Origin of the sequence: Microcoleus sp. B3-D7, from assembly GCF_036705305.1 — a bacterium.
Classification (GTDB): Bacteria; Cyanobacteriota; Cyanobacteriia; order Cyanobacteriales; family Microcoleaceae; genus Microcoleus.
Map to the genome: position 1 here is coordinate 1 of NZ_JAUBUE010000003.1, position 57,671 is coordinate 57,671.

The 57,671-nt window shown below is 46.2% G+C and carries 45 protein-coding genes and 2 pseudogenes; 22 read left to right on the forward strand and 25 right to left on the reverse strand.

The window, feature by feature from the left end; translation table 11 throughout:
* Positions 1–112: 112 nt before the first annotated feature.
* The 7 genes from QUB25_RS03165 to bioF all read right to left on the reverse strand — a co-directional run bounded on the left by QUB25_RS03165 (position 113) and on the right by bioF (position 12,293).
* On the reverse strand, positions 113–1,504 hold the full coding sequence (locus QUB25_RS03165; RefSeq protein WP_333064412.1) for an ATP-binding protein: 1,392 nt from the start codon (positions 1,502–1,504) through the stop codon (positions 113–115).
* 157 nt (positions 1,505–1,661) lie between these two features.
* On the reverse strand, positions 1,662–2,999 hold the full coding sequence (locus QUB25_RS03170) for a response regulator (protein ID WP_333064411.1): 1,338 nt from the start codon (positions 2,997–2,999) through the stop codon (positions 1,662–1,664).
* Between the two features lie 152 nt (positions 3,000–3,151).
* Positions 3,152–3,523 (reverse strand): response regulator, encoded by a 372-nt coding sequence (locus tag QUB25_RS03175; RefSeq protein WP_333041608.1) that lies wholly within the window; start codon positions 3,521–3,523, stop codon positions 3,152–3,154.
* A 12-nt stretch (positions 3,524–3,535) separates the two neighbouring features.
* On the reverse strand, positions 3,536–6,463 hold the full coding sequence (locus QUB25_RS03180; protein ID WP_333181981.1) for an ATP-binding protein: 2,928 nt from the start codon (positions 6,461–6,463) through the stop codon (positions 3,536–3,538).
* A 169-nt stretch (positions 6,464–6,632) separates the two neighbouring features.
* Positions 6,633–9,557, reverse strand: a complete 2,925-nt coding sequence (locus QUB25_RS03185; RefSeq protein WP_333181982.1) for an ATP-binding protein — start codon at positions 9,555–9,557, stop codon at positions 6,633–6,635.
* Between the two features lie 1,109 nt (positions 9,558–10,666).
* Positions 10,667–10,816, reverse strand: coding sequence for an arginine synthesis PII-interacting regulator PirA (gene pirA, locus QUB25_RS03195; RefSeq protein ID WP_172185012.1), 150 nt, complete (start codon positions 10,814–10,816; stop codon positions 10,667–10,669).
* A 304-nt stretch (positions 10,817–11,120) separates the two neighbouring features.
* Positions 11,121–12,293, reverse strand: a complete 1,173-nt coding sequence (bioF, locus tag QUB25_RS03200; protein ID WP_333181983.1) for an 8-amino-7-oxononanoate synthase — start codon at positions 12,291–12,293, stop codon at positions 11,121–11,123.
* 66 nt (positions 12,294–12,359) lie between these two features.
* Here bioF and QUB25_RS03205 point away from each other — a divergent pair, with 66 nt between their 5' ends.
* Complete coding sequence (locus QUB25_RS03205) at positions 12,360–13,295, forward strand: exopolyphosphatase (RefSeq protein ID WP_333181984.1); 936 nt, start codon at positions 12,360–12,362, stop codon at positions 13,293–13,295.
* Positions 13,296–13,418: 123 nt separating this feature from the next.
* Here QUB25_RS03205 and QUB25_RS03210 read toward each other — a convergent pair whose 3' ends face one another.
* Both QUB25_RS03210 and QUB25_RS03215 read right to left on the reverse strand, forming a co-directional pair.
* The gene (locus QUB25_RS03210) at positions 13,419–13,652 is read right to left on the reverse strand and encodes a hypothetical protein (RefSeq protein WP_333043063.1); all 234 of its coding nucleotides are present in this window, start codon (positions 13,650–13,652) and stop codon (positions 13,419–13,421) included.
* An 11-nt stretch (positions 13,653–13,663) separates the two neighbouring features.
* Complete coding sequence (locus QUB25_RS03215) at positions 13,664–14,785, reverse strand: glycosyltransferase family 4 protein (RefSeq protein WP_333181985.1); 1,122 nt, start codon at positions 14,783–14,785, stop codon at positions 13,664–13,666.
* Positions 14,786–14,845: 60 nt separating this feature from the next.
* On the opposite strand from QUB25_RS03215, the gene QUB25_RS03220 reads away from it, so the two are divergent.
* Positions 14,846–15,115 carry a hypothetical protein gene (locus QUB25_RS03220; protein ID WP_333181986.1) on the forward strand — a complete coding sequence of 90 codons (270 nt, stop codon included), beginning with the start codon at positions 14,846–14,848 and terminating at the stop codon, positions 15,113–15,115.
* Between the two features lie 713 nt (positions 15,116–15,828).
* Here QUB25_RS03220 and QUB25_RS03225 read toward each other — a convergent pair.
* The 3 genes from QUB25_RS03225 to QUB25_RS03235 form a co-directional block, all read right to left on the reverse strand.
* On the reverse strand, positions 15,829–16,956 hold the full coding sequence (locus QUB25_RS03225) for a type II secretion system F family protein (RefSeq protein WP_333181987.1): 1,128 nt from the start codon (positions 16,954–16,956) through the stop codon (positions 15,829–15,831).
* A gap of 87 nt (positions 16,957–17,043) precedes the next feature.
* Complete coding sequence (locus QUB25_RS03230) at positions 17,044–18,141, reverse strand: type IV pilus twitching motility protein PilT (protein ID WP_333042216.1); 1,098 nt, start codon at positions 18,139–18,141, stop codon at positions 17,044–17,046.
* An 89-nt stretch (positions 18,142–18,230) separates the two neighbouring features.
* A complete protein-coding gene (locus QUB25_RS03235; protein WP_333181988.1) occupies positions 18,231–20,237 on the reverse strand; it encodes a GspE/PulE family protein in 2,007 nt (668 codons plus the stop codon).
* A 1,290-nt stretch (positions 20,238–21,527) separates the two neighbouring features.
* Between QUB25_RS03235 and grpE the strand changes: the two genes are divergently transcribed.
* From grpE to QUB25_RS03275, 8 genes are all read left to right on the forward strand, one after another.
* Positions 21,528–22,322, forward strand: coding sequence for a nucleotide exchange factor GrpE (grpE, locus tag QUB25_RS03240; RefSeq protein ID WP_333064231.1), 795 nt, complete (start codon positions 21,528–21,530; stop codon positions 22,320–22,322).
* 293 nt (positions 22,323–22,615) lie between these two features.
* A complete protein-coding gene (gene dnaK / locus QUB25_RS03245; RefSeq protein ID WP_333181989.1) occupies positions 22,616–24,793 on the forward strand; it encodes a molecular chaperone DnaK in 2,178 nt (725 codons plus the stop codon).
* A 132-nt stretch (positions 24,794–24,925) separates the two neighbouring features.
* Positions 24,926–26,056, forward strand: a complete 1,131-nt coding sequence (gene dnaJ / locus QUB25_RS03250; protein WP_333181990.1) for a molecular chaperone DnaJ — start codon at positions 24,926–24,928, stop codon at positions 26,054–26,056.
* 291 nt (positions 26,057–26,347) lie between these two features.
* Positions 26,348–26,638, forward strand: coding sequence for a sulfurtransferase TusA family protein (locus QUB25_RS03255; protein ID WP_333042225.1), 291 nt, complete (start codon positions 26,348–26,350; stop codon positions 26,636–26,638).
* Positions 26,635–27,885 (forward strand): ribosome small subunit-dependent GTPase A, encoded by a 1,251-nt coding sequence (rsgA, locus tag QUB25_RS03260; RefSeq protein WP_333181991.1) that lies wholly within the window; start codon positions 26,635–26,637, stop codon positions 27,883–27,885. The genes QUB25_RS03255 and rsgA overlap by 4 nt, the downstream gene beginning before the upstream one ends.
* 240 nt (positions 27,886–28,125) lie before the next feature.
* Positions 28,126–28,911 carry a MotA/TolQ/ExbB proton channel family protein gene (locus QUB25_RS03265; RefSeq protein ID WP_333042229.1) on the forward strand — a complete coding sequence of 262 codons (786 nt, stop codon included), beginning with the start codon at positions 28,126–28,128 and terminating at the stop codon, positions 28,909–28,911.
* Between the two features lie 15 nt (positions 28,912–28,926).
* Positions 28,927–29,655, forward strand: coding sequence for a biopolymer transporter ExbD (locus QUB25_RS03270; RefSeq protein ID WP_333064228.1), 729 nt, complete (start codon positions 28,927–28,929; stop codon positions 29,653–29,655).
* Between the two features lie 666 nt (positions 29,656–30,321).
* Positions 30,322–30,519, forward strand: a complete 198-nt coding sequence (locus tag QUB25_RS03275) for an NblA/ycf18 family protein (protein WP_006635253.1) — start codon at positions 30,322–30,324, stop codon at positions 30,517–30,519.
* A 434-nt stretch (positions 30,520–30,953) separates the two neighbouring features.
* Here QUB25_RS03275 and QUB25_RS03280 read toward each other — a convergent pair whose 3' ends face one another.
* The 6 genes from QUB25_RS03280 to QUB25_RS03305 all read right to left on the reverse strand — a co-directional run bounded on the left by QUB25_RS03280 (position 30,954) and on the right by QUB25_RS03305 (position 38,205).
* Positions 30,954–31,385: a hypothetical protein gene (locus tag QUB25_RS03280; RefSeq protein WP_445251926.1), complete on the reverse strand. Its 432-nt coding sequence runs from the start codon at positions 31,383–31,385 to the stop codon at positions 30,954–30,956.
* A 98-nt stretch (positions 31,386–31,483) separates the two neighbouring features.
* Positions 31,484–32,686 carry an anhydro-N-acetylmuramic acid kinase gene (locus QUB25_RS03285; RefSeq protein WP_333181992.1) on the reverse strand — a complete coding sequence of 401 codons (1,203 nt, stop codon included), beginning with the start codon at positions 32,684–32,686 and terminating at the stop codon, positions 31,484–31,486.
* A gap of 68 nt (positions 32,687–32,754) precedes the next feature.
* Complete coding sequence (locus tag QUB25_RS03290) at positions 32,755–33,486, reverse strand: PP2C family serine/threonine-protein phosphatase (protein WP_333085120.1); 732 nt, start codon at positions 33,484–33,486, stop codon at positions 32,755–32,757.
* A gap of 415 nt (positions 33,487–33,901) precedes the next feature.
* Positions 33,902–35,668 (reverse strand): AarF/ABC1/UbiB kinase family protein, encoded by a 1,767-nt coding sequence (locus QUB25_RS03295; RefSeq protein ID WP_333181993.1) that lies wholly within the window; start codon positions 35,666–35,668, stop codon positions 33,902–33,904.
* Between the two features lie 112 nt (positions 35,669–35,780).
* The gene (locus tag QUB25_RS03300; RefSeq protein WP_190660406.1) at positions 35,781–36,113 is read right to left on the reverse strand and encodes a DUF6825 family protein; all 333 of its coding nucleotides are present in this window, start codon (positions 36,111–36,113) and stop codon (positions 35,781–35,783) included.
* A gap of 520 nt (positions 36,114–36,633) precedes the next feature.
* Positions 36,634–38,205, reverse strand: a complete 1,572-nt coding sequence (locus tag QUB25_RS03305; protein ID WP_333181994.1) for a serine/threonine-protein kinase — start codon at positions 38,203–38,205, stop codon at positions 36,634–36,636.
* Between the two features lie 901 nt (positions 38,206–39,106).
* On the opposite strand from QUB25_RS03305, the gene QUB25_RS03310 reads away from it, so the two are divergent.
* The 6 genes and pseudogenes from QUB25_RS03310 to QUB25_RS03335 all read left to right on the forward strand — a co-directional run bounded on the left by QUB25_RS03310 (position 39,107) and on the right by QUB25_RS03335 (position 44,864).
* Entirely contained in the window at positions 39,107–39,718 is a 612-nt protein-coding gene (locus QUB25_RS03310) for a hypothetical protein (RefSeq protein WP_333181995.1), read from the forward strand.
* A gap of 869 nt (positions 39,719–40,587) precedes the next feature.
* Positions 40,588–41,684 (forward strand): annotated as a pseudogene (locus QUB25_RS03315) (IS630 family transposase).
* A gap of 453 nt (positions 41,685–42,137) precedes the next feature.
* Positions 42,138–42,776: a reverse transcriptase N-terminal domain-containing protein gene (locus QUB25_RS03320; protein ID WP_333181996.1), complete on the forward strand. Its 639-nt coding sequence runs from the start codon at positions 42,138–42,140 to the stop codon at positions 42,774–42,776.
* A 588-nt stretch (positions 42,777–43,364) separates the two neighbouring features.
* Positions 43,365–43,547, forward strand: coding sequence for a group II intron maturase-specific domain-containing protein (locus tag QUB25_RS03325; protein ID WP_333181997.1), 183 nt, complete (start codon positions 43,365–43,367; stop codon positions 43,545–43,547).
* Positions 43,548–43,799: 252 nt separating this feature from the next.
* Positions 43,800–43,874 (forward strand): annotated as a pseudogene (locus QUB25_RS03330) (hypothetical protein); the annotation flags it as partial.
* Between the two features lie 282 nt (positions 43,875–44,156).
* Entirely contained in the window at positions 44,157–44,864 is a 708-nt protein-coding gene (locus tag QUB25_RS03335; RefSeq protein WP_333181998.1) for an ROK family protein, read from the forward strand.
* A 154-nt stretch (positions 44,865–45,018) separates the two neighbouring features.
* Here QUB25_RS03335 and QUB25_RS03340 read toward each other — a convergent pair whose 3' ends face one another.
* The gene (locus QUB25_RS03340) at positions 45,019–45,318 is read right to left on the reverse strand and encodes a WGxxGxxG family protein (RefSeq protein WP_333035745.1); all 300 of its coding nucleotides are present in this window, start codon (positions 45,316–45,318) and stop codon (positions 45,019–45,021) included.
* Between the two features lie 167 nt (positions 45,319–45,485).
* Between QUB25_RS03340 and QUB25_RS03345 the strand changes: the two genes are divergently transcribed.
* Entirely contained in the window at positions 45,486–46,673 is a 1,188-nt protein-coding gene (locus tag QUB25_RS03345) for a histidinol-phosphate transaminase (RefSeq protein WP_333181999.1), read from the forward strand.
* A 53-nt stretch (positions 46,674–46,726) separates the two neighbouring features.
* Positions 46,727–47,122, forward strand: coding sequence for a VOC family protein (locus QUB25_RS03350; protein ID WP_333063420.1), 396 nt, complete (start codon positions 46,727–46,729; stop codon positions 47,120–47,122).
* A 34-nt stretch (positions 47,123–47,156) separates the two neighbouring features.
* Here the strand turns inward: QUB25_RS03350 and QUB25_RS03355 are convergent, their stop codons facing one another.
* A complete protein-coding gene (locus QUB25_RS03355; RefSeq protein WP_333182000.1) occupies positions 47,157–47,735 on the reverse strand; it encodes a hypothetical protein in 579 nt (192 codons plus the stop codon).
* 58 nt (positions 47,736–47,793) lie between these two features.
* Between QUB25_RS03355 and QUB25_RS03360 the strand changes: the two genes are divergently transcribed.
* Both QUB25_RS03360 and QUB25_RS03365 read left to right on the forward strand, forming a co-directional pair.
* A complete protein-coding gene (locus QUB25_RS03360; RefSeq protein WP_333182158.1) occupies positions 47,794–48,219 on the forward strand; it encodes a DUF2358 domain-containing protein in 426 nt (141 codons plus the stop codon).
* A gap of 163 nt (positions 48,220–48,382) precedes the next feature.
* Positions 48,383–48,796 (forward strand): fasciclin domain-containing protein, encoded by a 414-nt coding sequence (locus QUB25_RS03365; protein WP_333182001.1) that lies wholly within the window; start codon positions 48,383–48,385, stop codon positions 48,794–48,796.
* A gap of 189 nt (positions 48,797–48,985) precedes the next feature.
* On the opposite strand, the gene QUB25_RS03370 is transcribed toward QUB25_RS03365, so the two are convergent.
* A complete protein-coding gene (locus QUB25_RS03370) occupies positions 48,986–50,452 on the reverse strand; it encodes a glycoside hydrolase family 13 protein (RefSeq protein ID WP_333182002.1) in 1,467 nt (488 codons plus the stop codon).
* A 765-nt stretch (positions 50,453–51,217) separates the two neighbouring features.
* Between QUB25_RS03370 and QUB25_RS03375 the strand changes: the two genes are divergently transcribed.
* Together QUB25_RS03375 and QUB25_RS03380 are read left to right on the forward strand one after the other, a co-directional pair.
* Positions 51,218–52,507: a glucose-1-phosphate adenylyltransferase gene (locus tag QUB25_RS03375; RefSeq protein ID WP_333035737.1), complete on the forward strand. Its 1,290-nt coding sequence runs from the start codon at positions 51,218–51,220 to the stop codon at positions 52,505–52,507.
* A gap of 1,322 nt (positions 52,508–53,829) precedes the next feature.
* Positions 53,830–54,840: a J domain-containing protein gene (locus QUB25_RS03380; RefSeq protein ID WP_333138058.1), complete on the forward strand. Its 1,011-nt coding sequence runs from the start codon at positions 53,830–53,832 to the stop codon at positions 54,838–54,840.
* Positions 54,841–55,002: 162 nt separating this feature from the next.
* Here QUB25_RS03380 and QUB25_RS03385 read toward each other — a convergent pair whose 3' ends face one another.
* From QUB25_RS03385 to QUB25_RS03400, 4 genes are all read right to left on the reverse strand, one after another.
* The gene (locus QUB25_RS03385) at positions 55,003–55,278 is read right to left on the reverse strand and encodes a DUF1816 domain-containing protein (protein WP_333035734.1); all 276 of its coding nucleotides are present in this window, start codon (positions 55,276–55,278) and stop codon (positions 55,003–55,005) included.
* 369 nt (positions 55,279–55,647) lie between these two features.
* A complete protein-coding gene (locus tag QUB25_RS03390; RefSeq protein ID WP_333035732.1) occupies positions 55,648–55,938 on the reverse strand; it encodes a DUF1816 domain-containing protein in 291 nt (96 codons plus the stop codon).
* 235 nt (positions 55,939–56,173) lie between these two features.
* Positions 56,174–56,929, reverse strand: a complete 756-nt coding sequence (locus QUB25_RS03395; RefSeq protein WP_333035730.1) for a DUF2993 domain-containing protein — start codon at positions 56,927–56,929, stop codon at positions 56,174–56,176.
* A gap of 127 nt (positions 56,930–57,056) precedes the next feature.
* On the reverse strand, positions 57,057–57,650 hold the full coding sequence (locus tag QUB25_RS03400) for a pentapeptide repeat-containing protein (RefSeq protein WP_333063429.1): 594 nt from the start codon (positions 57,648–57,650) through the stop codon (positions 57,057–57,059).
* Positions 57,651–57,671 lie beyond the last annotated feature (21 nt).

Below are 57,671 nucleotides of genomic sequence, written 5' to 3' on the forward strand. Positions count from 1 at the left end.
TCGCTTCTGTGATTTATTGCGTAAGCGTTGCTTGCCGAAGCCATCGCCTCCCTCTTGAAAAACTGTCCGGAGTATTGTTACCAGACTTTGCTGATTTTTTGTTTAATTCCCCTTAACTCGCCTTCATCTCTATCCGATTATTCTGCCTAATCGGAATCTCAATCACAAATTCTGAACCTCGATCTGGCTGCGAAAAACACTTCAAATCTCCGCCGTGCTTCTCCACCACAATCTGATAGCTGATGGATAATCCCAAGCCCGTGCCATCACCCAGAGGTTTAGTTGTAAAAAAAGGATTAAACAGCCGATTTATTACATCGTTTGTCATCCCCGGACCATTATCTTTAAAACTGATTCTTACCCAATCGCGATTCAGCAGAGAAGTAGCAATCGTAATCGTCCTAGGCTCGTTTTTAATTTGCTCAGGGCTGAGTTTTTTATCATAGTGATTCAAGGCATAAATGGCATTGCTTAGCAAATTCATAAATACCTGATTCAACTGACAGGCGTAACATTCTATTTGTGGCAAATCTCCGTATTTTTTAATAACTTGAATAGACGAAGAATTCGGCTTAGCCTTGAGCTGACTCTGCAAAATTACTAAAGAGCTATCGATTCCCTCATGAATATTAACGGGTTTCATCTCAGCTTCGTCTAGGCGCGAGAAGTTCCGCAACGTCACCACAATCTGACGGATACGTTCTGCCCCCAATTGCATCGAAGACAGCATTTTAGGCATATCCTCTTTGATAAATTCCAGCTCTATTTGCTCAATTAAAGCTTCGATTTCAGGGTATTTATCGGCATCGTGCTGCTGGTAAAGCGTGATTAAACTCAATAGCTGATGAGTGTAATCCGCGACATAAGTTAAGTTGCCATAGATGAAGTTAACGGGATTATTAATTTCGTGGGCAATACCTGCAATTAGTTGTCCTAAGCTCGACATTTTCTCAGTCTGAATAAGCTGAGACTGGGTGCGCTGTAAATTTTGCAGTGCCAGTTCTAGTTGGATGGCTTTTTCTCGCTCTCGCGCCTCCGATTGCCGCAATTTCTCCTCTCTTTCTTGGCGGGAGCGCTCGTTATCCTTTAGCTGTTGCACATGGCATAAAGTTTTGTTAATTGTAATTTCTAAATCCTGAAAATTTATTGGCTTAATCAAAAAGTCAAAGGCCCCGCCGTTCATTGCCTTTCTGATATTTCCCAAGTCGCCATAGGCAGATATAACTACTGTTTTGACCAGAGTAACTAGCTCGTTAAGTTTCGCGAGCAAAGCCATGCCATCCATGACTGGCATATTAATGTCTGTCAGTACAATATCTATATCCGGCTGCTCTCGCAACGTTGAAAGCGCTTCTACACCATTGTGTGCAAAAAAAACTTGGTATTCTCCTGTGCGGATCTTTTGTCTAAATTTCTGGCAAATTAAAGTTTCTAAATCTGGCTCGTCATCCACAAATAATATTTTAGCTGGCATCTTGAGAGCCATTTCGGTTGTAGGCGACATTTTTTGAACTCCTGGGGTTCATTAACTTATCCAACGAGTAATTTTTATCTACTTTACGTCCTATTATAGATTATTTCAGGAGTAATGAAAAGGCTGGTTTCTGCAATGGCAAACCGGATGGCTAGAATAGGCTCTGAGTTTGGTAAAAGTCGATGGATTAGCTAAGGTTGAGTGTCGTCCTCGTTTGTCTGATTGGAATTTCAATCCAGAACTCTGTTCCCTGCCCCACCTCTGAAAAACACTTCAATGCGCCCCCATGCTTCTCCTGTACAATTTGGTAGCTGATATAGAGACCCAAACCAGTACCCTCACCTACAGGCTTAGTAGTAAAAAATGGTTCAAAAATACGGTCTTTCACTTGGGCGGTCATTCCCGGCCCATTGTCCAGAATTTGAATGACGATACGGGATTTTTCCTCTAGCAGAAAAGTGCGAATAGTAATGGCCAGCGGGCAAGCGCGGATGTCCTCTAGTGACCGTTGTTTGTTGTACTCCTTCAAAGCATCAATCGCATTAGAAAGGATGTTGATAAACACCTGGTTTACTTCTGCAGCATAGCATTCGACTAAAGGCAGAGCGCTGTAGTCCTCGATTACTTGAATCTCTGGACGCGCTGCCCTTGTGTGAAGTCGATTGTGCAAAATCATCAGGCTGCTTTTTATCCCCTGGTGAATGTCAACAGGCTTTATGTGAGCTTCATCCAACCTTGAGAAGTTACGCAAAGACAAAACAATCTTCTGAATGCGGTCAACACCCCCTTTCATCGAAGCCAGAATTGCGGGTAAATCTGCTATCAGAAATTCCAAATCTATGGCTTCGATTTCAGTTTGAATCTCCGAACTGGGAGGAGTGTGCTGCTGCTGATAGAGATGCAGCAGGTGGAGTAGGTCTTGGATATAATCACTGACGTGGCTGATATTGCCGTAGATAAAGTTGACGGGGTTATTGATTTCATGGGCAATCCCCGCAACCACTTGACCCAAAGAAGACATTTTTGCAGTCTGAATCAGTTGAGCTTGGGTCTTTTTTAGGTCTTGCATACAGTTCTGTAAATGCTGAGCTTCTTCTCTAGCGCGAGCTTCTGACTCCCGCAAGCGCAGATTTTCTTTTAACTGTTGTACCTCGCGCAGGGTTTTGTTGAGGGTAATTTCTAAATCCTGAAAATCTATCGGCTTGGTTAGAAAGTCAAAAGCACCGAAGTTCATCGCATTTCTTATATTTTTCAGGTCGCCATAGGCTGATATAACTATTGTTTTGAAAGGGAGGTTTATCTGATTAAGTTTAGAGAGTAAAGTCAGGCCATCCATTTCAGGCATATTAAGGTCGGTCACTACTATATCTACATCCGGGTATTCTTTCAATTTTTCCAGCGCTTGTACGCCGTTATGGGCAAAAAAAAGCTGCCATTTTTCGGCGCGGATTTTTTTTCTAAATCTCTGGGACATTAGAGATTCTAAATCGGGTTCATCATCCACAAACATTATTTTTGCTGACATATTAATTTTTCAGTGACTCTTAAAACTTATAAAGACTTAGCGTTCCAGAAGAACCGAAGGAAAATGCAATCGAGCAATTTTAACTCGACTGAGATACTCCTTTCAATTACCAATTACTCATTACCAATTACTAAATATGTTTCCTTGTGAATTTACTCCAAGTTGAGTATTTTATTTTTTAGTGTATCAAAATTAACAGGCTTAGTAATATAGTCATCAGCTCCATAAGCCATTGCGGTTTGGTAATTTTTCTCATCTCCATAAGCCGTAATCATAAAAACTTTTAAATCGGGAAACTTTTCTTTGAGTATCCTGAGCAGTTCTAGCCCATTCATTCCTGGCATATTAATATCCGATAAAATCAATACAATAGACGCTTCATCCTGGTTTCCTAAGTAGTTCAAAGCTGCCTCTGCGGACAGACAAAAATGAAATTGAATTTGCCCTGCTTTGATTTCTTTCCTAAATTTCTGCTTGAACAGTGACTGGATATCTTCTTCGTCGTCTACAACCATTACTTTCATTTTTTGAACTCCTTAATTTCTGCTACTTTTTTGGGGCAATATGATTATAAACTCTGTGTATTTTCCTACTTCTGTTTCGACTTTTAGTTCTCCTCGGTGTTGCTGGACAATAACATCCTGACTGATAGAAAGACCTAAACCAGTACCTTCGGCTGGTGGTTTTGTAGTAAAAAAGGGATTGAAAATTTTATCGAGTACCTCGGGTTTTATACCTGGGCCATTATCGCGAATGCGGATTTCAATCGCCGCACCAAGATTTCGAGTTCTCACGTCAAGCACCGGGGAAAATTCTGCTCCCATTTGTTGTTTCTTTTTATAGGCTGCATAACAAGCATTGCTAATAATGTTAAGAAAAACCCTGCCGATGTCTTGTGGCACGACCTCTACTTCGCCAATGTCTTTGTCATAGTCGGTTTCTATGGTAATGTTAAAAGCAGCTTCCTTCGCTCGCATCCCGTGATAGGCTAGATTGATATATTCGGCTAATAAACTATTTATATCTGTAGCTTCCCAGTGGCCGCTTTGTCCTCTTGAATGCAACAGCATATTGCCAACAATTTTGTCGGCTCTTTGACCGTGTTGATTGATTTTTTTAAGATTAGCTGTGAGATCGGTTAATAGCTCGGCAATATCCTCACTGGTTTCAGGATCTAAACGTTCTGCTTGATTTTCAATTTTTTCAAACAGTTCTTCTGTTAATTCAGCAGAAAGTTCTGAGAAATTGTTGACAAAGTTTAAGGGGTTTCTGATTTCGTGGGCAATGCCTGCGGTTAAACTGCCCAGAGAAGCTAGTTTTTCTTGGACAACAATTTGATTTTGCATAGCTCTGAGATTTGCTTCTATCCGCTGGCGCTCTTCAATCTCATTTTGCAATTGCTGCACAGTATGGGTGAGTTCAGATGTACGCTCCTCGACTTTGATTTCTAGTTCCTCATTAGCTTTTTGCAGTGCTTCTTGGGCTTGCTTGCGATCGGTGATATCGCGCAGAATCACCACATATTCTTGCATACCTTGATTTGAAAGCGAAGCATTTTGAGAAAATCGGTCAGAGATGGCAACTTCCAGGATACGCGAGTCGCGATCGGGCAGGTTAAGACTTTGTTCGCTGCGGCTGGGCCACAGTTCTGGCTCAAAAGCTAATCCGGGCAGTAGTTTGTTCAGGAGATGCCCTAGGAGCCCAGTAGTGTCGATTCCGAAAACGCTTTCAGCAGCGGGATTAGTCTGACGAATCACTCCGCTTTCATCCAGCACCACGATCGCATCTAGGGCAATGGTAAAGAGTTGTTCTGCTCCCTCTCGTGCTTCATTCATGGAGACGACTTGGGGTAAGCTCGTCCAGCAGGCAACTGCCACTCCGACAAAGCCTATGGTCATCACCAGAACAATCAAAAGATTATTGGCAGCATCACCTGGAAATCCGTCTAACGTGGCTCTAATCACCCAGGCGATCGCGGCAGTGCTACAGATCAGAAAGATCAGGATGCCTACCTGAAGCGCTACAAAATCCTTGGTTATCCTGTAGGACTGCCCCCGATAAAGCTTAATCCACCACGCAGGATGGAAGGGGGGAAATGCAATGCGACGTATCGCAGCATCCACTGCCAAAATAGCGATCGGCAAAAGCAGTCCGATCAGCAGGTCTTGCCAGTTCCAAGCCAAGCCTCCAACAATCAGGACAACTGTTTCCACCAGGAAAAAGCCTCCAGACCACCAAGGCCATAGCACTCCTGGCCTATCCCGACCCACCCATAGCCCCAAATGGGCTATTGTAAAGGCGCTCAGCCCACCACTTGTGCCCACCATTACTAAACGCCCTATATCTCCCCAAGCTAGACAGATGAGACTGAGCAAGAACGTCAGCAACAGGGCTGGGCCGAGCACGCCCCGTGGGGAGACAACACCGAATACTGGCGATATGTGCCCGTCCAAGGCAAGTTGGTACAAAACGCGGGGAGTATTGGAAACCGCTGTGGCGGAACTTAGGAGGCAGCCCGCGACGATCAAAAGCGTCACCATAAATGAGGCCCACGGCCCCCAGAAGAGTTTAGCTGCGGATAATAGGTTTAAGAAGGTGTCGTCTTTTAATCCCGGTTCTGTTGCCAAGCGCATCAGTACCCAGGAACCGGCTAGATAGGGAATAGGAATCAGCCAAGCCACAAAGCTCAGAAACCGCAAAGTCTCCCCCGGTCGTTGGCTATCAGCGACAAATGACGCAGCAGTTTCACAGCCGTAAGTAGCGTAGACGGCGAAAAAAGACCATTTTGCCCATTCAACCCAGGAAAAGCTAGGCCAACTGTCGGGAAAAAAGCCGGGGCTAGCTGGCGATAGTAATAACCAGCCCATGCCTTGAGTGCAAAAAACTAAGAGGAATCCCACAGCGGGTAGAACGAAACATAAATGCAGGATACTCAAGGCGCGGGTGCCACTAAACGCCACAATAAAAGCGAGTACCGTAAAGCCAATTTGGAGGAGTATCTCAGGACATGAAATCCCTAATGGTTTCAGGTTGGCTTGGATCAGGGCTGTGATGACCAGGGCGTTGATCGTTGGCACCGATAACCAACTAAAAAAGTATCCAAGCGCCCCATACCTACCCAACCAGGGATAATTGTTCAGCAGCCGCGCCGTATAGTTGGGCGTTCCCCCTGCCATCTCTGGCCACTTCCTGCCCAAGCTTTGCATCTGAAAGTTCAACAGCATCCCCACAATTGTTGCTGGTATCCAGACGAAGATAGCTTGAGGCCCAAGAGCGGCGTGTATGGCCGGTGCAGCGCTAATCCATAGCAGAGGACCCGTAAGGCCAAACCCCCAAGTTTCCAGTGTCGTTAGGGTTGGCTGGAGGCGCATGGGCGATCGCCTATTAAGATTTTCTATTGGGGAAGGCTGAGTTGGTTCTGAATGGTAGCCGTTTGCTGGCTGGTGTGGGATGTCTGTCGCCATCAATTTTACCTAATTACATTTTATTTCTGACTTCTGAATTAAGCTAATTTCGCGTTTTTTAGCCATATTGAATTTGCCCTGCTTTGATTTCTTTCCTAAGTTTCAGCTTGAACAGTGACTGAATATCTTCCTCGTCGTCTACAACCATTACTTTCATTTTTTGAACTCCTTAATTTCTGCTACTTTTTTTGGGCAATGTGATTATAAACTCTGTGTATTTTCCTACTTCTGTTTCGACTTTGAGTTCTCCGCGATGTTGCTGGACAATAACATCCTGACTGATAGACAGACCTAGACCAGTACCTTCTGCTGGTGGTTTTGTAGTAAAAAACGGATTAAAAATTTTATCGAGTACCTCGGGTTTTATACCTGGGCCATTATCGCGAATGCGGATTTCAATCGCGTCACCAAGATTTCGAGTTCTCACGTCAAGCAGCGGTGAAAATTCTTGTCCGATTTCTTGCTGCTTTTTATAGGCTGCATAACAAGCATTGCTAATAATGTTAAGAAAAACCCTGCCGATGTCTTGTGGCACGACCTCTACTTCGCCAATGTCTTTGTCATAGTCGGTTTCTATGGTAATGTTAAAAGCAGCTTCCTTCGCTCGCATCCCGTGATAGGCTAGATTGATATATTCGGCTAATAAACTATTTATATCTGTAGCTTCCCAGTGGCCGCTTTGTCCGCGAGAATGCAACAGCATATTGCCAACGATTTTGTCGGCTCTTTGACCGTGTTGATTGATTTTTTTAAGATTAGCTGTGAGATCGGTTAATAGCTCGGAAATATCCTCACTGGTTTCGGGATCTAAACGTTCTGCTTGATTTTCAATTTTTTCAAACAGTTCTTCTGTTAATTCAGCAGAAAGTTCTGAGAAATTGTTGACAAAGTTTAAGGGGTTTCTGATTTCGTGGGCAATGCCTGCGGTTAAACTGCCCAGAGAAGCTAGTTTTTCTTGCACGACAATTTGATTTTGCATAGCTCTGAGATTTGCTTCTATCCGCTGGCGCTCTTCAATCTCATTCTGCAATTGCTGCACAGTATGGGTGAGTTCAGATGTACGCTCCTCGACTTTGATTTCTAGTTCCTCATTAGCTTTTTGTAGGGATTCTTGGGCTTGCTTGCGATCGGTGATATCGCGCACGATCGCCACATATTCTTGGAGATCCTGATTGGAAAGAGAAGCTTGTTTAGAGAATCGGTTTGAGATGGCAACTTCGAGGATGCGCGAGTTTCCATCGGGTAAGTTGAGGGTTTGTTCGCTGCGACTGAGCCACTGCTCTGGCTGAGCCGCTAATCCAGGTAGTAATTTGTTCAGGTAAGACCCAATTAGCCTTGTAATATCTATTCCGAAGACGCTTTCAGCAGCGGGATTAGTCTGACGAATTACACCTTTTTCATCCAGCACTACAATAGCATCTAGGGCAATGGTAAAAAGCTGTTCTGCTCCCTCTCGTGCCTCGTCCATTAAGACAACCTGGGATATGCTCGTCCAACAGGCAACGGCTACCCCGACAAAGGTGATACTCAAGACTAGCACTACCAAAAGATTAGAGGCAAGACTTGAGTTAGGCTCTAAGGGGATACCAAACAACCAGCCGACCGTAACGGCGCTACAAATCAGTAAAATCGCGACTACAACCTGAAACGCCACAAAATCTGGTATCAAGCTCTTGCGATCTTGCCGATAACACTGAATCCACCATTCTGGATGAAACGGTGCAAAGGGAATGCGACGGATAGCCGCATCCACTACGAAAATAACCACAGGAAACAGCAACCCAATCAGCACATCTTCCCGACTCCAAGCTAAGCCTCCAACCAGCAACACCACACCATCCAAAATCAAGAAGCCTAATGCCCACCAAGGCCATCGCACTTCTGGAGATCCTCGCCGCAGCCAGAGTCCGAGATAGAGTGACATCAACATTACGATGAAGGCAACACAACCAATCACCAATAGCCGAGTTATATCTATCCAAAATAAACCGATCAAATTAATTAAAACGCAAAATATCAAGCCCGGTTGCAGAACACCTCGGCGGGAAACGATCGCAAAAACGGGTGCAACATATCCATCTAGAGCGAGTTGGTACAAAATTCGGGGAGAGTTAGAAACCGCCGTGGCGCAAGCTAGAAAACAGCTTGAAGCCAGCAACAGTGTCACGATTAAGGAAGCTGACGGGCCCCAAAATGGGACGGCGGCTGCTGATAAATTCTTAAACGAGTCTTCCCCCAGTCCTTCAGCGGTGGCTAAGCGCATTAGTACCCAAGAGTTGGCTAGAAATATGGGCACAATTAGCGCCGCAGCTAAGTTCAGAAACCGCAAAGTTTCACTGGGACGACGGCTGTCGGCGACAAAGGAAGAAGCTGTTTCGCAGGCGCAAGTCGCGTAGATCGCGAAGCACGACCACTTAGCCCAGTCCACAAAGGTTAAGGTTGGCCAACTGCTGGGGAAAAGTCCGGGACTCTCTGGAGATAAAGCTAACCATCCCATCCCTTGAATGCCAAACACCAGTAGAAATCCAATTGCTGGGAACACGAAAAATGCGTGCAGTATTCCTAGAGCGCGAGTGCCGCTAAATGCCACAATATAAGCGATCAGTGTGAATCCAACTATGAGAATTGTTCTGGGACACTGAATGCCCAAGGGTTCCAGGTTAGCTTGGATGAGGTCTGTGATGACGATCGCATTCACTGATGGATATACTACCCAACTCAGGAAGTAAGCGAACGCCGCATAGCGACCCAGAGAGGGATAGTTCCTCAGTAGCCTGGTGATATAGTTGGGTGTTCCCCCGGACATTTCTGGCCAATGTTCCCCTAAGCGTTTCACTTGCAGGTTCAGCATTACCCCCAACAGCACCGCGGGCAGCCAGACGAAAATTGCATTTGGGCCCAGAGCGGCGTACATTGGTGGTGCAATTGTTACCCATGCGATATGACCGCTCAGGCCAAAGCCCCAGGTTTCAATAGAACTCAGGCTTCTCTGGAGGCGCATGGGCGATCGCCTACTAAAATTTTCTGTTGGGGAAGGCTGAGTTGGTTCTGAATGGTAGCCGTTTTCCGGCTGGTGTCGGATGTCTGTCGCCATCAATTTTACCTATATATTTTTTGGATATTGCAGTCGCTACCCGATGTTCAGGTTTATATATCTAAACTTGTTTCTGTTAATAATGGTTGCTAGCCTTAAATTTTGGCTAAGCTGCCTTTCCCAGTCAATCATGAAAATCTATCTCAATCCATCTTCAATATTATCTTATTACATTTTATTTCTAACTTCTGAGTGTTGCTAATTTTGTGTTTTTTTAGCCATGCGGTTGATGGCTTCGCCTAACCCGTTGGGTATTTAGGGACTTCAGGCATTACAGAGAAATTGGGCAGGATTTACGCAACTGTCACACCTTTGTGTGCCAGCACCAAAAAATTAGACAATAAATATCGGAACTTCGGCAAGTTTTAGTTGCTCAATTAAATAATTTGATAGCAGCCGTGTTTAATTTGATATATTGTTTGACGAGTTTTATCGGCTAAAATTTTGAGCGCCTACCCCACGCAAGTTCATGGCAAGCAATATGATTTCTGGGAATTCTAGCTTGACGGCACTGGCAATATTCTCTCCCCTTAGTGGCTTGATTTCCCTAGGAAATTGCTCAATTTTCCAAGGAATAGCACACACATGAGTGTACGTTATTCGTGCTGGATTGAGTTTGGTTGTTAGTCGCGACTGTCCACTTGTCAGTGCCCCAGACTGCTTAAAGTGATTGGTGAGGCGGTGATCACGCCCTCGCCATGTGCCAATTGCGTAACTCCTGTAGTTAATTAGTAGAGTGGGCCTCGGCGCACCTTACTACTACAGATAGTGTCAAAATAGAAGGAATGCAGCGTAAGTCTTGTTCTTCCCTCTTGCTTCTTCGTTCTGACTTCAGAACTTACGCAAAAAATAAATGGTTCAATCCGCTATTGGTACAGACTCTGTGGGCTGAGGCGCACCCTAAAGATAGAGTTTGTGCGTGCAGGAGTGTTCCCTCTTGCTTCTTTATTCTTCCTTCTCAATAAAAAATCCCGGTTTCTTCAAGAAACCGGGGTTTTTCCTACCAACTAAGAGAGGAGTCAAAAGTTCACAGGTAGCGGTTGCCGGAATTCTGCATTTCTCGCACAACCCTCTAAACCAAACTACGGCAAATTCTAGTTGCAGCTTCTTTAAAGCTGTCTCATTTCCTCTTCAAGCACCCGAACCAAATCTTGGTTCCCACTGGATCTCGCTACTTCTATGCGGTGCATCAGTTGCTTGTGAATGTTAGCGCGGTGGGTTTCTGCTACTTTTTTTACGTTTTGACGATTTGTGTTCATGGTGGACGTTCCTTATATTAAATTTGGTGTACCTGCTACTTCTCTAATATAGCGCTAAATTTCAAAAAGTATCTAAATTTACAAAAAATTTACAGTTGTTGACCGATCGACCAAACTCCTGTATAAGATTGGCCATAAGTCAATAGCGATATCTTGACAATAAAAAAAAAGGCAGAACGCTAGAGCTGCAGAAGGCAGAAAGCTAGAGCTGCAGAAGCCTAGAGCTGCAGAAGGCAGAAGTAGAAATTCTCCCCATCTCACAACATTTACTCAAAGGGTAAGGTACTTATGACGTACCCAACATTTACTCAAAACTCAAAACTTCCTCCAGCGCCTCTACCAACTGCTGAAGGTGTGCGAGCTCGTGAGTTGCCATCAGCGAAATCCGAATTCGACTGACGCTTACAGTCGGAGGCCTAATCGCCGGAGCAAAAATACCCATCTCCTTGAGTTTGCTGCCGACTGTTAAAGCGGAGGCTGCATCTTTTAACGGAAGACTGAAAATAGGGGAGAGGGAATTACTAATTGGTAATTGGTGATTGGTAATCGCGCAATATTTGAAAGTTTCGATATTTTTTCGCAACCGAACTCGGCGTTCTGGTTCTTGCTGTACAATCCTCACAGCTTCCAAAGCAGCCGCCGCGTCAGCAGGCGTCAATGCTGTAGTATAAATCCAACTCGGAGCTCGATTACGCAGAAAATCAATTAAAGCAGCAGATCCCGCAACGTAACCACCTAAACTTCCCAAAGCTTTGCTGAGTGTGCCCACTTGAATCAGCGGTGTTCCCGTACACCCGAAATGTTCTGCACAACCGGCACCGCTAGCACCGAAAACTCCTGTAGCATGAGCTTCATCTACTAATACCATGCAGTTAAAGGTTACGGCCACAGCCAACAACTGCGGTAGCGGACACAAGTCCCCATCCATGCTAAAGACGCTATCGGTAATAATTAAACACTTGCGGTATCTTGCGCGATTTTTCTCTAACTTTGCCGTTAAATCCTCAAGATTGCAGTGAGTGTACTCTAGGGCAGTTGCACCACTGAGTATAGCTCCGTTTTTCAGGCTCGAATGGTTGTACTTGTCATATAATATCAAATCGCGCTTGCCTACAACGGATGCGATCGCCCCTAGATTCGCCAAATATCCCGAACTGAATACTAAAGCATCTTCAGTTTGTTTTAAATTAGCAATAGCTTGTTCTAGCTGTCGGTGTAAATCGCGGTGTCCGCTAACCAACCTTGAACCCGTCGCACCCGTACCAAATTCCTTAGTTGCAGCCATAGCAGCTTGAATTAACCTGTCATGGCCCGCAAGCCCCAGATAATCGTTGCTGGCAAAGTTAATCAGCCGACGGCCTGCTAATTTTACCACCGGCCCAGGGGAACTTTCGATCGATTCTGGCGATCGATACCAATCGGCACGGCGAACTGTGTCCAGGGCCTTCTCTATCCAAGCGTAAGGGTCTGCGTTCATATTGGAAAGCGATCGGGTAATACGTTATATTAGCTGGTGATCAGTTCCTCCCTATCACAGAAGCATATGCCACTCACTAAAAAATACAGATTAGTCACCCGCAGCGATTTTGACGGTCTTGTCTGTGCCGTTTTGCTCAAAGAACTCGATATGATCGACGAGATTAAATTCGTGCATCCTAAAGATATGCAGGATGGGAAAATCGAAATAACAAATAACGATATTAGCACCAATTTACCCTATGTTGATGGAGTTCATCTAGCTTTCGATCACCATTTCAGCGAAACTCTTAGACACGAGAAAATCAAAATTAACCACATCATCGATCCCTATGCAGCTTCGGCAGCTAGGGTACTGTACAAATATTATGGAGGCCAAGCAAAGTTTCCTGATATTTCTGAGGCGATGATGGCGGCAGTTGACAAATCAGATTCCGCTCAATTTGCCAAAGAAGAGGTTCTGCACCCGCAAGAATGGGTGCTGTTAAACTTCATAATGGACGCCCGAACGGGGTTGGGAAGGTTTAAAGAATTTACCGTTTCCAATTATCAGTTAATGATGCAGTTAATCGATTACTGCAAAAATCATACTATCGATGAAATATTGCAGCTTCCTGATGTAAAAGAAAGAGTAGACCTCTACTTCGAGCAAGAAGAAAAATTTAAAGAGCAAATACAGCGATGCGCCAAAGTTTATAATAATTTAGTTGTTTTGGATTTGCGTAACGAAGAGGTGATTTATGCGGGGAATCGTTTTGTAATTTATGCTTTATTTCCTCAGTGCAATATATCAATTCACGTACTTTGGGGACTGAAACAACAAAATACTGTTCTCGCAGTTGGCAAGTCAATCTTTAACAAAACTTCTCAAACTAATATTGGGGAGTTAATGTTAAGATATGGAGGCGGTGGGCACCAAAATGCCGGAACTTGTCAGATTGAGAACGACAAAGCTAGTCAAGTTTTGAAAGAGTTAATTGCCCAGATAGAAGAAAATGGTTAAATTGGCTTTATCTTTTTTGCAGTCAGGACTTGAGTCTTTGATTATTTATTTTAATTTTCAGCACTAAAGTCCTTACTACAAAGGGGCATTTTTAGGACTGAAGTCCTTACTGCAAACGAGAGTTTAGTCCTCAAGGTTTTGAGCGGGCTGGTTCTGAACATTGAGATTTTCTGAACTGTTGCCTTTGACTGGTGGCAAATGGTCTACCAAACCCATATCAAAAGCGATATCCGGCAACTCATCAGCGTTATATTTTCCTGGCTCAAACAATCGCCCGGGAGTAAAACAAGGCTGTTTCAATCGTACCACTTCCCCGGGTGAAAACATTCCCCTAAACATTTTGCGTTCGAGTCCCATAATTTCTGCTCCTAAAACAACTTTCGCATTAATCTTAACAATTTTTGAGCGGCAGCTTCCCAATTAAATAAATCTGCCGTCTCTCTAGCTTTTTGAGCTACGTGAAAACGCATCGGGTCTTCAACAATTTTTCGCAACTGTTCGCGAACAGACTGAACATTTGGTTCTGCCCAATGAGGAGCATTTCTGATTTCTAGATACTGAGTATCGTAACACTTTCCTACGGGAATTATATCGTAAGCAATGGGATAGCAGTTATGAGGATTGGCGTACTCAGTCGGGCCGCCGTACATAGTCATAGCAACGGGCAAACCTGCTGCAAAGGCATCCAAAATTTTAATCGCAAAACCCTCGCCGCGAAACGGAGCTAAAAAAGCATCGGCTGACAAGTATAAATCCGCTAGTTCTGCTTTATTATAAAATTTAGGGATTATCAGAATTTTGGCCTTTAACTTGCCGAGCTGCTTTTCGATATGGGCGAGATGTTTCACTATAACATCTGAATTTTTGCCTCCATCTTTGATTATTAACTCTATGTTAGAATCATACTTAAACTCTTCCCAAAAAGCTTGAATGGCGAGATCCGTTCCAAATCTATACAAATCAAAAGAATTGGTCATGTGCAGAATATGTTTTACATCTTTTTGGTTTTGTTGCGGTCGGGGCAAATAGAGTTGCGAGATTAAAGGATTGAAACCTAGAGGCATGACTGAGACGTTGGCCGCCGGACATCCAGCTTTTATTAAAACGTTTTTAGAATATTGACTGACGGCTAGTTTGTGGGATGAAGTGTTAACAGCATCGTAAATCCAGTAATCATAATCATCATTGTTTTTGGCGAATTCGTAATTGATAGCAAAAAGTTCTAAGTTTAGATGTCCGTTGAGTTCTTTGAAAAAATAAGGTTTCCAATAATGAGACCATTTGATCTGAAATAAATCTGAGGGTGTGGTGTTCATCCACTTCTCTAGCAGGTCGTTTTCTTCTGCTGTGGAATGGCGGCTGAAATGAGAGGCTATTGTTGAAGGTTCGACCGAAATAGGAATGCCCATTTGGTGTAAAGTTTTCGCCAGGGATAGGGTAATGTCGGTGAAGGAGTTAAAGTGTTGAAAGGCAACGTTAAAGTGAACCATATTTATTGGTTATTAGTGCAGGGTGATCGCATCTAATTTGGTATAAATTGTACTTGACAAATGACAGAAAATGCACCCGCCAGAGGCAGGGCTGCGGTGGAGACGCGATCGGCGACCAACAAACAGTTAAACTGGGAATCGACTCCCGGCAGGTATCCCTCACTGAGGCAGATGGAAAAAAACTGCCGTGAAATCTACCGGCAACGGAACATTGTTGAACGTGCTATCCACCGACTCAAGCAATGGAGTCCGATCGCTATTCGAGATGATAAGCTGGCTACCAATTATACAGCCCTGATTACGATCGCCTGCATTTGGTTGTGGTTATAGGTTGAAAACACGCCCTAGGCAAGAACACGTGATGGAGATAAATCAACTAGGTGGAACGCCAGCGAGCGTGCTTAGCTGGCTATCAGCATCACACTCAATTTTCATTCCTTAGTTTAGGAGCTGCACTTGAATTATGCTGTCAAATGTTTTAAAAATTTTCCTCACCATTCTACCTTAATTAAGATGCGATTCCGGTGTAACATCTTTGAGTAATTTTTTTTATTCTTTCTATTCTGGGGTAGTTCAAATTGGTCAAATATTCTAAAAAACTGGCATTTAATATATTCACCACAGGCAAGGAATCTGTTTGTTTTGGTTGGTGTTTAAAGTTTGAGTAAAACCTTTTGCCATTGATAGCACCCATAAACTACAATAACTACCTTGAAATTTATTCGCATTTAACTGTAGCATATTTTGGGTTCAAATTAAGATGCGTTTACCCTGGAGCAGAAAGCCAGGATTAGGCAGCAGTTAAATCTGTCTGCCTATCCTACTTGACTTTTGTAATATTTTCGTAAGTTGTCACCAATGGGAAGACCCTGGTAATGAGGATTTGGAGGCTCTGCCTCCAAATTGTTTTCTCCTTTTAATCGAGGAGGTACCTCCTCCAAAAGTCTGCCCAGGCAGAGCCTGGGGACGATTGAAATAGTCATTGGTTATGCGTTAATCGCTACTAACTAATCACTAATAACTAATAACTAATTAGCTCTTTTTTACAGCTTCTGGAACACTGCGAACATCGGCAGATACATCGACAGCAAAATCGAACCTACGATACCACCGACGACCACAATCATCAGAGGTTCTAGCATACTGGTAAGTCCTTTTACTGCTTCTTCCACTTCCGTTTCGTAGAAAGCGCCAACTTTCATCAGCATCTTGTCAAGTTCCCCTGTCTCCTCGCCAATTGCCATCATTTGGATGGCCAAAGACGGAAAAACAGCTTGTTCTTGCAAAGCAATACTGATCATGCCGCCGCTTTGAATTTCCTGTCGGGCATATTCGATCGCATTAGATATCGCCTGATTCCCCGCCACATCTCGCACAATTTCCAAAGAATTGAGAATCGGCACGCCCGATCGCGTCAGCGACCCAAATATCACGCAAAACCGAGCCACCGCAGATTTTTCGATCAAATCTCCAAAAATCGGCAACTTCATCGCAATCCTATCAATTTGTAGGCGACCTATTGGAGTTTTGTAGTACATATCGAAGGCAATTTTGAGCGCTATAATTACCCCAATAACTGTTATCTGTTGGATCGGAGGCCAAGCGGTACAAAATGCACTAATTGCCAACATAAACACCGTAAAAGCTGGCAAATCTGCACCAATATCCTTAAATATTTTAGCGAAAGTTGGTAGCAAGAATATGGTCATTGCGAAAAAAATCACGATCGCAATAAAGAACACAGTCTTCGGATAAGACATCGCCGAATTAATTTCAGCCTCCGTCTTGTGATTTTTTTCCATCATCACCGCCAGACGGTCTAGGGTTTCATCGAGAACCCCCCCGACTTCTCCCGCCGCCACCATACTGATAAACAGTTGGTCAAACACATCAGGAAACTTAGCCATCGCCTCTGCCAAGTTTATCCCTTCCTGCACGTCAGCATTCATGCTTCTGAGCGCTCGCTTCAGCTTAGCATTAGAACACTGCTCGTGCAGCACGGAAAGGCATCTCACGATCGCCACCCCTGCATTAAACATAGCCGCAAACTGACGAGCAAAAATAGCCATATCCTTAACACTAAGACTGGTAAGGTTATACTCGATTTGCTCCTGAATCTTACTGAAATCAAAGCCACCTTTCGGTTTTTCGCGGATAACGTTGGTAGCCACAGCTCACCTCTGAAAATTTATTAAAATTTATGACTCATCACTCATTAATTCAGTCGGCAGAATTCTGACTAATGACTGCTGACTGAATTAATGAGCTTTTACCGGGGCGCCACCAACAGGTGCCGGGCCGATCAAGCGTTCGAGTTCGTCAGCCTTAGAAGCCTTGCCCATTGCCGCTTCCCAAGTGACTTTACCGCTCTTGTAAAGTTCAGCGAGGGCCATTTCCATCGTCCTCATGCCTAATTTCGCTCCCATTTGGATTTGGGAGTAAATCATTGGAGTTTTGCCCTCCCGGATCAAGTTAGCCATAGCTGGAGTATTCACCATGATTTCCATAGCGCAGCAGCGGCCGCCCCCAACTTTCACTACCAAATTTTGGCTGCAAATTCCCACCAAAGAGTTAGACACCTGGGCGCGAACCTGGGGTTGTTGAATGGGCGGGAACACGTCCAAAATCCGATCGATCGTTGCACCCGCCGAATTAGTGTGCAGCGTTCCCATCACCATGTGACCCGTTTCTGCAGCCGAAATTGCCAGACCGATCGTTTCCAAGTCGCGCATTTCCCCCACCAGAATCACATCAGGATCTTCGCGCAAAGCTGCTCTGAGCGCATTAGCAAAGCTCTTAGTATCTTCGCCCTTTTGACGCTGGTGAAACAAACTCTTGATATTAGGGAACACATATTCGATCGGGTCTTCAACTGTTAGAATATGTTCCGCCCGCGTCCGGTTGATCAGATCCAACAAAGCCGCCATCGTCGTAGTTTTCCCGGAACCCGTTTGTCCCGTCACCAACAGCATACCCCTGGGTCTTTCGGTCAGATCCCGCAAAATCTGTGGCACGCCTAAAGCATCTGCGTTAGGAATCTTAGAAGCCAGAGCCCGCATACAAGCCGCCCAAGCACCCCGCTCCCGGTAGACATTGACGCGGAACCGAGCCAATCCCCGAACACCATAAGCGCAGTCGAGTTCCCACTCCATTTCCAACTGCTTGCGCTGCATATTGTTGAGCATTTGGAAAATTAGGATCTGCACTTCCTCAGCAGACAGAATGTCGCCGTATTGCGTCTGAGGAGTTAGTTTACCGCTGACTCGGAAGAATATAGGCGCGCCCGCTTGGATGTGTATGTCCGAACCCCCTTGCTCTACCAGGGACTCCAGTACGTCTTCAATCATCAGACCCATAGATACCTCTCCTCGATCAAATTGATAGTTATTGACCAATCTAGCTCAGTTAACAGTCAACAGTTAATAGTCAGCAGTTAACTGCTGAATCAATCCACAAAGCGTGGCGTCAAGCAGTACGGACAATCCAGCATCTCCGGCTTCAATTCCGCCCGACAACTTTTGCAGGTAAGTCCCTGCTTGCGTTTGGCTTTCAGTTCAGCCTCCAGGCCCGAGTCAGTAAACGTCACCCGCTCGACTTCTTCAAAAGTAGTCGCGCCTTCCCGCACTAACTGCAAGCTGTAAGCCAACAACGTTTTCATCCCTTCTTCTACTGCTGCTTCCTTAATTTGCTCTGTGGGAGCTCCTTGAGTGATCAGAGTTTGAAGCCGCTCAGTATTTTTCAGGAACTCGTAAACCCCTACCCGTCCTTTGTAACCTAGGCCGGCGCACTTGGTACAAAGTTGCTCGCGTTCTGCCAGTTCCTTCCTTTCCTCCACCGGTACAGTGTTGGCTTTGTAAACAGTTAGATCAATTTCTTGAGAAGCCGACAGACCGTACTTGCCGAGTTCTGCGGCAGTAGGCTGGTAAGGAATGCAGCATTTGTCGCAAACGCGCCGCATCAGACGCTGAGCCAACACGCCCAACAGAGCTGCCGAAACCATGAACGGTTCTACGCCCATTTCGGCCAAACGCGCGACCGCTCCGGCCGCGTCGTTGGTGTGCAGCGTCGTCAGCACCAAGTGTCCAGTCAAAGCAGCTTCCAGAGCCGTTTTGGCTGTTTCCTTGTCCCGCGTTTCCCCCACCAGCATCACGTCAGGGTCTTGCCGCAAAAATGCCCGCAGAATGTTGGAAAAAGTCAAGTCTTTTTCCCGAATTACTTGACATTGGGTAATTCCTGGCAAAGCATATTCGATCGGGTCTTCCGCCGTACTGATATTAACCCCCGGGTCGTTCCGTTCCGCCAGAATCGAGTAGAGAGTAGTTGACTTGCCCGAACCCGTCGGCCCCGTCACCAAAATCAGTCCGAACGGACGACTAGCACTCTCTCGGACTAAAGCCAGAGTTTCCTGGTCGGAGATTAGCAAACCTAAGCCCAACTGAGTGCTGGAACTGTCCAAAATCCGCAGCACGATTTTTTCGCCGTACCGGGAAGGCAAGCTGTTCACCCGGAAATCCACCGTGCGTCCCTCAAATACCCGGCGGATACGGCCGTCTTGAGCTTGTCGGCGTTCGGCAATATCCAGGTTGGCAATAATCTTGAAACGAGCGGTAATCGATGCGACTACCTGCTTGGGAAACCGGAAATACTCTTGCAGCACCCCGTCTTTCCGCATCCGAATCCGCATGAACTCTTCTTGAGGTTCTACGTGGATGTCAGACACCTTTTCCGACAGAGCTTTAGCCAAAATGATATTGACCGCCTTAATTACCGGAGCTGCCTCAGCATCGTCCAAGGTGTTAGCTAGGTCTTCTTGGTCGGAACTCTCCTCTTCTAGCGAGAGTTCGCCAAAATCTCCCTCCCCTAAATCCATCTTTCTCTGCTTTTCGGCTGCTGCCATTTTGGCTGCTACCTTAACTTGGTCCTCTTGATAGGCAGAAGTTATGTCCTGATAGTCGTCTGGCGTAATCACCCGTCGCTGCAAAGCCAAGCCGTGAGGCTGTAAAATCCGCCGCAAATCTTCTATGGCATTGAGGTTGTCGGGATCTACCATGGCTACTAAAACGGCTGCAGGCTCAGTTTCAGTCTTCGCTACGGGTAAAAACCGACCTTGGTGACAAATGTCGATCGAAATCTTCAACGCGTCGAGCATAACTCCGAGTTGCTCGTTAGACATTTCGCTCATCTCCGGGTCAAATGCTTCAACGCCGTAGACTATCTTCCGTTCAAACATCTGCTGCTTCTTGTAAAGTCGCAGCAATTCTGGGGGTAACGGCTGCCCGGTAAGTGCTTCTAATACCTCCGTCAAACGCTTGCCCGACTTCTGGCTTTCAATTTGAGCTTGCTTCACTTGCTCGCCGTTGACGTAACCCGACTGAATCATCTTGGTGATAGCCGGAGTAAATTGGCTCAGAGCAACTATCGATGTGGATCGAGGCGCGGATGTGCTAGTCATAAAAAACACTCAATAGGTGGGAAACTCAGTCACAAAGAGTGCTGAGAGGAAAACCAACGCGGGGTTTTAACCCCCGTATTCTTTGCTTATGGATCAGCTATCATGTTGTTGCTCAATCCCTATCTCTCAAGTGTAAACTCGCAGTCCCCTCTAAGCTTCGTCCACCAATTGACTAGACGTTGGAGGGATTTCCCGATGCTTGCAATCAAATCTTGTTCGTTGAGTGCTAAGTTGCTTACTTACCTGATTAACTTGCGGGATACTCTCGTTATAGCGTCAGGGCACATCACTTGGGGATTCCCCGTACCGGGAGAGAAAAGCGGGGCGGGGTGTGTCCCCTTCCCAGGCTAATTCTATTTTCCCAAATTGTTTGCTCAAATTACAGCGCCCGTGGTGGCGCGGTTAGCTGTACTAAATTAAAGATGAGCTATGTTCTGTGATGATAGCTTTTACGAAAGCCTCGATCGCCCTTTTGAAATATATTTTGATTAATTATCTGCGATCGGTCACTGCCCGATCGTCGGCTGCATGAGCCCCCAGGGCAAATTTTGAGCAACTCTAGTTTTGGGTCAGTAAATATTACTTTGATTCTACCATGGTGTCCGAACTTTTGTGACGTAAGGTTGACGGTTCAAAATCTTGGGAAGAGGCAAATTAGAAATCAATCGTATTTACAGATGAGCACCTCCGCCAGACCAGCTAATGTCTATCATTTGACTGGCCAAAAATCGAGACTTCAAGCGACTTCGGCGGTATCGAATCAGAAAAACCACAGCCCCAATTGGCATCAAGATTAACAACCTAGTATCTGAGCTACACAAGCACACACCTAACTACTTACTCACTCAATACAAATTGCTCTTTCTCCTGACTTGGGAAACTCAGCAAATGGTAAAAATGCCAGCGTCAGCTTGCAACTCAAACAGCCTGACCGATGATAACTTTAAGTTTCTCTCGTTTTAAGTAAACCTTGAAACATCAAGCCTCCTAATTGGAAAATATTGTAGTAGACTTAACCGCCAAATATACTTATAAAAATTGTTGTAAATGCGATCGCGTTAATGAAAAATGAGGAACCAACAAACGTTGGGTTTGCCCCATTACGGCCATATTATACGTAAATATCTAAACGGGCCTTTGAATATTTTATGGAAAGCTTTGAGCAATGTCTCCTGATCGGGCGAGACTTCCTCTTTTCACATTGTGCCATACCCAGTGAATTCGAGTCCTCTAGATTTACCGGGTTAACTGTATCTGCTAGAATTGATAGGGTTCTGTCGCGCAGCTTTTATGATTGACGAGGAAAAACAGCAAGATCAAGATCCTAACTCAACTGGGGAAACCACCCCAGAGGGTTCGCCAATGGCAAGCGAAAATCCGGCGGCATCAGGAAACTCGAACGAATCAGCGGATTGGGAACTCGAACTTGCTCGAGCTTATCAAAGTGCTCAGGGCGATCGCACCCCAGCAAACGCATCGGGGCCTACCGTCACCGGCAGTTCAACCAACAGTCCGACTGCAGACGCGGCGGAGCCTTGGAAGAAGGAACTGGCGCAGGCAAACGATGAAAAAGAGGCTTTAAAAACTCAGTTGCAAGCCGCATCCGCTCAACTAGAAGAACTGAAAAATCAAAATCTCCGCTTAGCAGCAGATTTTGAAAACTTCCGCAGGCGTACCCAAAAGGAAAAAGAAGAGCTAGATTTACAGGCAAGGTGTCTCACGATCAAACCCCTGTTGCCGGTAATTGACAATTTCGAGCGCGCTCGATCGCACATCAAGCCGCAAACCGATGGCGAAATGAACATTCACAAAAGCTACCAAAGCGTTTACAAGCAAATGGTAGACGGCCTCAAGCAAATCGGGGTTTCTCCGATGCGCCCCGAAGGTGAACAGTTTGACCCCAACCTCCACGAAGCTCTGCTGAGTGAGCCAACTGACGAACACGAGGAAGGAACAATTATCCAAGAACTAGAACGCGGCTACATTCTGGGCGATCGCGTCTTGCGGCACGCCAAAGTGAAAGTTGCAGCGGCTGGGCTATCTGTGGTAGCCTCAGATGAAAATCCCGATAGTTCAGAAGGTTAATCGGGATACAAGCTACTGCATTCCTCAAAGTCACTGACCCCCGAATAGAATTCGGGGGTTCCAAGGTGGCCGACTCACCAACTTCTTAATTAAAGATGACTAAAAGCAGGTCAGCGCTTGATCCAAAAATTCTGAAAAATGTTTTTACCAGTCTTTGATATTGCTTTAGGACATCAAGTTTATTTCCTACAAATCTAGTCTGGGAATGCTTGTTTAAACAAGCTGAGTCGTTTTTCATCTCCCAACCTGTAGTTGGAGATTTCCAAACATCCCACAAAGTTTTATGAGGCGCTATGGGAAAAATTATTGGAATTGACTTAGGCACGACTAACAGTTGCGTAGCTGTGTTAGAGGGCGGTAAACCCGTCGTGATCGCCAATTCCGAGGGCGGGCGCACAACTCCGAGTATAGTAGGATTTGGCAAGGCGGGCGATCGCTTAGTAGGTCAACTAGCCAAGCGGCAAGCTGTAACTAATGCTGTAAATACTGTCTACAGCATCAAACGATTTATCGGGCGGCGGTGGGACGACACGGAAGAAGAACGATCGCGGACTCCCTATACCTGCATAAAAGGCAAAGACGATACCGTTAACGTCCAAATTCGGAACAAGGTTCACACTCCCCAAGAAATCTCGGCAATGGTACTCCAAAAGCTCAAGCAAGATGCTGAAGCTTATTTGGGACAAACTGTTACCCAAGCCGTGATTACAGTGCCAGCCTACTTCACAGACGCCCAACGGCAAGCTACCAAAGACGCCGGTACGATCGCGGGTCTAGAAGTCCTGCGGATCGTCAACGAACCGACGGCCGCAGCCCTTTCCTACGGGCTGGACAAGCAAAATATAGAACAGAAAATCTTGGTCTTTGACCTAGGTGGCGGTACTTTCGACGTTTCTATTCTTCAACTGGGAGACGGAATTTTTGAAGTCAACGCTACCTCCGGTAACAACCATCTCGGAGGAGATGACTTTGACGACTGCATAGTCCAGTGGCTCGTCGAAGCTTTCCGGACTCAAGAAGGCAGTGACCTCTCACAAGACAAAATGGCCTTGCAGCGCCTCCGAGAAGCAGCAGAAAAAGCGAAAATCGAACTCTCCAACCGGGAATCCACCTCAATCAATCTGCCCTTCATCTCTTCTGACGAGAAAGGGCCGAAGCATTTGGAAATGGAACTCTCCAAAGCTCAGTTTGAAAAACTGGTGGCTCATTTGGTGCAAGCGACGATCGATCCGGTGACTCAAGCCCTCAAAGACGCAAGTTTGACCCCCAAAGACATAGACAGGATTATTTTAGTGGGAGGCTCAACCCGGATTCCGGCAGTTCAAAAGGCAATTAGCAAGTATTTTGGGGGCGTTTCTCCCGATAAATCGGTCAATCCCGACGAAGCTGTAGCGGTAGGCGCGGCAATTCAAGCCGGGGTGTTGGGCGGTGAAGTCAAAGACTTGCTGCTGCTCGATGTGACGCCGCTCTCCCTGGGACTCGAAACCTTGGGCGGGGTATTCACCAAAGTTATCGAGCGCAATACAACTATTCCCACCAGCCGATCGCAAATGTACAGCACGGCGGCAGACGGGCAAACCTCCGTAGAAATTCACGTGCTCCAAGGCGAGCGGGCATTGGTTAAAGACAATAAAAGTCTCGGCAAGTTCCTGCTCAAAGGCATTCCCCCAGCTCCCCGCGGCGTACCTCAAATCGAAGTTACCTTTGAAATCGATGCCAACGGGATTCTCAAAGTGGCTGCTGAAGACAAGGGAACCGGAAAAGAACAAAGCATCCAAATTTCCAATACAGGCGGATTGAGCGAAACCGAAGTCGAGCGGATGCGACAAGAAGCCGAACTTTACGCCGACGAGGACATCAAGCGCGCTCTACTGGTCGAACTCAAAAATCAAGCTGACTCCCTCGTCTATAATTGTGGTGTAACTTTAAAAACCAACGCGCAACTGCTGAGTGACGAGCTCAAGGCAGAAGCGGAAACAGCCGCAGCAGCCTTGCGAGCAACGATGACTAACCCCGACATCACAGTCGAGGAACTCACGCCCGCAATCGAATCTTTCAAGCAACTGCTATACTCGCTGGGGACAGCAGTCTACGACCAAGCCCGCAGCGGGGTAGCCCCGTCAGGAGCTGTTGTTGAAAGCGAGATGATGTCAGAAGTAGAATCATCAGAACCAGAAGAGGTTAAAGCGGACGACGACAGTATTTTGCTGAAAGAAGAGCTGCTGGTGGCGCCCCAAGCTCCGCCGGAACCAAAGCCGGAACCAAAGCCGGAACCAAAGCCGGAATCAAAGGTGGCATCAAAGCCGGAATCAAAGCCGGAACCAAGGCCGGAATCAAAGCCGGAACCAAAGCCGGAACGACAGTCAAAACGACAGTCAAATCCACAGTCAAGTCCACCGTCAAATCCACCGTCAAAACAAAAACAGAAGGTTCCCGAACCAGAAGTTGATGATATGAATCCTTTCCTTTAAAACTGAAAAGCTAAAAGTTAAAAGTTAAAAATTAACAATGAGAATTTTTGATTTTTAATCTGTAATTTCAGGAAAGGTCGCCCGTTTCTTTTTCGTACACTTTTTGTTATTTACCTCCAGGCAAGCAGCTCTATGGCCGGTGATTACTATGAAATATTAGGCGTTTCTCGTAGCGCAGACAAAGAAGAAATTAAGCGTGCTTACCGCCGCCTAGCTCGCAAGTACCATCCAGATGTCAACAAAGAATCCGGTGCCGAGGAGCGGTTTAAAGAAATTAACCGCGCCTACGAGGTACTCTCAGAACCCGAAACCCGTGCCCGTTTCGACCGTTTCGGCGAAGCAGGCGTCAGCGGTGCAGGTGCACCTGGGTTCCAAGACTTTGGTGACAGCTTTGCCGATATTTTTGAAAGCTTCTTTCAGGGCTTTCAGGGAGGCGTCGGTGGCCAACAACAGCAAGGTCGCAGGCGCAGCGGGCCGGTGCGCGGAGACGATTTGCGCCTGGATTTGCGGCTGGATTTTCGGGAAGCAGTGTTTGGTGGCGAAAAAGAACTTCGCATCAAGCATTTAGAAACCTGCGAAACTTGCACCGGGACTGGCGCCAAACCGGGAACCAGACCCCAAACTTGCTCGACTTGTACCGGCAGTGGTCAAGTCCGACGCGCTACCCGCACTCCGTTCGGCAGCTTTACTCAAGTTTCAGTTTGCCCTACTTGCAACGGCACGGGGCAAGTGATTGAGGATAAGTGCGAAACTTGCGGCGGCCGAGGCCAAAAAGAAGTGATGAAAAAGCTGAAAATCACAATTCCGGCTGGGGTTGACAACGGTACTCGCTTGCGCGTTTCCAATGAAGGGGATGCCGGCAAACTGGGCGGACCGCCCGGAGATCTTTACGTGTTCTTGGCCGTAAATGAAGACCCGCTATTTAAGCGCGAGGGTACTAATGTTAGCTCGGAAGTTAAGATTAGTTATTTGCAAGCAATTTTAGGGTGCCGGTTGGAAGTGGAAACCGTAGACGGGCCGACGGAATTGTTGATTCCTAGCGGGACTCAGGCGAATACTGTTCTGACATTGGAGAAAAAAGGGGTGCCTCGGTTGGGAAATCCAGTCAGTCGCGGCGATCATTTGATTACGGTGTCTATTGACATTCCGACTAAGGTGACGGCTGAGGAACGGGAGTTGCTGATGCAGCTTGCTAAGCTGAAGGGCGATCGTACTGGTAAAGGCGGCTTGGAAGGATTTCTGGGTAATTTGTTTCAGAAATAAGCAATTTTTGACACCAATTGGTGTCAAATTTTCCTGTTTCAGGATTCCCCGGCAATTTGTTTTACTATCTGTCAAAAAATTGTGTGCAATTGCTCACAAAAAAGGCAGGTGGGGCTGTTCCTGGGGATTGCGTTTCAGCAGCGCTCAAAAAAGTGAGCGCAATAGCGCTCACTTTTTTCAGAAAGAATAATAGTCTGTTTCCAATTGGAAAGAAAATTTTAGATTCTCCAGTTTCCAGGCAACTTGTTTAAAAAAGTAAGGCTTTCAGGATTTGAGATTGCAAAAATCATTATGAATTCAACATCGAAAATTGAAAATCCCAAATCCCCAGATGCCAAAATCGATCTGCGGGGTACTCCGTGTCCTCTGAATTTTGTCCGCACTAAACTGCGCTTGGAGCAAATGGCACCGGGAGCTGTTTTGGAGGTGTGGCTGGATGCTGGGGAGCCGATCGAACAAGTGCCCGATAGTCTCAAAATGGAAGGCTACCAGATACTTGAAACGCAATTTGTCGCGGATGAGCCGGAGTCGGGCTTTTTTTCAATGAAAGTGCAGCGCCCAGAAGACAAGGAAGCAGGATGAGCCTGAATTCACCCTCGATCGTGGGTACTGTAATTGCTGTTCAGGCTAACTTCTACCAAGTGAGGTTAGATCCCGAAGTCTCCATTGACGGGAAAAAGGCTCCCCTCGCTGATTCTCCGGTTCTCCTGTGCACTCGTCGCACTCGACTGAAAAAAATTGGCCAACAGGTGATGGTGGGCGATCGCGTGGTGGTAGACGAACCCGACTGGACTGACCGCCGAGGTGCCATTTCTGAAGTCTTCCCGCGCCAAACAGAACTCAACCGCCCGCCTGTAGCTAATGCTGATCGCATTCTCCTTGTTTTTGCCCTTGCTGAACCAGACTTAGATCCCGCATCATTAACTCGGTTTTTAGTCAAGGCCGAATCTACAGGTTTAGAAGTGAGTTTGTGCCTGAACAAATGCGATTTGGTCACGCCCCAGGAGTTGGGACAGTGGCGCGATCGGCTTTCCGGCTGGGGCTACGAACCAATGTTTATCAGCGTCCGCAGCGGTGCAGGAGTTCAGGAAGCCCCCGCTAATGGTCAAAATGAAATTTTTGCCTCGGAACCGCATTTCAATGACTTAGCGGAGAAAATAGAGCCATCTCTGCTGAGTTCTGAGGATAACCCCCAAATTCCAAATTCGGTCAAGGCGTTACATCCGTTAAATCCCGTACATAGCCCGTTGCCGAACTTGCTTCTAGACCACCTGCAAGGGAAAATAACGGTAATTTGTGGCCCTTCTGGGGTTGGCAAGTCCAGCTTGATCAACCAACTGATCCCGGCCCTGAATCTGCGAGTGAACGCTGTTTCCGGCAAACTCGGCCGCGGGCGCCACACGACTCGCCACGTCGAACTATTTGAACTCCCCGGCGGCGGACTTTTGGCCGATACTCCGGGCTTTAATCAGCCGGCTCTCGAATGCGATCCCTCAGAGTTAGCGGAATATTTTCCAGAAGCGCGCCAGAGGCTGTCTTTGGGTAGCTGCCAGTTTAGCGACTGTTCGCACCGAGACGAGCCTAACTGTGTCGTGCGGGGCGGTTGGGAGCGCTATGAGTATTACTTGCAGTTTCTCGAAGAGGCGATCGTCCGCCAACAAGCTCTGCAAAACTCCAGCAGCGCCGAATCGAGTTTGAAGCAGCAAACCAAGTCGGATGGTACGCAGCATTACGAACCGAAGCTGCAAACTAAAAAATATCGCCGTTCTTCCCGCCGCGTTCAACACCAGTCACTCCAAGATATGTGTCAAGACTTAGAGGAATTGTGAGGAAGTCGCCGCCCATAGCCCGTAGGCACTAGAAAACAGTACCAAGACTTACCCAGAAACCGGGTTCCCTCGACGAAAATACTTCGTTGTACCCCGATGCCCCTTCGCAAAACCGGCGTTCTTTAGTCGCGAGTGCGTAAGTCCTGAGTACATTAATAGCTAAAATTAAATGGCCTTAGATTTGTTAAAAAAAGTAGAACAGAAGCAAAAGTTAGCGGGTACTGCAGGAGCAAAAATATTGTGAATATTCAAGAACTGTTTGAAAAAGGCGGCCCCGCCATGTGGCCCCTGTTGCTGTTATCGATTCTATCTTTGAGTACCATTATCGAGCGCTTGTGGTTTTGGGCGAGCCTCCTGAGCAAAGAAAAGCAGATAGTTAACCGCATTCTGGAAGCGGCTCGCAGCGATTGGGGGGCGGCTAACGAGATTGCCAGACAAGCTAACCGACAGCCGATCGGGCGATTTCTTTCTGCACCTCTGCGGCTCTACAATCCCGAACCAGATTTATTTCGACTCGCACTCGAAGCAGCAGCCGATGAAGAGTTGGCTTCGATGCGTCGCGGTGACAAAATCTTAGAAGCTACGATCGCTCTAGCCCCTTTGCTGGGCTTGCTGGGAACAGTTTTGGGCTTGATTAACTCGCTCAGTTCCATCCGTCTGGGCGACATCGGCACGTCGGCAACAACTGGCGTAACTTTGGGGATTAGCGAGGCGCTGATCACGACTGCTACTGGAATGATAGTAGCAATTTTTAGCTTGGCGTTTTATCGGATCTTTCAAGCTTTTTTGTTCAACCAGGCAAAAATATTTCGCAAAGCTGGAAATGAATTGGAATTGCTTTACAGGCAATACTGGCCTGCAGCTAATGCTAAGGGTCGAGCACCCGGTGCAGAATACAGCAATTCTTCTTTTGGTGCAGATGGTTTGAACAGGCGTTCTCTCAATTCTCAAGAATCGGGAGAACGGAATCGGGAGCCGAAATTGAAAGGTTCCGATCCGGCTGAAGATTCACCTTCTAATAATTAGAACCAAGGAGAACTGATGAAGATTAATCTAGATACTCCTGCTGAAGAGGCTCGGATTGAACTGGTGCCTTTAATTGACGTGATCTTTTGCATTCTGACGTTTTTTCTCCTGGCGGCTTTGCAACTGACTCGGCAGCAAGCCATTAATGTTGATTTGCCTAAAGCGAAGACAGGACAAGTACAGATGCGAGAGATGCTGATTGTCAGCATTGACGATTTCGGTCAAACTTATATCGACCAATTGCCTGTTAATTACCAACAACTCGATCGAGTTTTAAAGAGCTTCCAAAGTAAAAATCCTACGGGGTTGATGGTGCTGTACGCTCCTCAAAATGCGAGATATGCCAAAGTTGTGGAGGTTTTAGACAAATTGAGAGAGGTAGGGGGCGATCGAGTTGCCCTGGCAACTCTTCCTAGTTCGGCTTCCTCCCCATCGCCCAATACCTCGCTTCCCAATTCGGGCATTCCTGCGGCACCTGCGATCGGCAATTCCGGTCAACCTCTGCCGTCTCCTGTGCCTCCGGGGCAGCAACAGTTCAATCCCAATCAGTTTCAATCTCCTCTCCCCGCTCCCGGGCAGCAGCAGTTCAATCCCAATCAGTTTCAATCTCCTCTCCCGGCTCCACAGCAGCCTAGCAACTTTGGGACAAATCAGGGCATTCCTCCTGTTTCGCCTGCACCCGCTGCTCCCAATTTCAGACCCGGAGCGGTCACTCCACCCCAGGATGGCGGGCCATCGAATTAGTCCGAAGGAAGAAAGAAAGAAGAAGGGAGAAGGGAGAACAGACAAATTCTCCGACTCTCCCCATCTGCCCCTCTCCCCATCTTCCGCTCTGGGCCTCTCCCCCTCTCCTCCTCTTCCAATCTCCGCCTCTCCCCCTCTCCTCATCTCCCCATCTTCAGCTCTGGGCCTCTCCCCCTCTCCTCATCTCCCCATCTTCAGCTCTGGGCCTCTCCCCCTCTCCTCCTCTTCCAATCTCCGCCTCTCCGCCTCTCCTCATCTCCTCATCTCCCCATCTTCAGCTCTGGGCATCTCCCCCTCTCCTCATCTCCCCCTCTCCCGCTCTTCCGCTCTCCCCCTCGCGCAGAGAATCTCCGCCGGATTTGGTATAAAGGGCTTCAATTCTTTTGGTTCGTACTGAGCCTTTTTTCTCTTGACAAGTAGATACACTTGTATATGCCTGCGGAAGGAACTTTTGCAGACATCTCCACATCTCTATCCCTAAGTAAGTTATTTCTTAGGACAGAGGGTAATTTTGTCAAATGATTGTTACCTTTTGTAATATATACTAAAGCGATATGGGCCATCGGGCATCCCGAAACCAACCGTCGATCGCTGAAACAACTTACAAATCTGGTTAATCCAGGTGTTCACTTTTAAGTCACCTTTACTTACAGAGGAGTCAAAGTCATGAGCCAACCAGCAGAATTGTCTTTGGAACAGCAATTTAGCCTGTGTTCCTTCAAAACACAGGTAAGTGACATGAGCCGTGAACAAGCTCAGGAGTTTTTGGTCAAGCTTTACGAGCAAATGATGCTACGGGAAACCATGTACCGCCATTTTCTGAAACACCACTGGGGTTTAGAACCTAACCCAGGCGTTGAGTAACCAAGAGTCGCAGTCGGCGACCTCCGTCTCTTACTCTCTTCCCTCAAGCGGAAAGGAGTTGGGGGTGATGGGGCGTCACTCGAAGGCAGAAGCTAGAAGACGTGTGTAGAGACTTGAGGAAAATTGGACAGTTTCTTTGTGGATTTCACTCGAATTGGGGAGTCGAGCTAAGCAGTTTGTCGATCGACACCACCGGAGAGCGCAAAGACAATTTATCGCGCCTCGACTCGAAAATTAGATAACTATGAATAAAAAGTGTTAATTTTTTAACCACTTAAAATTTTTAACAAATTAAATATATTTGTGTTTATTTGCAGCGGATGAGGTTTGACAACAATGGCGCTAGTCGGACATCTGAGCGCGACCTCCGACTAGCAAAACCTTCAGTTTTCACATCAATCCCTAGAACTGGCAACTGTGGACTCTAGAAAGAGTTATTCTGGCTGACGTTCCAGAGTCGCCTCCATTGTACTCGTCAAGTAATGACCAGACATGATGCCGCTAGATTGGTAGTAGCGGTTGTCATCAACCCGGTGAAGGGTATCAAAACCCGTCCGCCGCTGGCGTTCGTCTCCCAATACCCAATAACGCTGGACGATCGACTGGGGAGCAATCCAACCTTCGCCCTCGACGCGGGCGAGTTCGCTGTGTTGGAGTACAAAAGTATACTGCCGTTCATCGCTGTTGAGGTGTCCTCGATACTGCAAAATAATCTCTTCGCGATCGCCTCCAGGAAATACGAGCTTTGTCACCATACTGAACCAATCTGTTCGGTTCCAGCTCACTAAAGTTTTGCCTTTAACCGTAATTGGCACGCCATTGCGCTCAATCCAGCTTCCTTCGAGCGTCCATTGGCCAGATTCCATTAAAAACGTGTGAGCCACAGTGCTGTTCCTATGCTTTTCCTGCTGGCTACAATGCTGGTGCAACAACGCACAGCCGTTGTCCCTCAGACTCTATGCTATCACGCCCAACTGTGCCAACAAGAGTTAATTTCTCCTAAAAGTACCGATGTCCGGGCACCAGTAACTTGAGGCAGATTGCCGGGAATGCCCCGAACCCGCCATGCGGCTAAAACCGCGAATGCGATCGCCTCTTTAAAATCTACATTCAAGCCTGCCTCAGAAGTAGTTAACACTTGCACTGGATGCAATTGAGATTGCAATCGGCGTTTTAAGTAGAGATTGTGGCTGCCGCCCCCACATAGTAAAACTCGATCGGGCATAGCCGGTAAAAAAGTTTGGTAACTGTGAACGATCGAGGCAACAGTCAGTTCTGTCAGAGTAGCCAGCACGTCAGCAGGACTGAGGTTGTAACCTTGGGCCTCGACCAAACACCTGTCAAAATAGTCTACACCAAATAGCTCTCGCCCCGTTGATTTCGGCGGTGCTTGGCGGAAGAACTCTGACGCGAGCCAATCCTCGACTAAAGCTTGACAGGGAGTGCCCGATGCTGCCCAAGCTCCACCTTCGTCGATCGTCTTAGTGCCGCCTGAGAAGTGCTGTACTGCCAAATCTAACAGGGAATTCGCCGGGCCTGTATCCCAGCCCGATATGCCATTCCCCAGACTGAAAATCTCAGACTCGTCATTGTTTTCCCCTTTTCCTCTGGCAGGGAGATAGGTAACATTGCCAATTCCCCCCAGATTTTGGATGCAGAGGCTGATGTTGGGTTCCGCCAGCAGGCAGGCATCAACTATGGACACTAAGGGTGCTCCTTGACCCCCTGCAGCAATGTCTGCAGAGCGAAAGTTACTGACAGTAGTAATTCCTGTCAATTCCGCAATTAGCGCGCCCCGCCCGAGTTGCAAGCTGTAGCCCATTAACGCACCGGCGCTGTCTTTGGGGGCTTTGCCAGCAGGTCGGTGGTAGACGGTTTGACCGTGAGAGCCGATTAATTCGGCTTTATCATATTCCGCTTGCATTGTCAATGCCGCCGTGGCAAATTCTTGGGCAATCGCATCATCTAATTGGGCTAGTTCAGCCATTGACAAAGCTGAACCACTGCAAACCGAGAGAATTTGCGATCGCAAATTAGCAGGATAAGGGAAAGTCTTGCCTGCCACCAATTGCACTTTCAAGTCTGTTTGGGAACCGACCACATCCACCAAAGCAGCATCAATGCCATCCACCGACGTGCCGCTGATCAAACCGATAACGCGGGTCATTCAATTTTAGATTTTAGATTTTAGATTTTTAGATTTTAGATAGTGGGGTGCGCTCGGGCGATCGAATATTATTTGAGGTCGATCGTCACAATCACCACAGTAATATTATCGCGTCCACCTTTCTCCTTAGCTGCTTGAATTAAAGCATTTGCAGCGCCCTCGCAGGCGCGAATCGACTTCAGAGGCGAAGCAATCAAAGGATCGGAAAGTTCTTCAGTCAAGCCATCGCTGCAGAGCAGCAAGCGATCCCCAGGCTGCACGTCCACCGGCAAAATATCTATCTCCCGCAAATCATCGCGGCCCAAACACTGGGATAAAACGTGACGCCAAGGATGAGTGCGAGCCTGGTCAGGAGTTAGAGCCTTTCTTTTCACAGCCTGAGCCACCCAAGTCTGGTCTTCAGTAATCTGCTCCAAGCGAGAGCCGTGTAGCCGATACAAGCGAGAGTCCCCGATATTAGCGCACCAGGGTCTGCCCTCATCCCTAAACATGAGAACCACAGCCGTAGTGCCCATATCTGCACGTTCCGGGTGGTCGAGCTGATCCGTCAAAATTGCTTGATTGGCAATTAAAAAAGCCTTTTCCAACAACAGCGGAGAATCCTCAGGCCCTTCCCAATGTTCGAGCAAATAAGATTGAATCGCCTGAGTCGCAATCCGGCTGGCTTCTTGGCCTCCGGCGTGTCCTCCCATTCCATCGGCCACTATGAAAAATCGCCCGTCAGAGTCTATGTAGTACGAATCCTGATTTACGGAACGAACTAGCCCTGTGTCTGTCTTACCTGCGAAAGAGCGTTTCATAGATTGGGTGATTGGACTCATCGAACTTGAAAGCTTAATTTAATGGGGTGCGATTTTTTATTCCAAAACTTAAATCCCGAACGGACTTGAAATTCTGCAGCCCGCGATCGCGAGTTTTGGAAAAATTGCACTTCCTTGACCTCATATTGTAGATCGTATGATGGTAATCCCATCTTAAAATTTCCGTAAATCTAGTAAATTAAGCAGCACCTGCCAAAAAAAACTGGATTTCTACCCAAAATTAGAGGTTTTGCTGGCGAGAAATCTAGGCAGCAACCGGGTTTTTAGTCTCAAAGCGCGTAAGTGTTGTAAATTTCAGCAATCTGTGTTCAGCCAGCCAAAACTTAACATTCGATGTCAAATTTGGGCTGGCGGGAAATTTCAAACCTGAAATTTCAAATCGCAAATTGCACAATTATGACATCCTGTCTAAACGATCGATCCGCTTGAACAAACGCAGCATAGCAAACCCTGCACCCGCCGCCAGCACTGCCACAGCGACAGCCGGCCAGACTTGATTGCTGACAAACAAAATTGTCGCCGACAAAGTAAAAGCACTCATCAGCAAAGCATAATTCGTTCCCATTTGAGCGCTGCTCATGCGACGGAGCAAGCGCTCTGTTTCGGCAGAACGGACGCGAATCCGCAAATCTCCCTGTTCGAGTTTATCAATAGTCTCCTCAATCCGGCGGGGCAAACCCAAAGCACTCGAACTCACCTGAGCCGCCTGACGACCGATTTCGTTAAAAATGCTGCTACTTGTATCATGGCCATTTCCATTAGTCATAAGCTGCATGGCAAAAGGTTGTGCCACCTCCATAAAGTTGAACTCGGGATCTAAACCTCGGCCCACCCCTTCGATTGTGGAAAAAGCTCGCATTACAAAAGTAAAAGTAGCTGGGAAGCGAAAAGGTTGGTTGTAGGCAATATCGTAAAGGTCGTCCGTAATCGCGCTCACAGACTGATTTTCAAAAGGCTTGTCCATGAAATTGTCCAGCATATACTGGATGCTGCGGCGCACCGGACTCATATCACCCGTAGGCACCAAAGCTCCCAAATTGATCAGAGAATCCATAATCCGCTGTCCATCCTTGGAAGCAATGCCGTAGAGCGTCTCCATCAGTCCTTCGCGGACGTTCGACTGGATTTGCCCCATCATGCCAAAATCATAGAAAATCAGACAACCGTCAGCACTAACAGCGATGTTGCCGGGGTGTGGGTCAGCGTGGAAAAAGCCGTCGTTGAGCAACTGGCGCAAATAAGCTTTTGCCCCCAACTGAGCGATTAATTTACGATCGATACCGGCAGCTTCCAAGGCTTCGTAGTGGCTGATTTTAATCCCTGGCAGGTATTCCAAAGTCAGCACTCGCGGAGCCGCGTACCGCCAATAAACCCTCGGCACCCGCACCCAGTCACAGTTGCTAAAATTGCGGCGAAAAGTATCAGCATTGCGGCCTTCATGGAGATAGTCAATTTCCAGCCACAGAATGCGACAGCATTCCTCATAAATCCCCATCCAATCTCGGCCGCGGCCCCACTTAGGATGGTTTTGAAAGTAACGGGCAATTCCCTTAAGAATTTGCAAATCGATCTCGAACAGCTTCCGCAGTCCCGGTCGCTGCACCTTAACCACCACTTCCGGGCCCGAATGCAGTTGAGCTTTGTGTACCTGACCCAGACTTGCAGCGGCCAGGGGCACCGGGTCAAAGCTGCGGTAGAGTTCTTGAACTGTCTTGCCCAAATCTTGCTCAACAATTACCTCTAACTGCTCGTAGCTGAAAGCAGGCACTTTATCTTGCAGCTTAGAAAGTTCCTCGACAAACTCTGCCGGGAACAAGTCGGCGCGGGTAGAAAATAACTGCCCAACTTTAATGAAAGTTGGCCCCAAATCCAAGAGTGTTTCTCGAACCCACATAGCTTGAAAGCGGCGTCTGGCAACTTTCTTTTCTTCAGTCACGCCTCCCCAGTAGCTCCAATTTTTGCTGTCGAGCCAGAGGGAAGCCAGCCAGAGCAAGACAAAGGCCCAAATGTCGAAGAAGCGCCGCTTCCGGGAATATTTTTCGCGGTTCCAGCGATAAGCTTTACTTTTGTAGGATTTACTAGCAGTTTTTGGCTCATCGGCTTCGCCAGTGGGCTTGGGGGAGCGCTGGCGATTAACAGAGTCATCAAGGAGAGCAGACACTTGGGTTCCCAAATTGCTTATTTTATGTTGTTGCTTTGATTGAAAGTAGGAGCGCAGGAGCGCAAAGCAATGCGCTCACGTAGTAAATAATAGTTGCGATCGAAATTGAGCGCTAGGGCAAACTGCTGCGGTAGCGCTGCAATTCCGATCGCACCAGAGCCACTTCGGCGCGCAGCTCGTCAATAGTCGCTTGCAAATCTGCAGGATGGATGTCTTGAATGGTAGTGGTGCTTGCAGTGCCAGTTCTGGTCTGCATCGCCTCATCCGAAGCTCGATTTGCCCGTTCCACAACTCGATCGGTGAACTGTCGCAGGCGTTCTCTTTGTTCTGCGTCAAATTTGCCGAGTTCAGAGAAAGCGTTGGTTGCCGCGCTTTCTAATTGCTCGTACAGTGCTTCGGCAAGTGCTCTGCCTACAAAAAAAGCATGAACTGGGGGTTTACTCATAAAAAATCTCTGTGCGCTTCCGCAACAAATTATAACTTGCTTGTCCCCCATGATGCTTGCTCCCAAAGGAAGGAAGTTTGGGGGAATTGACACTCGCACCCCGAGTGTCGGGGATGGGATTGTTGAGAGTTAGAACAGTCTAAGGCGCCACGGCTTAGCCCAAAAGCCTCGCTTACACTTGCTCAAATTCGAGGTTGGGGTTGCTTTGTACCAAAATATTTGCAGCTTGGCAGTATTAATACGCGACATCACACCACCTTAGCGCCCCCCACATATTCTAACATAATTTAAATCAAAATAGAAAACAGTCCTGCATTTTTTGGCGGGCATTTGGATTGCAGAGGGAATAGGAAATATTCGATAAACTTAGAGGGCGACTGTTGGAATTTTCAGCTTCGACGGAAGTTTTTGGAAGATAGTGGTTAGCTAGGTAGGGCCTTATTATCTAAACTAATGAGCAGATATTTGCTGACTCATAAAACCAAGTATTTGTCCGGACTTTGAACCAACAAAAACCATACTAATTTGTCGCAGGTTCGGGAAAAGGCATCGTGGGATCTGCCACAGGAGGTGGCGAATCAGGTGCGATCGAACTATCTGAATTGTTGCCACTGGGACTTGGTATCGCAGGATCAGGCGATCGCTCGATGGGCGAGGCTATTACTGGCGGCGCGGATTCCGACGGCGGCAAGGTTTCAGCGCTAGCACTCTCAGGGGCAGGCGGGGCGGGCGCGGCGGGCGGTTCTGCAGGCAGGGGCGCAACTTCTGGTACTGGTGCGGCTTCTGGTTGGGGATCTGGCTCGATTTCGGTTTGAGGCTCTGGAATGGGGGACTCAGAAGGCTCCTGTGCGGGTTCGGGCGTCGGCGATGGCTCAGGTTCCGGTTCGGGTTCTGGGGCGGGAGTTTCCTGGCTTTGAGACTCAGAAGGTACGGCGCTAGTTTCTGAGGGATCTTCGCTCTGTTCGGGAATGTTGGTGCTGTCTAAGGGGGGTTTGGGGCGCTTGTTGAGTTCGATCGGATAGAGAGGGCTGCTTTCGACAGACGGCTGCCCAAACATCGGCCCTGACAAATCGCGGGATTTGAGCAAATCTTCCAGAGATGGGAAGGATTCAATTTTGGGACGATTGCTGAGACTGGTGCTGTTGTAGTGCCATGCTAGGTCAAAACCCATCCAGCCTGCAATTGCAGCCGTTACGACAAACGCTAGAAAAGTCAACTGCGGCGGGGGAGGTGCGGGCAATCTTAGACTTTGCTTGCCTTTTCTTTTTACTGATACTCGCTCTGTTTCTTGCAGCATGGTGAGCCAATTTTCGACTGTCTGAGGGCGGTTTTGGGGGTCGATTTCGAGTCCCTGAAGGATGGCTCGCTCGATTCCTGGGCTGAGGTTGGGCTGAAATTGCCGTAACTCAGTCAAGGGAATGCGATCGCGCAGGGGTGCTGCTACGGGCGCCACGCCGGAGAGTAAGTAGTAGAGGGTGGCTGCGATCGCGTAGATGTCAGTGGCCGGTGTACATTTACCGTCATAGAGGTATTGTTCGATCGGCGCGTACCCGGGGGAGAGCAAGTTAGTGTGGGTTTGTTTGGTGCCGGCGGTAAAGCCGCGGGGAATTCCGAAATCTATTAACATTACTACGTGAGAATCGGCTCGCCGGATAATATTTTCTGGCTTGATATCTCCGTGCAGCAATCCGCTGTGGTGAACTGTACTTACGGCTGAGGCTATTTGCCGAATATAGTGCAGGGCCTGGGGTTCTGGCAGCGGCTGATCGGTTTCGACTATTTGGGCGAGAGTTTGGCCCGGAATGTAGTCCATTGCAATAAAAGACTGTCCGGCTTCTTCAAAAAAGTCAATTACCCTGACTATGTTGGGATGCTGACACCGCGAGCGGCGTTGGGCTTCGGCAATAAACTGCTGCTGAAATTGGGCAGATTCTGGGTGTTGGCGCAGACTTTCGTTGAGGGTTTTGAGTACGACGGTTTGGTTTAAATGGGTGTGGATAGCTCGGTAAGTGATGCCGAACCCTCCTATCCCTAAAGTCGCGTTAATTTTGTATTTGCCCTGTTGCAGGACTGTTGCTGGCGCTAAGTTCATCTTCAGTTGATGCCGTTTCCCAAACTATGCTACCGCCTTTGGGTTATTTCGCAGAGTTAGGGGTGAGGTTTGAGCGATCGGCGCCCTAGTTTTAGCTTTAGCTCTGCTATATCTTTAATCTTGGCATCCCCACGTCATTTTATCTGTCGTAGGTATTGTGAAAATTAACGCTCCGGCTTTCCAATAATAAAAATCCCGCTCTTGTGGAACGGGAAAGCCATCAGGGTGCATCTATAATATCTGATCTGACTCTAACTTATGGGGGGTACAACCCCTCATTGCTTTAACAAGTCTTTAAAATTAGTCGATTTTTGTAAAAATTTAGGTTTTATGTTGACTTATAATCAATTTTATGGGATTGAAGATTGCCGCATCGCGCTCTTGAGCTTGGGGAATTGAGACTCTCAGGTCTGAAGAGACGCTCGATTCTTGAATAGACTAGGGGAGAGAGCAATTTTTGCAATCTGGCTGCGATCACTTCAGTTGAGGCGAACTGGTACATTCCGATGGCGAATATGATCTGGATTTATAATACGTCGTTTTCCCCTGCTGCTCCCAGAGTCACACCTTACAGACCAAATTACCTTTTTGGCTCAGATGAAGTTCAGGCGAGCGGCCTAAAATGAGAAAGAGGCATCGTATCGGGCTTAATCTTGAGACTGCAAATGGCTCAAACCTTGTAAATAAAAAGGCTGTAAGCATTCTCCCGACATTGGTAGCCCAGAGCCATAAATGCTTCAATCGCTGTTCGCGTTACACAGCAAGGCCTGGAGGCAAGCTCAAGTTCCCCCCAAGGGGGGAACTTGAGCTTAAGTTGTCACGAATGGGGTCTTCCTGGTAACGATAAGCGATCGATTAGCAATTAGCAGCAATTAGTAATTACTTATTCTTTGGTTTGAAAATGTCTGTTAAACAATCACATTACGAAACTTTACTAGCAGAGTACAGCGAATCTTCGGCCGCGATCGCGCTGCTGAAAAAATATCGCGTTTACATGGAAATGATTCCGAGTATCCGCCGCGCCCATGAGAGTTTAATCACAATTCCTTTGCCAATTGCGCGCTTGCGGGACGGGGTTTCGTATGCCGGAAGCAGCGGCACTAGCATATCGCCCGGACAGGCAGTTTGTTTGCCCTGCGATTTGGCCATTTTGATGTGCGATCCAGAATGGAAAGTTAAAATTGGAGTGGAAATTTTGATTTTCATTCATCGTCCGGGCGAAGAGTTTTCTGAGTTGCTCGGCCGCTGGCGTCAGTCTCAAGTTTGGCTGGATAAAGGTTACGAATGGGTGATGCCGCAGCGCTACAGACATATTTACAGCGATGAAGCTGAGGCTGTTCATCCGCTATTTGTTTTGTTTGAGGAAACGCCGGAACTGATTCAACGGGGTTTGATGGCGGCTGGTTTGCCGTTTGTGGTGGAAAGTTTCGAGTCGGTTGAAGAAGTAGAGGAGGAAGAGTTTCTGGGTAGCGGGGAACTGGGAAGTATTGGTGAAGAGAGTTTTGATTTGTAGGGTGGGTGCGATCGCCTATAGCCATCCTATTGCTTGAAATAAAGTAGATTTTTTTCAACGAACTGCAGAGGGCGCTCTTGGCGCAGAGAAAGAGAAAAGAGAGAAATATTGATGTTTGTGAAGCCCGAAGTGCGTTGTTATACGAAATTCTGGTTAGCTACCCCCCTTAGAATATAGTAATCCTAAATCAGTTGCCAAAATATTGGGCTTCACTAATCCTGATTAATTTGGTATTAATTCCGAGTTTTTATAAAAAAAGCCATACATCTCTAGCTTGGGAAAATCAAAAGTCTGACAATCAGTTACAAGCATAAATAGTGTTGGCTATTCATTAGTTAATATGCTCAATGAATAGCTCAGGCAGGAATGAAAGACAAATGAAGCTAGCAAAATATTTGGTAAGCTGTTGTGCATTTAAATTGTATGTTGAGAGCGGGCTTTCCTGCCCAACCTCTACTCCCCACCAAAGTTAAAATTTCTTTTACCATGCAATTTAAATGCGGATTAGCTTAGACTCTTTACCTGGTTTAACAGAGAAAGCTAATTTATTATTAACTATAAGCCCAACCTAGAGGGGTTAGGTGGATTGAACAGCCATGAAAACGAAGAAAAAAAAGATAAAATTGTTAACAAAGCTGTTGAAAATCGAGAAATAAAAGTAATTTTATATCGCCGCTAGGAAGGAATTATAATCATTTTACAGGTGGCATAAATTGTCAGTAAATTAACTTTACACATGGTAAAAAAAAGTCATAAATTACATCAAAATTCTCTATACCTAGTCAAAAAATTACCTTGGAAATAAGCTGTTCAGCATCTAAAACGCATATTGTATGGTATGCTATAGTATAATAATTTTAATAAAATTTATACCTACTAAAAACTTCCTCAGTTCTGAAACAAAGAAAACTCTGTAACAAGCATTAAAAGACCATGAGCATCCAGATATTCGACAAAGAGCGTTAATATTTTTATTACTAAATAACGGAAGCTCACAAGCTCAAACTACTGAAGTAATTGGATGTTCTCTCCGAAAAGTTGCCTATTGGAGTGTTCACGGTGATCCTGAAATTTTAGACAGTTTTAAAGATAACAGGATGAAGGGTAATTACCGAAAAGCTACAGAGAAATACATTAATTTACTTTTAGAAACACTTGAAGTAGACCCGGAAAAATATGGTTATGAGTTCGGAAGATGGACAACAGCTAGACTTGCAATATATCTAGGAGAACAGACGGTAATTGAGCTGAGTAGTACCCAAGTAAGGAGAATTTTAAAATCAAAAAAGTATGTTTACCTTTGGGCTAAATACAGCTTGAAAGATAAGCAAGATGCCGTAGAAAGGGGTTTATTCAAAGATAAATTAGCTGAGTATCTAAAAATATAAAAAGCATCTTCATACCTTTTACAGGTATGGTTTTGGGACGAGAGTGGATTTAGTTTAAGAGTGATTAGAAGGAAAAGCTGGTGTAAAAAAGGAACTCGAATTAACATTCATAGGAGAGCGACGAAAAGGCCGTATTAATGTGATGGGTGGAGTGAGATATTCAGACAAAAAAAGATGGGTAGATTTTATTTCCTCTGGGAATTCTGCTAATTTTTATGCTGTGCTGAATTTATTTTTATGAAGATTTAAAAGCCGAGTGGATATTGCAAGAAAATTTAGTCGAAGACTTTCAAGATAATGGCTGTAAGTTTGTGATAATTTTGGACAACGCTAGTTTTCATAAAAAAGCAGAGACTTTGCAGAAAATAGCCTCATAAATGCCCAATCTAATCATAGAGTTTTTGCCCAAATATAGCCCTGACTATAAGCTAGTTGAATTAGTATGGCATTCTGCCAAGGAATATGTTGCTAATAGATTATTTAAATCCATTGAAAAACTAGAATTATTGTTACATAAACTTTTAAATGAACGAGTACTAATTATGAAATGGAACATAAAAAAATTAAAGGTAACTTAGTTAATGCAGTTTAGATGTCGAACAGCTTCTCCCCTATTTTGTTAGGTAGCCACTAACAGAGTAAAGCGGGGGTCAAAGGCAGCCTACTGGTAGCCCAACCTGGTAAATGTCGAGCAATAGTTCATGTGTAGCGAAAGCAAAGATGTGGGTGAATCATCGTTATATTGAAGTAGTCTAATGGCTGATTAACACCATGCCAAAAGACAAGGATATGGCATAGGCGATTTTAACTTCTTCCTATAAGCACTGCCCAGAAACCCAGTGGATAGCATCACACTAAAAACTCTACCAATTTGTATTGGGAACGAAGTAACTATCATGTATTCTGGAGAAGAACAGGTGGATCACCCAGTAAGTAGCTAACGAAGAGTACATGAGATAGGGAGTGTATCAGACGCTAATGCTCTATTTTAATGACAGAGATACGCAGACAGATGCCCGGTAACTTCAAAGATGGGAATTATCGTAGCAATGAATAAGTCTAAAACGCGGGACAACCAGACGCTGGAATGGAATCAAATCAATGGGCGCCAAGCCGAAAGATTGAAATTCAAGTCGCAAAAACGTATCTATAGAACAAGTGAACATGGTGATGTTAAAGCAGTTGGTAAGCTTCAAAAGAGCTTGATTAATTCATGGTATAATAAGGTTCTAGCGGTACGACGGGTTACACAAGACTATGCTGGTAAACGTACAGCCGGAGTGGATGGTATTAAATTACTAACCCCGAAGCAACGAATTAAGCTAGTAAATGATCTCAAAACAACTGGTAAAGCACAATCTACACGTAGGGTAATGATTCCAAAACTAGGAACTAATGAGTCAAGACTATTACCCATACCCACAATGTACGACCGCGCCTTACAATCAGTTGTCAAAGCACCGCTTGAGCCAGAATGGGAGGCATCATTCGATCCCAACTCATATGGTTTTCGACGAGGAAGGTCATGTCATGATGCGATAGGAGCCATCTTTAACAGTATCAGATATAAAGCCAAATATGTGCTAGATGCTGATATTGCTAAATGCGTTGACCCCATTAATCAAAAAGCGTTACTTGACAAAATAAATACTTATCCACGACTCCGATAACAAATTAAGTCGTGGCTTAAAAGTGGCCTGTTAGACCAAGGTAAAAATTTTTCTACCAAGGAAGCTAACCCACCCGGAGGGGTTATTTCCCCGCTGCTGGCTAACATGGCCCTACACGGAATGGAAGAAAGGATTAAGCAATATGCGGAAACGCTAACAAAAGGGTACTCACGAATCAATAAAAAAGAGAAACAATGTTCCCTAAGTTTAACCCGAGACGACGATGATTTTGTGATAATGTACAAAAACATTGACGTAATACTCACCTGTCAGAAGATAATTGCCTACTGGTGGAGTGATATTGCCTTAGAGTAGAAACCAAATCCCACAAAATTAACCCACCTTCTCAACAAATATAATGGAAATGTTGTGTTTTAGTTTTTAGGATTCCATATACAACTGTATCCCGTAGGTAACTATAGAGATGCCAAAACTACAAATGGAAAGCCACTAGGTTTCAAGACAATAATCACCCCGTCCCAACCAAAAATCCAGGCTCATCTCGTAAAAAAAGCTGAAGTAATAGATTGCTATAAACACTCCCATCAATCTGTCTTAATTAAGAGGTAAAATGCAATCATCCGGGGATTGTCAGACTATTACTCAGCATTAGTAAGTAAGAAAATCTTCCAAAAAGTAGATAATCTTGCTGAACACAAGCTAAGAGGATGGGCAAAACGACGAGAAAAAGGTAACATCAACACAGACAAATACTGGCGAACAGTAGGCGAACTAAATTGGTGGGTCAGCACAGAAATAGGTTTTGAGTGAGTCCAATATGCAACAACGAATATCGTAAGGCACGTAAACGTAAAAGGCAATTCAACACCCTATAATAGTCAGTAGATTTACTGAAGTAAACGACTTGGAGAATACCATGACACACCAACAATAGTAGGAATACTCATTAAGAAATAAAAAGGTAAATGTAGCCACTGTGGTTTGTACTTTACACCTACAGACATTGTAGAAGTTGACCATATCTAACCCACCTCCCTAGGTGGCAAAGATAAATTTAAAAACCTCCAACTTCTACATAAACACTGTCACGACACAAAAACGGAAAAAGACGGTTCCTTCCACAAGAACCATGATTAAAACCCGTTTTGAATTGTACCCATAACAAGGGTGAAGATATCAAGGATCCGGATGAGGCGAAAGTTTCACGTCGGGTTCTGAAGTAGAGGTAGGTGGAGAAATGCCCCTATCGAATCTAACAGCTAGCATAAATTTTGCCGCTAACCGTCCCTGGGTGCAATTAATCGAATTAGAAGATGATCATTCTGTGGGAACTTTCCTAGCGGAAAGGTGGGAAGCGATTCAAAATTTTTGCCAATTCAAAAATTAAAACCTGACCAACTTTCAAGTCTTAACAATCAAATGACTGAACAAGATAGATCGACTCGCACCTTAGCCGTTGACATTGGCGGAAGTGGTATCAAAGTTATGGTTTTGGACAATGAAGGTGAGCCCCAAACGGAACGCAGCCGTTTAGAAACGCCTCAACCGCCGAAACCGGAACCCGTACTAGAGGCGATCGCCTCTTTAGCAAGCGGACAAGGGGAATTTGACCGAGTATCCGTCGGCTTCCCAGGCGTCGTGCGTCTAGGCGTCATCAAAACCGCAGTGAATTTAGATCCGTCTTGGATAGATTTTGACTTACAAACTACCCTCAAAGATCGCTTGGGAAAACCTGTGCGAGTGGCGAACGATGCGGATATTCAAGGATTGGGAGCAATTGCTGGGACGGGGGTAGAATTAGTAATTACCCTGGGTACAGGTTTCGGTTCTGCCTTATTTGTCGATGGTATCTTGGTACCCAATTTAGAATTAGGACATCACCCGTTTCGCAAAGGGGAAACTTACGAACAGCAATTAGGGCGATCGGCATTAGATACAGTCGGTTCCAAAAGATGGAATCGCCGTCTAGAAAAAGCGCTCACCTCTGTGCAAAATCTCTTTAACTGCGATCGCATTTACATCGGCGGTGGCAATACTAAAAAGATTGCTTTTGAGTTACCGCCACAGGTTAAAATAGTACCAAATGTGAGCGGTTTATTGGGCGGGATTGCTTTGTGGCGTGATTGAGTAAACTTGGTGGCAAAAATTCCCATCAATATCAAAGAAACCGGATTTTTTGCTCGGATTAAAGGCAATAATCCACTCTTTAGGTAAAAAACCCGGTTTCTGAATCCACGACGGTTGATTTTGTTTTTGGCTTGTGTGATGGTCGTTTAAAAAATTATTCGCCCATCGGATCGCGGTAGCGTTTAGGTTCATCCTTGCGAAACAGATTAGCCAAACCGAGTATGCCCAACAAACCCAAAGCACCCCAATGATTGTTGTCGTTTTTGCTTTCTTGAAAGGGAGTTCTGTCGAGAACGACTCCATTAGAATCAGTATTGTTTTGGGTCGGAGCTGACTCGGTTTGAGCTGAGGCAGGCATAGCTGAAGGGAGAATAGCCAAACTCAAAGCTATGAGGGTAGCGGCGGCATTTTTAGAGATCTCTGACGGCTTGACTTTCATACTTGGTTTCCACATATTAGCAGTTACTTTCTAAGAATAATCAATTGGGCGCGCCCCCGGCATCAATCGAGCGACAGAAACTAAATCCCCCTCTCCTCTTGCTTTCGAGATAGAAGACGCTCTATGCTAAGTTCAGATGCTTCTAAGCAGATTATCTAAAATAAAAAGTCGTAAACTATACCATGCTTCCCTTTATCCGAAAAGATTTAGCCGAACTTACCGCATACACTCCCCATCCGGGCGGCACATCAGGAGAACCAGCGCATTCGGAAAGTGCGATCGATCGCCTTGATACCAACGAATGCCCCTACGACTTGCCAGAGGAATTAAAAAAAAAGCTAGCTTGGACTTACCAGCAGTTAATTGAGACTAATCGCTATCCCGACGGAGGCCACGCAGCCCTCAAAGAGGATCTCGCCGAATACGTCAATGAATCCCTAAATGTCCCCGCCCTTAACAAGGGGGGGCTAGGGGGGGTTACACTGCCCAAAACCGCCATTACAGCCGACAATATTTCTGTGGGCAACGGTTCCGACGAACTAATTAGATCCATCTTAATAGCTACTTGTTTAGGCGGTACCGGCTCTATTTTGGTTGCGAATCCTACCTTTTCGATGTATGGAATAATCGCCCAAACCCTCGGTATTCCCGTTGTGAGTGTTCCGCGAAAAGAGGAGAATTTTGAAATCGATATCGAGGCGGCTAAAAAGGCGATCGCCCAAAATCAAAATCCCCCCGTGCGCGCCGTCTTTGTCGTTCATCCCAATTCTCCCACAGCCAATGCTTTGACACCAGATGAAATAGAATGGTTGTCAAATTTACCCGAAGAGATATTAGTAGTAATTGACGAAGCCTATTTTGAATTCAGCCAAAATACTTTAGCAGACCAATTGCACCATCACCAGAATTGGATAATTTTACGCACATTTTCCAAAGCATTTCGGTTAGCGTCAATGAGAGTCGGATATGCGATCGCCCATCCCGAACTCGCAGCCGCCTTAGAAAAAATCCGTCTCCCCTACAACCTCCCCAGTTTCTCGCAAACCTCAGCCGAGTTTGCCCTAGCGCAGCGGCAGTTATTGCTGGCAGTAATTCCCGAAATTATAGCAGAGAGATCGCAATTAATTGCAGCGCTAACTCAGCATCGAAAATTGCAAGTTTGGCCGAGTGCGGCTAACTTCGTTTACCTGCGGGTGAAAGCTGGCGATCATAATTTAGCAGAAACTGAACACAAACAAATCATGCAGCAGCTAAAACAGCGAGGTACTTTAATTCGCCATACTGGGGGAGGTTTGCGAATTACGGTGGGTAGCCCGGAGGAAAATCAGCGAACAGTCGATCGAATAGGAGAAATTTTTGACAACTCATAATATTCTGTCTCCAGTTTCTGCTTAACACAAAAATAACTTTGGAGAAGGTATATATGCTTCAAGGAAAGGTTTTACGGGTTGCTCGTCCAACGGATTGCCTCGATCGAGTTGTTCATTTCTACACAGAGGGTTTAGGGCTGCAAATCCTCGATCGTTTTGAAAACCATGAAGGTTTTGATGGAGTAATGATTGGGATGCCAGGAGAAAGCCACCACTTTGAATTCATCCATCAACGGGGACATATTGTAGGTGGCGCTCCAACTCAAGACAATCTTATCGTCTTTTACCTTCCTAACCAACAAGAATGGCAGCAGGCTGTTGAGCGAATGAAAGCAATGGGATTTGAGCCTGTAAACTCCTACAATCCTTACTGGGACAAAGATGGAGTGACCTTTGAAGACCCAGATGGCTATCGAGTCGTTTTGCAGAATGCCGAGTGGAACTTGTAGCAGCGCGATCGCAGCCTAAGGTATCTACACCAATTTATAACTGATCATTTCCTTGCCGTGCCGCGCGAATGGTTTGGGGAAATACGCCTACTAAAAGTGCCAAAGCTTCATCGGGAATTTGTGCCACTATTTCCGAATCCAAATATTGTTCAAACTGAGTTAAAACCATTTGTGCGCGTTCCAAAGCTGTAGGCTTTGCCGTTAACTGTTCCATTAACCGCACCCACTGCCGCCGAATTCCAAAAGCTTTCTGTATTTCTTCGGGAGATTGAGGGCAAACCAAACAAAAATCGCCCACGGGAATCGCCTGCTGAGAGTCAACATCAAAAACGCCCCCAACGGCAGCCCCAGGTCCGGCAAACTCCGCGTGGAAGCGTTTAATCAAAATTAGGCCGTTCCGGCGACGGCTATCTACCATCAAAAGCTTACCGCTGTTGATTTCTGCGAGAATGTCAGAGGAGTGGGGGTGTTCTGTCAAATCTGTGCCAAGGTTTCGATGTCCCAAGTCCGGGCCAGCAGAAAGGCCGGCGCGGACAATATAATTAGAGGTAAGATTAGAGCTGGATGAAGTATCAATTTTTTGCTCCTCCCGCTGCCGATCGAGATTATTCATTTAAAGTTATAAATTAATACTGTCACAAGGTGGTAGTTTGAGCGCGATCGAATATCAAATGCAGGTAGAACAAGCAGTAGACACCCTGAAAGCGGATCTCCCGACGCTTTTTGAAAAAGACATCTCCTACGACATCTACACAAAAGATGTTTATTTTCAAGACCCGGTTAACAAATTTAAAGGAAAAATTAACTATCGCATTATCTTTTGGACTCTTCGATTTCACGGGCAGCTATTCTTTAACGAGATTTACTTCGACCTGCACGACGTAGGTCAGACAGCCCATGATACTATTGTGGCAAATTGGACTGTTCGCGGGAAACTGCGGGTTCCCTGGAAAGCTCGGATTTTTTTTAACGGCTACTCTACTTATAAACTGGATAAAGACGGCTTAATTTACCAACATATTGACACCTGGGACAGAGAACCCGGAGAGATTTTAAAGCAGTTTTTCCGCAAGGGGGAGGAGGCGACCCAAGTATAAGCCAAAAAGGTCGATCGCGCCGAGATCAGGGCCAGCCACCCAATTAACTTATAATGGCTAAAATAATCATCATCCCTCCGATTCATTTTCTGCTATTTGTAAATTGCTAAAATGATTGTCGCCTCTGATTCATTTTCTTTTATTTGCACTCCTGAAAAACATCATGGCTGATATTGTCCAGACTGCCACCAATGCCAGCTCTTTCAAAACACTCGTGACTGTTATTGAAGCGGCTGGTTTGTTAGATTTATTGCAAAGTCCGGGACCTTATACCGTCTTAGCACCAACTGATGAGGCATTTGCCAAAATTCGTACGAACACTATTACCTCTTGGCTGGAAGACATACCCAAGCTCAAGAAAATTCTGACTTATCACATTCTGTTTGGCGAGGTACTAAGTGAGAATTTACTTGAGTTAAGTTCTGCTGAAACAGTGGAAGGTTCTGTAGTGGGAATTGATACTTCTGACGGCATTAAAGTGAATGATGCTAAAGTTCTCACTTCAGATATTCTTGCCGACAATGGCGTCATTCATATCATTGATGCGGTGCTAATACCAACATTGCTTGCAGCATAACCAAACTTGTGGCATCTCTAAATTTAGTAGGGTGCTTATGGGCGCACCTGACATTTTAAACTAGAGAACTTACGCAAGTGTTACAATTAGTAAGGTGCGTCAGAACCCAAACCATAGCTCATCCGCCCATAACTCGGTCGGACGCACCCTACAAGTCGATTTGATCGTGACACTTGCGTAATTGCTGAACTAATTATCCGAACCTAAAATCAATCCTGAGCGCGCCGGCAGCATCAATTCTAAAAGCCGATTTTCCCCGTCACCTTTCCAAACAAACTCGCCTTTCCCAAACAGCAATTTCTCGTGAGGAGATTTCAAATTAGCTGCCTCAAAGCTAATATTAGCTTCTTCGGTCGCGACATTAATCGCAACAACTATTTCCTCATCCCTCAAAATTCTGGCAAAAACGTAAACCGTTCCTTCAGCAAACAGAACTTGGTACGATCCAGTGCGGAGGGCCGCGTATTTGTGCCGCAAAGCTATCAACTGCTTATGATAATCTAAAACATCAAGTTCCCAGCGAGATTGTAAGGGAAAACCGCGGCGAGAATCGGGGTCTAGAGCACCGGGTAAACCAACTTCATCGCCGTAGTAAATGCTAGGAGCTCCCGGAAAAGTTAACAGTAGCAAAGTAGCGAGTTCGACGCTAGCTTTATCGCCCCCAGCAATTGACAGCAACCTAGCTGTATCGTGACTAGCCAACAAATTAAGTTGAGTTAGCTGTATCGGCCACGGGTAGAGATCCAAAACGTGCTGAATTTTGTCGCCGTACTCTTTAGCAAAAAGCGGCGGATAGGGATGGTAAGAACGACCTTCAATTTGAGCTAAATCAACTCTATCGCCCGCTGTAAAAGCAATAGTCGGCGCCGCAAAAAGATAATTCATTACTCCATCAAATTGACTGCCGTCGAGCCATTCTCTCGCGTCTTCCCAAACTTCACCAACAATGTAAGCTTCGGGATTAATAGCTTTAACTCGGTCTCGAAATTCCTGCCAAAATCCTGGGGTTTTAATTTCAAAAGGAACGTCCAGCCGCCAGCCATCGATGCCGAATTTAATCCAATATTCGGCGATTTCCATGATGTATTCTCGCACTTCTGGATTATCGTGATTGAATTCAGGAAGTGCTCGATTCCCATCCCAACCGGCATAATTAGCAGGAAAATTGCCGTCGTAAGCGGATAGCGGCCAGCCTTCAATTTTAAACCAATCCACCCAAGGAGAATGGGGGCCGTTTTCGAGGATGTCGTGAAAGAAGAAAAAGCCGCGGCTGGCGTGGTTGAATACGCCGTCGAGGACGATTTTGATGTTGCGATCGTGAGCCGCGTCTAGAAGCTCTTTAAAAGCCGGATTGCCACCCAACATCGGATCGACTTGATAGTAGTCGTGGGTGTGGTAGCGGTGATTGCTGGCCGACTGAAATATGGGGGTGAAATAAATTGCGTTAATGCCTAAGTCTTGCAAGTAGTCTAGCTGTTCCATCACGCCCCACAAGTCGCCGCCTTTGTAGCCTTGCAGGGTGGGGATTTCGTGCCATTCTTCCCACATGAAGTTTTGCAGCAGGCGTTTGCGAGGCTGTTTGCTTTTGGCGAAGCGATCGGGGAATATTTGGTAGAATACCGCGTGTTTAACCCAGTCTGGCGTTTGAATTTGCATACACTTTTTTTAGCTTTTAGGGGTTAGGCTACAGTAGCAGATGTTTGTTGCGGATCTAGCTTTTGGTAGAGAATAGACATTTTATCCCATTTGGTCGAGCGACAAATTGTAAAATATTACACAAATTTGCGGTCAATCTAAGATAGAAAACTGACTCTACCTAGAAGAAATTTATCGTCCCGACGGGGGGCGCTTCCTGAGTGCTGTGGAGTCGGACAAACTCAAATAACAGAAACGCCCGCAAAAAAACCGGATCAAACTCAAGCAGAACCAGAGCGCGAAGAAGGGCCCATACAGAGCGTCAGCGCCCGTGGTGGCGCGATCGACCTGCCTTGAAAAAGAACAACAGCGCCATGAGCCTCGATTGATAAATTGTGAAAACGGGGACTTTACCCAAAAGACTTATTATTAACAGCCCAAACCCCGAACCTTATTCTTTCCTTAAACTGCCTTTATTTATTGAAGGGTATTTTAAGTCACAACTCAAAACTTTTTTAAATATCCATTCTGGATAGATGGGTATTTTAACTCACAACTCAAAACTCCTAACTCCAGTCCCGGACGCACTCCAACTCTTCTAAACCGGGTTTTTTAACTGTTATTGAGGATTTGAAGAAGTATTTGGATTAAACAACCCGGTTTCTGTGTAGGCGACTCAACTGATAACTCAAAACTCAAAACTTCCTTGCTCCCCCCCCTTGTCAAGAAGCCCTCACCATCCGACACTGTACTTGGAGAGTTAATCGACCCTAGGGAGAAAGTTCCTTGAAAAAAGTCTTAGCCATCATCCTCGGTGGCGGTGTAGGCACCCGCCTTTACCCCCTAACCAAACTGCGAGCCAAACCCGCAGTTCCCCTCGCAGGCAAATATCGCCTCATCGATATTCCTGTCAGCAACTGCATAAACTCGGAAATAGTCAAAATCTACGTCCTCACCCAATTCAACTCAGCATCCCTCAACCGTCACATCTCTCGCACCTACCAGTTTTCCGGCTTCACCGAGGGATTTGTTGAGGTGCTCGCCGCCCAGCAAACTCAGGAAAACCCCAACTGGTTTCAAGGGACAGCCGACGCAGTTCGCCAATATCTCTCGCTGCTAGAACAGTGGGACGTTGATGAATACTTGATTCTCTCTGGCGACCACCTCTATCGCATGGACTACCAGAAGTTTGTGCAGAGACACCGCGAAACCAACGCGGATATCACCCTCTCGGTTTTGCCAATGGACGAGAAGCGGGCCTCGGATTTTGGTTTGATGAAAATCGACGACACCGGCCGCATTGTTTCTTTCAGCGAAAAGCCAAAAGGCGATGCGCTCAAACAAATGCAGGTGGATACTACTACACTGGGACTAACAGCGCAGCAGGCTCAGGAAAGTCCTTACATTGCTTCGATGGGGATTTACGTCTTCAAAAGAGAAGTTCTGATTAAACTCCTGAAAGAATCTCCAAATCAAACTGATTTTGGTAAAGAGATAATTCCGAATTCTGCAAAAGACCACAACGTTCAAGCTTATTTGTTTGACGATTACTGGGAAGATATCGGAACCATTGAGGCTTTTTACGAGGCTAACTTGGCTCTGACAAAACAGCCTAAGCCGCCTTTCAGTTTCTACGATGAAAAGGCGCCGATTTATACTCGCCCGCGTTTCTTGCCGCCGACTAAGCTTTTAAATACTCACGTGACTGAATCGATTATTGCTGAAGGCTGCATTCTCAAAGAGTGCCGGATCGACCATTCTGTGTTGGGAGTTCGATCGCGCATTGAAGCTGGATGTACGATTCAAGACACCCTGGTCCTGGGTGCTGACTTCTACGAACCCGACGCCGAACGGCATTCGAGTTTGGACAGCGGCGGCGTCGCCCTCGGTATCGGTGCAGATACTACAATTCGCCGCGCGATTGTGGATAAAAATGCCCGCATTGGCCGCAATGTTCAAATAATTAATAAAGACCGAGTGGAAGAAGCAAACCGCGAAAACCAAGGTTTTTACATCCGCAGCGGCATTATCGTAGTCCTGAAAAATGCCACGATTCCTGATGGAACTATCATTTAGTTATTAGTCATTAGTCATTAGTCGTCAGTCATTAGTTTTTTAAGTTAAAATCTGTTACCTGCTTTTCAAGTGACTGATTATAAATAATGAAATTAGTGACAGATCACCAATGACCGATGACTGATGACTGATGACAAAATTCATTCTTTTTTTTGTTGATTATTAATTTCCACCCCTGATGCGAGGTTGTCGAAATACTTGGCTTTATTCAAAGGCTCGCGGATTATTAATAAGCGACCTTCTCTGTTACTGTCTGCCGTGATACAGATATGTCCGCTCGCCTGCGTCTGGCGAATAGCTTCTGATTCTTGTATTTGCGCTGGTAGCACGACTGGCAAATGCGCTGCCCGTTTCTGAGTAAAACAGAACTCTCGGAACTATCTTTCCAATCGTCGCAGCAGCCACAAGGCCAACTTAGCAAATAATTCATAATGTTAGCACCCTAGTAGCGTTAAAAGCTTATCGCTCTACTATCCTATCTTAATGTTTTATACAAGTGTGTGATGTAGCTAACAGACAGCGGAGAAATTATGTTATATTACTTGGATTTAAATCTCTTCAAAGGTTGTAAAAATAAAATTTTATAGGAAGGGTCTGGGGTTAATAAAAAATATCTAGAAATTTTGTGGGATAACGGCGCAATTTAGGGTATTATATAGTCACAATTTAGACATCAGATTGGATCGAACTTGCTGATGAAAACCTGCTAAGATTTGGATTGGGTGATAAAGCTCAGATCGAGAAGTTCGTAGGCGTAAGCCGGGGCGTAGCCATCGCACCGCGCCCCGAAAAGAAAGACCAAAAAAAGATCGATCGTCCGCGCCAGTCAACCCTCCTGGTCTCGCGCCCGCAACAGCAGCAGCTTTCCCCGCCTCATCTCAACCGGGCTGCTGCCTCCCGACAGCCCTAAGCCTCATAACTCCCCACAAAGTTTTCGTCACAGGAGTTTCCCCGTCTCACAGCTCACAGGTATAGCAACGGCATCTAGGGTAAGGACGTTCTTAATTGATGAAACCATTGTTTTTGCTGTCGAATGCCAAAAGCATTTCTAGAGGCGGCTGCTCTGGCTCCCTTCAGCACCAGAGATCCGAATGCTATAAAATCTTAAACAGCAGCGGAGTGCGGAAATTGCGATCGAACGCCAAGCAACAACCGAACTCGATCGAGTCCAAACCTTTGATAACCTATAATTTGAATGAGATGCCGCAGGCACTTCGGCTCCTGGCATTATACTAATGCGCCATCCTGCGGCTAATTTGGGATTTATTCTTTCTAACAACTAACAACTAACAAATAACAACTAATAAAGAGGGGATTGCTTAATGGCTGCAACAGATTTTAAAGACTATTACGCTATTTTGGGGCTCAACAAAACTGCCAGTTCTGACGAAATTAAAAAAACTTTCCGCAAACTAGCCCGCAAATATCACCCGGACATGAACCCCGGCAACAAAGAAGCCGAAGCTCGTTTTAAAGAAGTAAACGAAGCTTACGAAGTGCTCTCAGACCCTGAAAAACGCAAAAAATACGACCAATACGGTCAATACTGGAAGCAAGCTGCCACAACTCCAGGCGGATGGCCGGGGGGGGGCAGTACGAATGTAGACTTTGGCGGGGTTGACTTCAGCGAGTACGGCAGTTTTGACGAATTTATCAATGCCTTGCTAGGCCGCGCAGGTAGTAGTCCCGGTAGTGCCCGCAATGCCAAGTGGAATTACAGCAACTACCGCAGCACCAGCGGCGGGCCCACAGGTTTTGGCGGATTTGAAGATTTCGCGGGGTACGAAAACCGCACTGCAGGAAGCTCTCTCGACACCGAGGTCGCCATTTCCCTGACTCTGGGGGAAGCATTTCGGGGAACTTCCAAGCGAGTCGCCACGGGGGAAGTTTCGATTCCAGCCGGAGTGAAAACCGGCAGTAAAATTCGGATAAAAGGCAAAGGTCAAGTTGACCCCTACACGAAGCAGCAGGGAGATTTGTACCTAAAATTAGAAGTTTTGCCTCACGCTTTCTTCCAGTTTGAGGGAGAAAATTTGGTCTGCGAAGTGCCGATAACTCCCGATGAAGCGGTGTTGGGAGCTTCGATTGAAGTGCCGGCGCCTGAAGGTATGATCACTGTGAAATTTCCAGCCGGGATTCGTTCGGGTCAGTCTTTGCGGTTGCGGGGCAAAGGATGGCCGAAACCCAAGAAAGACGAGCGGACTGATTTGTTAGTAAAAATTGCGATCGTGCCACCTAAAGAACTCACCACTGTCGAACGCGAGTCCTACGAGAAAATCCAAGCAAACCGTACTTTTAATCCTCGCAGTAATCTCAATCAGATGGTGCTTTGAAAAAGCGTGCATTTCTCGGGCGCAAATAAGATTCTTTCTTCAATATTTCCTCGGGACACAGCATTGTTGTGTCCCTACTGTATGCAAGCGCGCTCTCATTTGAAAAATACCCTGTTAATAAGTCAACTTTTCTTCGCCCGTAATTTGCACTTTCCAACCTTCTCAAGACTCTTCGCTAGCTCTTAGCTGAGTAGGTTGACTACCTTGTTTGAGGTTGATGGTAATTTTTTTAGCTCCTTTGTTCTCCAGATCTCGGATGTAGCCGGTCGATCTGTCAGAAGCTTCCTGTCTGCTGTCATAGGGCCCAAAGTAATAGGTACCCTTTGGCGAATCGGTATCCACTTCTACCCACCATTCGTCGCGTCGAGTGCTGCTAGCAGGTTGAGCTAGCACCCAAAAAGCCGTGAAAAACATACCCAACATAGAGATTTCAAACATATTTACCTCGGGAAATACTTAAGTAGTTTTTACTATTCTCAATTTATCAAGGCAACGGGAGCGATCGGCTCGTCCTCAGTGCTGATTTGATGCCGATAATTTTTGGCAGTTAATGCTGGCTAAACTCTGCATTTTGGTGGAGAAGATGCCGACTTTGAAGCCACCACTACAAATACAAAGTCCGCCCGGTAAGGACTAGGACAAGACGATGCTTAATATTATTGTTGAGGCTTCAGTTAATGAAAAATTCAAACAGAACTTAGACACTCTTGACGCTCAGAAACCGCGTTGCTTAACCCATACCCCTCGCTATAGACGGAGTATTTTCGTCAAAAAACCCGGTTTCTGCCCCCTGGAGTATCAAAATTCTTAAGCCGCGATACCCTCTGAAAATTCACTATCGCAAATCGTGAGTTCCGAAGGCTGACAGCGTTTGATGCGGATACTAACCCTTTTAGCTCCCTCGCTTTCCAAGTCTTCGATGTAGCCTGGAGTATTGCTTGAGGCTTCTTTGTCGGTGTCGAAGGGGCCAAAATAGTAGGTACAGTGGGGCAAATCGGTGACAATTTCTACCCACCATTTCTCAGACCGGCGGTGGCTTGGCCCGGCAAACACGGACAAGACTGCGACGTAGATACAAAATAAATAAAATCCGAGCATCTTTATTCTTGAGGGAGGTTTAATTTATTATTTAAATCTATCAAAATAATTTGTCCGATCGAATCAACCTCAGTGCTGATTTTGCCTCGATCGACTTTAGATGCGAGATTTTAGATCTTAGATTTTTCTTCCCATCTAAAACCTAAAGCAAAACCCGCCGGTGCGGGTTGTTTGCTAACTGAAAAATGCTCTTTTTCCGAACTAGATGGCTGGGCAAACCTCAGCCTGCTGAGGTTTAGCGCTTGCCTTTGGGGAACTGTTCGATACCAGCCCAACCGTAGAAAACCAGCTCGTCGTTCTGAACTCGGCAGCGGTCTACTCGCAGTTGAGTGCCTTCTAAGGCAAATTTGTCTAAGTCTAGCAAGTTATTTACGTGGGCAATTATAGCTTGGCCCAAGTCTACTGCTTGCTCGTCACCGCCGTAAGTAACGCTGACAAATTGGATTTTGCGTCTGTCTTCTACTTGCAATTGAGCAGTAATATCTATTTTGACCGGTTCGCTGGCATCGCCTACGGTAATTTCGGACTGAAGCCGAATTGATTTGTCAGTTCCGAAGCTGACTTCAGTGTTTTGAAAGTGCAGAGATTGCTCTTGGTACTTCAGCTTCTGGAGTTTTTCAACTACAAAAGGTGTATTGAATGAGGTGGTTAAATCCGATCGACTTAAGACTACTCGCATATTTGCCTGGGTAGGCTGCCGTAATTTCACTTGACCTGCAAAAATCGCTCCAAAATCAATGGAGAGTGCTTGCAGGTAGAGTTCCATCACTTCTATGCGAAGGCCGTTGTACATCAACATACCTTTGCCAACGAAGTCGAAACCGTCGATGCTTCCCTGCAAGAGTTTGGCTACTGGTTCGACTCGGATGTTGGCCTCGGCCTTTTCAGAACGCTTGAATAAGGCTGCGATCGCAGCTCCTGCTACTTTACTAACAAGGCGATCGCCACTTTGACCTTGAAAGGATGTACCGCTAAACAAAGCTGCTACCATTTATTCGTTTGCTCATCTACAGTCGCCATTATAACCTCATATTAAGAAATGTAAAAATCGCTTGTGCTTATTCACCTCATAAGCAGATCTTGTTTTTTGTCTGTCTTCAAAACAACATTGTTGAAATTTAAACGCTCAGGGGGGTGCCTTGGAGACAGGCGCGATCGAGCAATGCCCCATCCCAAACGGTTTCTTCGATCAACGCGCAAAGCAAATTAGCCCCCGTCAGGTTAGCGCCGCGCAGTACGGCTCCATTCAGGATCGCTTCTTCCAAGTCAGCTCCCGACAAATCAGCGCCTGACAAATTGGCATTGCTCAAATCGGCACCAAGCAAAATTGCCCGAGCCAAAGCAGCGCCCCGCAAATCGGCGCCACGAAAATCGACACCGCTCAAATCCAAATTGCCGATGGATGCCCCCGTCAAAAAAGCACCCCCAAAACTTGCGTCGCGGACTAAAGCGTTAGCGAAGGAAGCTCCGCGCAAATCGGCATTGCGAAAATCTGCGCCTCGCAAGTCAGCGCCGCTCAAGTCAGCACCTCTGAGGTTGGCTCGCAATACGGCCCGCTGCAAGTTAGCGCCGGCGAGATTAGCTCCACTCAAATTGGCTTGAGACAAGTTAGCACCGGCGAGATCAGCTCCGGCTAAGTCTTTTCCGGCTAAATTAGTGCCGGCCAACATCAAAATTTTGCCTTTTCGTATGGCTTCGAGGTCATTAGTCATTAGTTTTTAGTCATTAGTCAT

Coding starts and splice junctions, on each gene's coding strand:
- QUB25_RS03165 (WP_333064412.1), bottom strand. CDS start 1,504: ATGTCGCCTACAACCGAAATGGCTCTCAAGATGCCAGCTAAAATATTA.
- QUB25_RS03170 (WP_333064411.1), bottom strand. CDS start 2,999: ATGTCAGCAAAAATAATGTTTGTGGATGATGAACCCGATTTAGAATCT.
- QUB25_RS03175 (WP_333041608.1), bottom strand. CDS start 3,523: ATGAAAGTAATGGTTGTAGACGACGAAGAAGATATCCAGTCACTGTTC.
- QUB25_RS03180 (WP_333181981.1), bottom strand. CDS start 6,463: ATGGCGACAGACATCCCACACCAGCCAGCAAACGGCTACCATTCAGAA.
- QUB25_RS03185 (WP_333181982.1), bottom strand. CDS start 9,557: ATGGCGACAGACATCCGACACCAGCCGGAAAACGGCTACCATTCAGAA.
- pirA (WP_172185012.1), bottom strand. CDS start 10,816: ATGAACACAAATCGTCAAAACGTAAAAAAAGTAGCAGAAACCCACCGC.
- bioF (WP_333181983.1), bottom strand. CDS start 12,293: ATGAACGCAGACCCTTACGCTTGGATAGAGAAGGCCCTGGACACAGTT.
- QUB25_RS03205 (WP_333181984.1), top strand. CDS start 12,360: ATGCCACTCACTAAAAAATACAGATTAGTCACCCGCAGCGATTTTGAC.
- QUB25_RS03210 (WP_333043063.1), bottom strand. CDS start 13,652: ATGGGACTCGAACGCAAAATGTTTAGGGGAATGTTTTCACCCGGGGAA.
- QUB25_RS03215 (WP_333181985.1), bottom strand. CDS start 14,785: ATGGTTCACTTTAACGTTGCCTTTCAACACTTTAACTCCTTCACCGAC.
- QUB25_RS03220 (WP_333181986.1), top strand. CDS start 14,846: ATGACAGAAAATGCACCCGCCAGAGGCAGGGCTGCGGTGGAGACGCGA.
- QUB25_RS03230 (WP_333042216.1), bottom strand. CDS start 18,141: ATGGGTCTGATGATTGAAGACGTACTGGAGTCCCTGGTAGAGCAAGGG.
- QUB25_RS03235 (WP_333181988.1), bottom strand. CDS start 20,237: ATGACTAGCACATCCGCGCCTCGATCCACATCGATAGTTGCTCTGAGC.
- grpE (WP_333064231.1), top strand. CDS start 21,528: ATGATTGACGAGGAAAAACAGCAAGATCAAGATCCTAACTCAACTGGG.
- dnaK (WP_333181989.1), top strand. CDS start 22,616: ATGGGAAAAATTATTGGAATTGACTTAGGCACGACTAACAGTTGCGTA.
- dnaJ (WP_333181990.1), top strand. CDS start 24,926: ATGGCCGGTGATTACTATGAAATATTAGGCGTTTCTCGTAGCGCAGAC.
- QUB25_RS03255 (WP_333042225.1), top strand. CDS start 26,348: ATGAATTCAACATCGAAAATTGAAAATCCCAAATCCCCAGATGCCAAA.
- rsgA (WP_333181991.1), top strand. CDS start 26,635: ATGAGCCTGAATTCACCCTCGATCGTGGGTACTGTAATTGCTGTTCAG.
- QUB25_RS03270 (WP_333064228.1), top strand. CDS start 28,927: ATGAAGATTAATCTAGATACTCCTGCTGAAGAGGCTCGGATTGAACTG.
- QUB25_RS03275 (WP_006635253.1), top strand. CDS start 30,322: ATGAGCCAACCAGCAGAATTGTCTTTGGAACAGCAATTTAGCCTGTGT.
- QUB25_RS03280 (WP_445251926.1), bottom strand. CDS start 31,385: ATGGAATCTGGCCAATGGACGCTCGAAGGAAGCTGGATTGAGCGCAAT.
- QUB25_RS03285 (WP_333181992.1), bottom strand. CDS start 32,686: ATGACCCGCGTTATCGGTTTGATCAGCGGCACGTCGGTGGATGGCATT.
- QUB25_RS03290 (WP_333085120.1), bottom strand. CDS start 33,486: ATGAAACGCTCTTTCGCAGGTAAGACAGACACAGGGCTAGTTCGTTCC.
- QUB25_RS03300 (WP_190660406.1), bottom strand. CDS start 36,113: ATGAGTAAACCCCCAGTTCATGCTTTTTTTGTAGGCAGAGCACTTGCC.
- QUB25_RS03305 (WP_333181994.1), bottom strand. CDS start 38,205: ATGAACTTAGCGCCAGCAACAGTCCTGCAACAGGGCAAATACAAAATT.
- QUB25_RS03310 (WP_333181995.1), top strand. CDS start 39,107: ATGTCTGTTAAACAATCACATTACGAAACTTTACTAGCAGAGTACAGC.
- QUB25_RS03320 (WP_333181996.1), top strand. CDS start 42,138: ATGGGAATTATCGTAGCAATGAATAAGTCTAAAACGCGGGACAACCAG.
- QUB25_RS03335 (WP_333181998.1), top strand. CDS start 44,157: ATGACTGAACAAGATAGATCGACTCGCACCTTAGCCGTTGACATTGGC.
- QUB25_RS03340 (WP_333035745.1), bottom strand. CDS start 45,318: ATGTGGAAACCAAGTATGAAAGTCAAGCCGTCAGAGATCTCTAAAAAT.
- QUB25_RS03345 (WP_333181999.1), top strand. CDS start 45,486: ATGCTTCCCTTTATCCGAAAAGATTTAGCCGAACTTACCGCATACACT.
- QUB25_RS03350 (WP_333063420.1), top strand. CDS start 46,727: ATGCTTCAAGGAAAGGTTTTACGGGTTGCTCGTCCAACGGATTGCCTC.
- QUB25_RS03355 (WP_333182000.1), bottom strand. CDS start 47,735: ATGAATAATCTCGATCGGCAGCGGGAGGAGCAAAAAATTGATACTTCA.
- QUB25_RS03360 (WP_333182158.1), top strand. CDS start 47,794: ATGCAGGTAGAACAAGCAGTAGACACCCTGAAAGCGGATCTCCCGACG.
- QUB25_RS03365 (WP_333182001.1), top strand. CDS start 48,383: ATGGCTGATATTGTCCAGACTGCCACCAATGCCAGCTCTTTCAAAACA.
- QUB25_RS03370 (WP_333182002.1), bottom strand. CDS start 50,452: ATGCAAATTCAAACGCCAGACTGGGTTAAACACGCGGTATTCTACCAA.
- QUB25_RS03380 (WP_333138058.1), top strand. CDS start 53,830: ATGGCTGCAACAGATTTTAAAGACTATTACGCTATTTTGGGGCTCAAC.
- QUB25_RS03385 (WP_333035734.1), bottom strand. CDS start 55,278: ATGTTTGAAATCTCTATGTTGGGTATGTTTTTCACGGCTTTTTGGGTG.
- QUB25_RS03390 (WP_333035732.1), bottom strand. CDS start 55,938: ATGCTCGGATTTTATTTATTTTGTATCTACGTCGCAGTCTTGTCCGTG.
- QUB25_RS03395 (WP_333035730.1), bottom strand. CDS start 56,929: ATGGTAGCAGCTTTGTTTAGCGGTACATCCTTTCAAGGTCAAAGTGGC.
- QUB25_RS03400 (WP_333063429.1), bottom strand. CDS start 57,650: ATGACTAATGACCTCGAAGCCATACGAAAAGGCAAAATTTTGATGTTG.